This is a genomic window from Pantoea sp. UBA5923 (genome assembly GCF_002431095.1).
Classification (GTDB): Bacteria; Pseudomonadota; Gammaproteobacteria; order Enterobacterales; family Enterobacteriaceae; genus Pantoea; species Pantoea piersonii.
The window spans coordinates 12059-61502 of sequence record NZ_DJDN01000052.1 but is presented as its reverse complement, the minus strand read 5'-3'; the positions used below and the strand labels follow the sequence as shown (position 1 = coordinate 61502).

The following is a 49444-nucleotide window of genomic DNA, read 5'->3' as shown; positions in this document are numbered from 1 at the left end:
AGGCGGGCGTTGCGCCTTCGTCGGCGATAACCAGCACTTCCGACGGGCCGGCGGGCATATCGATCGCCGCGCCGTCGAGACGCTGGCTCACCTGACGTTTCGCCTCGGTGACCCAGGCGTTGCCCGGCCCAAAGATTTTGTCTACTTTCGGCACGCTCTCGGTGCCGAAGGCGAGCGCGGCGATCGCCTGCGCGCCGCCGACCTGAAAGACCTCTTCAACGCCGCAGAGCTGCGCCGCATAGAGGATCTCATCGGCGATCGGCGGCGGTGAGCAGAGCGCCACGCGGCTGCAGCCGGCGATGCGCGCCGGGGTCGCCAGCATCAGTACGGTAGAGAAGAGCGGGGCGGAGCCGCCAGGAATATAGAGGCCGACCGAGCGCACCGGACGGGTGATCTGCTGACAGCGCACGCCGGGCTGGGTCTCCACATCCACGGCCGCCAGCTTCTGCGCGTTGTGGAAGGTTTCGATATTGGCGACGGCGGCGGCCATCGCCTGTTTAAGGGCGTGGCTCAGGCGTGCACCGGCGGCCGCTATCTGGTCTGGCGTGACGCGCAGCGCCTCCACCTGCGCCTTGTCGAAGCGCGCGCTGAACTCGCGCAGCGCCGCGTCACCGTTGCGCTTTACCTGCTCCAGTACATCGCGCACCGTGGCGCTGATGGCGTCGGAGGCGGCGATAGCCGGACGCTGCAGCAGCGCCTGCTGCTCTTCCTCGCTGCACTGCTGCCATTCGATGGGGGTCATAAAGGACATGGCTTACTCCATCATCTTTTCAATTGGCAGCACCAGAATCGAGCTGGCGCCCAGCGCTTTCAGTTTTTCCATGGTTTCCCAGAACAGCGTTTCGCTGCTGACCATGTGCATTGCCACGCGGCTCTGATCGCCCGCCAGCGGCAGTACGGTCGGACGCTCGGCACCGGGCAGCAGCTGGATCACCTCTTCCAGACGCTCGCTCGGCGCGTGCATCATGATGTATTTGGATTCACGCGCTTTGATAACGCCCTGAATACGGGTCATCAGCTTATCGATCAGCTCCTGCTTCTCTGGAGTCATTTCGCCGTCGCGCTGGATCAGCACCGCCTTTGAGCGGTAGATCACTTCAACTTCACGCAGGCCGTTGGCTTCCAGCGTGGCGCCAGTTGACACTAAGTCGCAAATCGCGTCCGCCAGTCCGGCGCGCGGCGCGACTTCCACCGAGCCATTCAGCATGCAGGGTTTGAAATTGAGGCCTTTTTTGTCGAGATACTGTTTCAGCAGGTGAGGATAGGAGGTGGCGATGCGGGCGTTATTCAGACACTGCGGGCCGGTGTACTCTTCATCTACCGGCATCGCCAGCGACAGGCGGCAGCCGCCGAAGTCCAGGCGACGCAGGGTAAAGTAGCGCGGGTCGTCGCCCTGCGCGCGGCGCGTCAGCAGCTCCTCTTCCAGCACGTTTTCGCCAATGATGCCGAGATCGACCACGCCATCCATGACCAGGCCCGGAATATCGTCATCGCGCACGCGCAGAATATCGATCGGCATGTTCTCTGCGAAGGCGATCAGGCGCTGCTGCTGCAGGTTGATTTTAATGCCGCAGCGCGCCAGCAGTTCGCGTGAGTCATCGCTTAAACGACCAGATTTTTGCATAGCTATGCGAATGCGCTTGTTATCTAACATCGATCCTGTCCTCTTTTTCATTCCTGTCTGAAAAGGTATTGCGCCAGCCCATAAAAAAACCCCCGGAAGACGATCTTCCGGGGGTTCTCTTTGCGTTCGCACCACTGGAAGATCTGAATGTCTCCCAGCACACATCGCCTGAAAGACTAGTCAGGGTGATGGTGGTGATGATGGTTGAACTGAACGCGTGTCATAAAAAATTCCGTTGCTGAATGAGTATTCATTTGCGTGCTGATTAACCTAGCGAAGATAACTGCGATGCGCAACCCTTTTTTAATCTTTGCGGTTCGGCAGCGGCGCGCACTAAGATGAACAGCAGTGAGGCAAGCGCAGGAGAGAATATGAAGAAGGTCGCAATTATCGGTCTGGGATGGCTGGGCATGCCGCTCGCGCTCGCGCTGGCGGCGCGCGGCTGGCAGGTCACCGGCAGTAAAACCACGCCGGACGGCGTCGAGGCGGCGCGACGCTGCGGCATTGACGCGGTGCAGTTACGGCTGACGCCGGAAACAGAGTGCGATGCCGAGGATCTCGCCATGCTGTTCAGCGTCGACGCGCTGGTGGTCACCTTGCCCGCCAGCCGTACGGCGGAAGGGGGCGAGAGCTATATGCAGGCGGTGCAGAACGTGGTGAACAGCGCGCTGGCGAATCAGGTGCCGCGCATTATTTTCACCAGCTCGACCTCGGTCTACGGCAGCGGCAACGGCGTAATGAAAGAGAACAGCGCGCTGCAGCCCGAAACGGTGGCGGGCAAGACGCTGGCGGAACTGGAGAGCTGGCTGCACGATCTGCCCGGCACCCAGGTCGATATTCTGCGTCTTGCCGGCCTGGTAGGGCCGAGCCGCCATCCTGGCCGCTTTCTGGCAGGGAAAACCGGGCTGAGTACCGGCTCACACGGCGTGAACCTGGTGCATCTGGACGATGTTGTAAGCGCGATTACGCTGCTGCTGCAAACGCCGAAAGGCGGCCGGGTCTATAACCTCTGCGCGCCGAAGCATCCGTCGCGCGACGCCTTTTATCCGGAGGTATCGCGCCAGCTGGGACTGACGCCGCCAACCTTTTTGCCTTCGCCATCCGGCGAGACCGGCAAGCTGATTGACGGCTCGCGTATCTGCAACGAACTGGGGTTTGAGTACAGCTACGACGATCCGGCGAAAATGCCGCTGGCGTAATCTCAGCCTCTCACACGCCGAGCCGATCGCGCAGCGCATACCAGGCGGCGCCCATCGCGGTCAGCGGCACCTTAAAGCGCCGTCCGCCGGGGAAGGGCAGGTGCGGCAGCTTCGCAAAGGCGTCGAAGCGTTCCGCATCGCCGCGCAGCGCTTCACAAATCAGCTTCCCGGCGAGATGGGTGCAGGTAACGCCGTGGCCGCTGTCTCCCTGCATAAAGTAGACGTTGTGTTCCAGCCGGCCGAACTGCGGCAGCCTGGAGAGGGTGAGCAGGAAGTTGCCGCTCCAGCGATAGCTAAAGGCGATATCGCGCAGCTGCGGGAAGGTGCGTAGCAGCTTGGGACGGATCAGCGCGTCGATATCGCCCGGATCGCGCGCGCCATAGACGACGCCGCCGCCATAGAGCAGCCGGTTATCGGCCGTCAGCCGAAAGTAGTCGAGCAGATAGTTGCAGTCCTCGACGCAGTGATTGTTCGGCAGCAGCGCCAGCGCCCGATCGCGGCTCAGCGGCTCGCTGGTGACGATTTGCGAGCCGCACGCCATGCTTTTCCGCGTCAGACGCGGCTCCAGCTGCGAAGGCAGATAAGCATTCCCCGCGAAAATCACGAAGGTCGCGCTCACCTCGCCGTGGGCGGTGGAGATCCGATTCGGCGCGCCATACTTCAATGCCGTTGCCGCCGAGCCTTCATAGATGCGCCCGCCGTGACGACGGATCGCCTCGGCTTCGCCCAGCGCCAGGTTAAGCGGATGCAGATGGCCGCCGCGCCGATCCAGCAGGCCGCCGACATAACGGTCGGTCGCGATTTCGCGCCGGATACCGCGCTCGTCCAGCAGTTCCAGATCGTGATTGCCATACTTTTCCCACAGCCGCTGCTGGTGGCGCAGATGGTTCATCTGGCGCAGGTTGAGCGCGGCGAAAATATTGCCGGGCCGGTAGTCGCAGGCGATGGCGTAGCGGTCGATGCGGTCACGAATAATTTCGGCGCCCTCAAACATCATGCTACCGAGCATGCGCGCGCTCTCTTTGCCGTAGCGCTGCTCGATCACGTCCACATCGCGGCTGTAGGAGTTCACCACCTGCCCGCCGTTGCGGCCGCTAGCGCCGAAGCCGACGCGCGCCGCCTCCAGCACCACAACGTCGTAGCCCGCCTCAGTCAGGTAGAGCGCAGCAGAAAGGCCGGTAAAACCTGCGCCGATAATACAGACGTCACACTGGATACTCTCCCGCAGCATCGGCCAGGGCGCATGATCGTTGGCGGACGCCGCGTAGTAGCTTTCAACGTGTTGCATCACAACCTCCTGCGTGCGGATGCGTCAGAAATTGGCGGGCGTATGGGCGCTGACGATACGGCAGGGCTGCGCGGAGAGATTGGTAAAGCTGTGCGGCAGCCCGGTATCGATCACGTAACTTTCGCCCGCGTTAAGGTGGTAAGGTTGTCCGTTAACCACCAGGGTGATTTCTCCCTCCAGCAGCGTGCCGGTCTCTTCCCCTGGATGACGCAGCTTTTCCCCGGTGCTGGCGCCGGGCTGATAGGTCTCAAGCAGCATGCCGATTGACCGCTGCGCCTGCCCGTTGTCTACCAGCTTCAGCGATACCCCCTGGCTGCCGATCTCCACCAGATCCTCCTGGCGGACAATCACCTTTGGCGCATCATTACCTTTAGGCTCGGAGAAGAACTCCGACAGCGACAGCCCATAAACTTTTAACAGTTTCTGCAGCGTGCTGACCGCCGGGCTAACCTTGTCCTGCTCGATGGTGCTGATTGCGCTGTGGGTTAAGCCTGACAGTTCAGCGGCGCGACGCTGAGACAATCCCAACTCTTGCCGGATTTGCGATAAACGTCGTCCGGGCGCCAGAGCGGCATCGTTCATGGTGTTTTTTCCTTGTGATAGTGCTGTGCGGCGTGAATAAACCCCGCGAAAATCGCGCGCGAGGCGTCGTTATGTTCCGGCTGCCATTCAGGATGCCACTGCACCGCGAGGGCAAAGGGATGGCGGCGCAGGCTGACCGCTTCGATCAGGCCATCCGGCGCGCGCGCCTCAATGCGCAGCTGCGGGCCTGTCTCGCGGATGCCCTGATGATGCAGCGAATTAACCGCCAGTGGCGCGTCGTCTCCCAGCAGCCTCGCCAGCAGCCCGTCCGCTTCGGGAAAAACGTCATGCGCCGGCGCGTACTGTACGTTTAACGGCTGCGTCGCCTCTTCATGGTGCGTCAGACCTGTTTTTAGCTGGTCGAGATCGCGCCACAGCGCACCGCCGTTGGCTACCACCAGCTCCTGCATGCCGCGGCAGATGCCAAACAGCGGCATCCCGCGGCTGGTGGCCCAGGTAATAAGGGCGAAGGCGAGCCGGTCGCGGCCGGGATCGATATGCGCCTCTTTACCCGCTTCGCCATACTGCCAGGGTTCGATATTGCTTGGGCTGCCGGTCAGCAAAATGCCGTCAAGCGCCGCCAGCGCCTGCTCCAGCAGAGGGGGCGTCTCGCAGAGCTGATGAGGCAGGGCAAGGGGCACGCCGCCCGCCTGGGTTATCGCCGTCAGGTATTTGTTATGCACCGACTGCGTGGGATGGCCGCCATTATCGATCTGGCACATCGCTACGCCGATCAAGGGGTTGTTAAAAATAATGCCCATCTCATTCCTCGACTCGCTGTTCAAAAAATTCACCGATCGAGCACGCAAAGGGTAAAAGTGTGCAATATTTTTCCAATCTAGCAACGCGCTGTTTGTTTCTCAAACAGTTTTGTTACATTTGCACACTTTTTGTGTTGGCGCTATGTTAGAAGAGTGGCTGTTATTTTGAGCATTGCGCAAACCAACTAACGGTAGAAGGCGGGTGGGACATGACGAACCTCGTGGAAGTTGAAGACTTCACGCGTCACAGTGAAGAGAGACGAACCAGCGCGTTCCAGCTTGAGGTGAAAACCTGGCTGGAACGCCATCCTGAAACGCAGTATGTCGATATCTTATTAAATGATTTAAATGGCGTCTTTCGCGGTAAGCGCATCCCGGTCGCCGCGCTGGCGAAACTGGAAAAAGGGTGTTATTTCCCGGCCTCGGTTTTCGCCATGGATATCCTCGGTAATACCGTCGAAGAAGCCGGCCTCGGACAATCTCTCGGCGAACCTGACAACCTCTGTATGCCGGTTCCTGGCACCTTAGTTCCCTCTGCTTCCGATCCTGAACACATCGCCCAACTGCTGTTGACCATGTGCAACCAAGATGGCACTCCCTTTGACGTTGAACCCCGCAATGTCCTTAACCGACTGTGGCAGCAGCTGCGCAATCGAGGGCTGTTTCCGGTGGTAGCGGTAGAGCTGGAGTTCTATCTGGTAGACAAGGCCCGCGACGCCGAAGGCTATATTCAGCCGCCGTGTGCGCCGGGCAGCAGCGAACGCAATATGCAGAGCCAGGTCTACTCTGTCGATAACCTGGATCACTTTGGCGCGGTGCTGCGTGATATCGACGCGCTGGCGCGTCAGCAAAATATTCCCGCCGACGGCGCGCTGGCGGAAGCCTCGCCAGGGCAGTTTGAAATCAACCTGCATCACACCCGCGACGTGCTGAGCGCCTGCGACCATGCGGTACAGCTTAAAAGGCTGATCCGTCAGGTAGCGGAGAACCACGGCATGACCGCAACCTTTATGGCTAAACCCTATGAAGAGTATGCGGGCAGCGGCATGCATGTGCATATCAGCATGCTGGACGCCGCCGATCATAACGCCTTCGCTACCGACGACGGCAGCGACTCGCCGCTGTTAAAGCGCGCGCTGGCAGGTATGCTCGACCTGATGCCGGCGTCGATGGCGCTGCTGGCGCCTAACGTCAACGCCTATCGTCGGTTCGTGCCGGAAGCCTATGTGCCGCTGCGGGCCTCCTGGGGGCATAACAACCGCACCGTGGCGCTGCGCATTCCCTGCGGCGACGTGGAAAATCACCGCGTGGAGTATCGCGTCGCGGGCGCGGACGCCAATCCCTACCTGGTGATGTCGGCAATCCTGGCGGGTATTCTGCATGGCCTGGATACCGCGCTGCCGCTGCCGCAGCCGGTACAGGGCAACGGCCATGAGGCGGAGGGCATTCCGCTACCGGTGCGTCAGAGCGAGGCGCTTTGTGAATTTGAAAGCAGCTATCCGCTGCAAAAACTGCTGGGCGAGCGTTTCGGCGCGGTGTGGCACAGCTGTAAGCGCCACGAGATGATGCAGTTCGAGCGTCTGGTCACCGCTACGGAGATTGACTGGATGCTAAAAAACGCCTGAGAAAAAAGTGGCTATACTTATTAGCGGGTCTTGTGTTTTTCCTGCGTTTTGGGGCAAAATACGCGGCCTGCAAAAATCCGAATATAACCGATGCTTTTAAGAGCCTCGGTTATTTTTTTTGCATGTACTTAGCCGATTCGCATGAGGCCGGGCGCGCCCGGATAGATACACGTTAAAAAACGCGCAAGCGTACGAACTGAGGATACAAAGATGGGAATGTTTTTCATTCAGCCGGCCCGCGCTGGCTCTCGTTTCCGTGATGACTACGGCGCCGCGCTGGCTCATAATGCCGCCTTCCTTGCTCCCGTGATGCAATCCAGTCAGGTTGCAGCTCAGGGAGGTCTGAAACATGTCGCTTGATACCTCAGCACCACAGCGTGCGCACCTGAAAAAATCTCTGACCCTGCTTCCGGTCGTCATGATTGGCCTTGCCTACATGCAGCCGATGACCCTGTTTGATACCTTCGGTATCGTCTCGGGTCTGACCAGCGGTCACGTTGCTACTGCCTATGCCTTTGCGCTGATTGCGATTCTGTTTACCGCCGTAAGCTACGGTAAGCTGGTACGCCGCTTCCCATCTGCGGGCTCCGCTTATACCTACGCTCAAAAGGCGATCAGTCCGCACGTCGGCTTTATGGTCGGCTGGTCATCTCTGCTGGACTACCTGTTCATGCCGATGATCAATATCCTGCTGGCGAAAAACTATTTCGAAGCGCTGGTGCCCGGCATTCCGTCGTGGATTTTCGTGGTGCTGCTGGTGGCGTTTATGACGATGTCCAACCTGCGCGGCATTAAAACCGTGGCGAACTTCAACAGCGTCATCGTTGTGTTGCAGGTTGTGGTGATGATCGGTATCACCGGCATGGTGATTTACGGCGTGGCGCATGGCGAAGGGGCGGGTACGCTTACCAGTTCGCAGCCGTTCTGGTCCGCTGACGCCCATGTGGTGCCGATGATTACCGGTGCGACAATTCTCTGTTTCTCGTTTCTTGGCTTTGACGGTATCAGCTCGCTGTCGGAAGAGACGAAAGATGCAGAGCGCACCATTCCGCGCGCGATTTTCCTGACGGCGCTGATCGGCGGCCTGATCTTTATCGTGGCGTCATACTTCCTGCAGCTTTATTTCCCGGATATTTCGCGCTTTAAAAATCCGGATTCGTCACAGCCTGAGATCATGCTGTACGTGGCTGGTCATGTGCTGCAGTTCGGCATTCTGATCTTCTCGGTAGTGACTGTGCTGGCGTCAGGTATGGCGGCGCACGCGGGCGTTTCGCGTCTGATGTACGTGATGGGCCGCGATGGCGTCTTCCCGGAGCGTTTCTTCGGCTATATCCATCCGAAGTGGCGCACGCCGTCGCTGAACGTGCTGCTGGTCGGCGCCGTTGCGCTGATGGCGATTCGTTTCGATCTGGTAACGGCGACGGCGCTGGTTAACTTCGGCGCGCTGGTGGCGTTTACCTTTGTTAACCTGTCGGTGATCGCTCAGTTCTGGATCCGCGAGAAGCGTAACCGCACGCTGCGCGACCATCTGAACTATCTGGTGCTGCCGGTGCTCGGCGCGCTGACGGTTGGCGCGCTCTGGATTAACCTGGAAGAAAGCTCGATGGTGCTGGGCCTGATTTGGGCCGCCGTGGGGATTGTTTACCTCGCGTTTGTTACCCGCAGCTTCCGTAATCCGGTGCCGCAGTACAGCGAAGAAGTCTAATCCGCCGATGATTAAAAAAGGGTGAGGCGCAGGCCTCACCCTTTTTTTTTATCCGCGATGTCCCGCCTGCGCAAAGGCCGCGCTGAGATCCAGCCGCTGCCAGAACTGCTGCTCCGGCGTGTCGCCCGACAGCGGATAACCTGCCGGCAGCGCCGTCTTCGCCATCAATGCGCGACGCTGCGCAGCCGAAAGCTGCGGCAGCGCCGACTCCAGCAGCACCTCCGCTCCCTGCGGCACGCTGAGCGCGTGCGCCTGAATGTGCTGTCGCGGCAGGTTGTAGGTCATGGTGAAGCGGTAGAACGTCTTCATTGCCGCATCCTGATAGCTGTCATCTCCCTTAACGGTTTGCGCGCATACCGCCAGCGAAGTGCCGCACTCTTTCTCCAGCGCGCTGCGTAGCTGGTCACGCGCCTCGCTGAACAGCCTGCGATAGGCGGGATCGTTAAGAAAGTGCGCCACGTTGCGCTCGGCCACCATGCGCGAACCCATCACGTCGAGCGGGTAGTGCACGCCAAGCACGATACGGGAGTAGCCGTAGCGTGCGCCGCGCGTCAGCAGCGCCTGAAAACGCTCCGGGATCATCTGCGCCAGCAGCAGCGAGTCAGTTACGCCCGTATTGGTATGCCCGCTGGGAAAGGATCCGCCGTCGGCGGTGTAGAGTTTGCCATCTTTTACCACCACATCGTCCGGCACCAGATGGATGCTATTGCCCGCCGCCAGGAAGGGGCGCGGATAGTTAAAGTGCTTTTTCGCCGCGCTGGTGCTGATCTCTGTCGCTTTAATCAGCGCGGCTGCCTTGCCCAGCTCGCCTTTATCGTAGGCAGCCAGGAAGGCTTTGCCGAGACGCGGGCCGAGCGCGTCGGCGGTGAAATAGAGATAGCTGATGCCTTCCGCGTCGGCCAGCGCCTGGTGTCGCGCGCCCTGGGTGGCGTTAAGGTTAATGTCCGCTACCGTGGCGCGGTTAGCGTCCAGCGCCATTTTCGGCAGCGCCGTAAAGCTGGAGAGCAGGGCGATGCCCGCCTGCTGGTTGGCTTTTACCTGAAAGTCGTAGCCGCTCGCCTTGAGCCAGGCGCTGTCCGCCTGCGCGTGAGTTTGCTTCGCCTTTTCCAGCGCGTCGCGCGTCAGCGTCGGCGCGCCATTCTGCAACGCCTGACGTTCCGCCTGCAGGATCTGCTGCTCCAGCGCGTTAAAAGCCGGGCTGTTCGATTCGGGGGTGGTGGTGCGCGCTAGCGCCGCCGCCTGCGGCAGCGTGGTTGCCTGCGCCTGCTGCGCCAGCAACAGCGCCGCAGCGATAAGCGTAAAACGTAATGTCATGTTTTTATCCTGTTATTCAGAGAATTACCTTGCCGGTTTTGACGGTAACTCTGCAGGATGACATTTTTATTGCAGCGCTGAGGTTCAAGGGGATTTAGCGCGTCGCTACTCCGCCAGCACCAGCTCCCAGCTCCCCTCGCTCAGCGCGCTGCGTGCGGCGGCGCTAAGCTGCGTATCGGTAATGATGCTGTCGAAGCAGTGCAGCGGCAGCGCCAGAAAGGTGGCAATCTTGTTGTACTTCGAGCTGTCGCTCAGCAGTACGCGCTTGCTGCTGACGTCGCTTACCGTCTGTTTCACCGTGACCTTATCTTCATCGGGCGTAAACAGCCCGCGCGGACCCCAGCAGGAGGCGGAGATAAAGGCGATATCGATCGCCAGATGGCGCAGGCTGCGCGCCGCGCTTTCGCCCACGCAGGAGCGGTTGTCGCGGCAAACAGTGCCGCCGGTATGGATCACCCGACAGCCGCTCGCCTCCATCAGCAGGTTGGTCACCATAAAGTCATTGGTCACCACCAGCAGATCCTCACGGTCCAGCAGCTCGCGCGCCAGCGCCAGCGTGGTGGTGCCGGCATCCAGATAGATGCAGCTGTTGCGCGGAATATGCTGGGCGGCATAGCGGCCGATAGCGTTCTTCTCGGCGTTGTAAAGCGTGGTCTTCGTCTGATGCGACGGCTCCGCCGCCAGCCGGTCGGCCGAACGCACGCCGCCGGAAACCGACAGCACCGCGCCTTGCTCCTCAAGCTTTTGCACATCCCGGCGAATGGTCATATGCGATACGCCGAGCCGCTCCGTCAGTTCGGCAATGCTCACCACGCCGCGTTCGGCGACCAGCGCCAGAATCTGCTGATGGCGTTCAATGGGTATCATCTTTTGCACTCCTTGCTTATCAATTTTTCACAGTGTAAAGCATTTGCTTAGCCAGTCGAATGAAAATCTTTGCCGCGTTGAAAGCGCGGATAGCCTGTTAAAATCCATGAATATCATAGAGATGGATATGTTGTGAATAAATGTTCAATATTAGTCTGGTTAGTGAAAATATGTGACATATAGCACGTTTCTTCATCAGTAATCCTGCCAGTATTAACAACATACAACAAATAATCACTTAAATTAACGGCGGAGGCTTACGGTGCCACTCTCAAACGTCTGTGTTATCGGTTTAGGTTCAATGGGAATGGGCGCGGCGACTTCCTGTATTCGCGCCGGGCTGAACACCTGGGGCGTGGATCTTAATCCCGCCGCGCTGGACACGCTGCGGCAGGCTGGCGCGCGCGACGCGCAAACCTCGGCCGACGGGTTTGTCGAGCAGCTGGATGCGGTGCTGCTGCTGGTGGTGAATGCCGCGCAGGTTAAAGCGATTCTGTTCGGCGAAAACGGCCTGGCGGCGAAGCTGAAGCCCGGCACCGTGGTTATGGTCTCGTCCACTATCTCCGCCCAGGATGCGCAGCAGATCGAGCAGCAGCTGGCGCAGCACCAGCTGCTAATGCTGGACGCGCCGGTCTCTGGCGGCGCGGCGAAAGCGGCCACGGGCGAAATGACGGTTATGGCGTCCGGCAGCGACGCGGCATTTGAGCGCCTGCAGCCGGTGCTGGATGCGGTAGCGGCGAAAGTCTACCGCGTCGGCAGCGAAATCGGCCTCGGTTCGACGGTTAAAATCATTCATCAGCTGCTGGCGGGGGTGCATATCGCCGTTGGCGCTGAAGCGATGGCGCTGGCGGCGCGCGCCGGCATCCCGCTGGAGACCATGTATGACGTGGTGACCAACGCGGCAGGTAACTCCTGGATGTTTGAGAACCGTATGCGACACGTAGTTGATGGCGACTACAGCCCGAAATCCGCCGTCGATATTTTCGTTAAAGATCTCAGCCTGGTGGCGGATACCGCCAAATCGCTGCACTTCCCGCTGCCGCTCGCCTCCACGGCGCTCAATATGTTTACGGAAGCCAGCAACGCCGGTTACGGCCGTGAAGATGACAGCGCCGTGATTAAAATTTTCAGCGGCATTCAGCTGCCGCAGGCGAAGGAGTGAGCATGACGCGTTTAGGCATCATCGCCGACGATTTTACCGGCGCTACCGACATCGCCAGCTTTCTGGTGCAGAACGGGCTGCCCACCATCCAGTTTAACGGCGTGCCGCAGCAGCATGACGCGCTGACCGCGCAGGCGATTGTCATCAGCCTGAAGTCGCGTTCCTGCCCGGCGGAGCAGGCGATCGCCCAGTCGCTGGCCGCGCTGCGCTGGCTGCAGGAGCAGGGCTGCGATCGCTTTTACTTCAAGTACTGCTCGACCTTCGACAGCACCGAGCAGGGCAATATCGGCCCGGTAACCGACGCGCTGCTGGCGGCGCTGGGCGAAACTCAGACGGCGATCTCTCCGGCGCTGCCGGTCAATGGCCGCACCGTTTATCTCGGTCATCTGTTCGTCGGTGAGCAGCTGCTGAGCGACTCAGGTATGCGCCACCATCCGGTGACGCCGATGCGCGACAGCAATCTGCTGCGTCTGATGGAGCGTCAGGCGGCTGGCAAAGCGGGCCTTATCGCCGCGCCGCTGCTCGACCAGGGCGCGCAGGCGGTGCGCGACAGGCTGAGCGAGCTGAAAGCGCAAGGCGTTAACTATGTGGTGCTGGATGCCCTCCACGAGCAGCACTTGCTGACGCAGGGCGAAGCGCTGCGCGACATGCGTCTGGTTACCGGCGGCTCGGGGCTGGCTATCGGCCTGGCGCGCCAGTGGGCGACGGCCGACAGCGACCGCGCCGAGGCGGAAAACGCAGGGCGTCCGCAGGGCGAACGCGCCGTGGTGATCTCCGGCTCTTGTTCGCAGATGACCAATCTCCAGGTCAGCGCCTACCGTCAACAGGCGCCGTCGTGCGAGGTTGAAGTCGCGCGCTGTCTGGACAACGTGGAGGCCTACGCGCAAACGCTGTGCGACTGGGTAGCCGCCCACAGCGACCAGCCGCTGGCGCCGCTGCTCTACGCCACCGCCGACGCGCAGCAGCTACAGGCGATTCAGCACGAGTATGGCGCGCAGCGCAGCAGCGAGGCGGTGGAACAGCTCTTTGCCGCCGTAACGCGCGAACTCAAGGCGCGCGGCTGGCAGCGCTTTATCGTGGCGGGCGGCGAAACCTCCGGCGTGGTGGCGCAGAGTCTCGGCGTCACGGCGTTTCATATCGGGCCGACGATTTCACCAGGCGTGCCCTGGGTTCGCGATATCCATCAGCCGCTGTCGCTGGCGCTGAAGTCCGGCAATTTCGGCGACGAACACTTTTTCCGCCGCGCACAAACGGAGTTTGCATATGACTGAACAACAGGCCCGCGAAGAGATGGTGAAGCTGGGCGCCTCCTTTTTCGCCCGCGGCTACGCCACCGGCTCTGCGGGCAATCTTTCTCTGCTGCTGGATGATGGCAACCTGCTGGCGACGCCGACCGGCTCCTGCCTCGGCGAGCTGGAGGCCGATCGCCTGTCAAAAGTGACGCTGGCAGGGGAGTGGCTCTCTGGCGATAAGCCCTCCAAAGAGATCGCCTTTCACCGCGCGCTCTACGCCAGGGATCCCGAGTGCAAAGCGGTGGTGCATCTGCACAGCCACTACCTGACTGCGCTCTCCTGTCTTGAGGGGCTGGATACGCAAAACTGTATCCGTCCGTTCACGCCCTACGTGGTAATGCGCGTTGGCGACGTGCCGGTAGTGCCTTACTACAAACCCGGCGATCAGCGGCTGGCGGACGATCTGTCGCGGCTGGCGGGCCAGTATCGCGCCTTTCTGCTGGCGAACCACGGGCCAGTTGTGGTGGGTAAATCGCTGCGCGAAGCCGCAGACAATACTGAAGAGCTGGAAGAGACCGCCCGACTGATGTTTACCCTGGGCGACCGCGCCATTCGCTACCTTAGCGCGAGCGAAGTGGCGGAATTAAGGAGCCGATAATGCCGAAGTTTGCCGCAAACTTATCCACCCAGTTCAATGAAGTTCCTTTTACCGAACGCTTCGCCGCCGCGGCGCAGGCCGGTTTCGACGCGGTGGAGTTTCTCTTTCCCTACGACTATCCGGCGGCGCAGCTCAAGCAGCTGCTGGATGAAAACCAACTGAAGCTGGTGCTGTTCAACACCGCGCCGGGCAATGTGGCGGCGGGCGAATGGGGCGTATCGGCGATTCCCGGACGCGAAGCGGAAGCGCGCGCCGATATCGACCGCGCGCTGGAGTATGCGCTGGCGCTTGAGGTGCCGCAGGTGCATATCATGGCTGCGACGGTGCCGCCGGGCGCGGATCGCGCGGCATACGCCGACACCTTTGTGCGCAATATGCACTATGCGGCGGAGCGCTTTGCGCCCCACGGCATTAACCTGCTGCTGGAAGCGCTCAATCCGGTCACTAAACCGAACTATCTCTATGCCAGCCAGTACCAGACGCTGGAGATGGCGGCGCGCATCGATCGCTCCAACGTCTTTACCCAGCTCGATCTGTTCCACGCGCAGCTGGTGGACGGCAATCTCAGCCGTCTGATCCGTGAGAACCTCGGTCGCTACCGCCATATCCAGATCGCGTCCGCGCCAGACCGCCATGAGCCGGATGAAGGGGAGATCAACTACCCCTGGCTGTTTACGCTGCTGGATGAGGTGGGCTACGACGGCTGGATCGGCTGCGAATATATCCCGCGCGGCAACACGCTGGACGGCCTCGGCTGGTTTGCGCCCTGGGCGAAAAAACGCTGAGTGTTCTGCTAAGCCCGGCGCTGCGGCGTCGGGATGCTTTCATCCGTTTGTCATCCTGCGCCTGTTCCAGGCAGCACTGTACGCCTTATTCATAAAAAAATAACGATATCTGAGGATTACCATGTCCACCGCACTGCTGTTAGCCATTGCGACCGCCAGCATCGTCATACTGCTGCTGCTGGTCATTAAAGCCAGAGTCCATCCTTTTGTTGCGCTGCTGATCGTCAGCCTGCTGGTTGCCGTCGCGACAGGCATCCCCGCTGAGAAGATCATGGATACCATTATGAGCGGCATGGGCGGCCTGCTCGGCCATATCGCCATTATTATCGTGCTGGGGGCGATGCTCGGCGCGGTGATCGAAGCCTCTGGCGGCGCGGAGTCGCTGGCGCAGCGCTTCAGTAAAAGCCTCGGCATTAAGCGCACCGTCGCGGCGCTGACCATGGCGGCATTTATCCTCGGCATTCCGGTCTTTTTTGAGGTCGGCTTTATTATCGTTATCCCGTTGATCTACGGCTTTACCAAAGTAGCGCGCGTCTCGCCGCTGAAGTTTGGTCTGCCAATGGCGGGGGTGATGCTGACCGTACATGTGGCACTGCCAACGCATCCGGGGCCAGCGGCCGCCGCGGGCATTTTGCACAGCGATATGGGCTGGCTGATGATGATCGGCCTGGCGATTTCAGTGCCGGTCGGCATCGTCGGTTACTATGTGGCGAAGCTGATGAATCGCCGCCACTACCATCTGTCGGTTGAAGTGCTGGAGCAGCTGCAAATGGCGAAGCCGGAAGGCGTGGAGAAGAAGAATGAGCCTGCGCCGCCGGGCGCGCTCACTATCGCGGGGTTGATTGTGGTGCCGATCCTGTTGATCGTCGTGGGCACGCTCTCTCATTCGCTGCTGGCGGCCGACAGCCTGCCGGGCAAAGTGATGACGGTTATCGGCACGCCGCCAATCGCGCTGCTTATTGCCCTGGCGCTGGCGGCCTGGCTGCTGGGCGTCCGCCGCGGCTGGAGCAGAGAGAAGCTGGAGGATTTGACCGGCCGCGCTATTCCGGGATCGGCGAGTGTGATCCTGGTGGCAGGCGCGGGCGGCGCCTTCGGTAAAGTGCTGGTGGAGTCGGGCGTCGGCAAGGCGCTGGCCACGACGCTGGAGACGCTGCATCTGCCGCTGGTGCCCGCCGCGTTTATTCTGTCGCTGGCGCTGCGCGCCTCGCAAGGCTCGGCCACGGTGGCGATCCTGACCACCAGCGGCCTGCTTACTTCCGCGGTCAGCGGCACCAGCGATATGGCGCGCGTGCTGGTGACGCTGGCGGCCTGTTTCGGCGGCCTGGGGCTGTCGCACGTTAACGACGCGGGCTTCTGGGTCGTGACGCGCTATCTGGGACTGTCGGTGGGCGACGGCCTGAAAACATGGACGGTGCTGACGACGCTGATGGGCCTGACGGGCTTTGTGCTGACCTGGCTGGTCTGGGCGCTGGTGTAACGCCCAGAGCGTCGTGCGGGCCTGACAGACGCCGCGCGCTGGCGAACCGGCCGCGCGTTGCTTACTCTTAATCCTTCAACAAGAGGGAGTGACCTGATGAAAATTGGACTGGTAGGCTATGGCACCGGCGGGCAGCACTTTCACGCGCCCTTTATCTGCGCCGCGCGCGGCGTTGAACTGGCAGGGATCGTCGCCCGCGCGCCCGCGACCGTCGCTAAAGTAAAGCGCGATTTCCCCGATATCCCCGTTTATAACGATCTTAAATCGCTGCTTGAGGCGGGAGTCGATGCCGTCACTATTACAACGCCGCCTCATACCCGACGCGAACTGGTGCTGGAGGCGATCGCCGCAGGCGTTGCGGTTATCGCCGACAAGCCCTTTGCGCCAGATGCTGAAACCGGGCGTGAGCTGGCCGCCGCGGCGGAGAAAAAAGGGGTGCTGCTGTCGGTTTATCATAACCGCCGCTTTGACGCCGATATTCTGACGGTGAAAAAGCTGCTGGATCAGCAGCGTCTGGGGCGGCTCTGGCGCGTCCACAGCCGCATGGATTATAACGATCCGGACACGCTGGAAGCGGGCGAGCAGGGCGGCCTGCTGCGTGATATCGGCAGCCATCTGGTCGATCAGGCGGTGTGGCTGCTCGGGCCAGTAAAAGCGGTATTCGCCCAGACGGACAAGATCGCGCGCCCGGAAGGGCCAACGGTCGCCAGCTTCGTTATCACCCTGATCCATAAGAGCGGCGTTCATTCCCATCTCTCCTCAACCAAAACCTGCTACCTCAACGCGCGTGAATGGCGTCTTTATGGCGAGGAAGGGAGCTTTGTTTCGCTTGGTACTGACGTGCAGGCGCAGGCTATTTTCGCGGGTAAGCGTCCGGCGGACAATCTCAGTGAGTGGGGCTACGAGCAGCCGGATCGCTGGGGCGTGCTGCGAACGGCCGAGGGCGAAACGCGTGTGGAGTCAGAGCAGGGACGGTATCACGCCTACTACGAGGCGTTCGCCGAGGCCTTCCGAACCGGCTCGCCGCCGCCGGTCACGACTGAACAGGCGATACGCACGCTGGAAGTGCTTGACGCTGCGATGCTCAGCGCCGAGCGCGGCGAGCTGGTCACGCTGAGCTAAGGGCAGGGCGCGCCTGCCCTGAAGGCGTCAGGAAACCAGCTCCTGCGCATAGTGGTACAGCGCCTTAAGCTGCGCCATTTTTTCTGCATCCTCTTCGTGCAGGCTCGCCAGCGACTCCAGCTCCAGCAGGAACGCCTGCACCCGATCGGCGTTCAGCGCCTCACGACGGTGCTGCAGCCAGCGCTGCTGCTCGGCGTCGTCCAGCGTGCCGGGGAAATTGCGGGCGCGATAGCGGAACAGCAGCTTCGCCACGCGCGCATCCTGGAAAGTGAGATCCATCGCCGGCAGGTTAGCGGGCGCAGTCTGACGCAGGATAGTCATGCCTGCGCGGTCGGCGTCGCTGAAGAAACCGTCGTAAAGCTGAGCGTCCACGTCGTCTGACGGGGTAAACGGCTCTGCTTCGGCGAACAGCGCGACGACCTTTTCCCGCACCTCTGCATGCTGGCGCAGCAACGCCAGATTAGCGAGGCACGCGTCGCGGTCGATGCCGAGTCGCGCCGCATCTTCCGGGCGCAGCGTATTGGCCGGGGCCAGCACCGGGCATTTATTGATATGCACCAGCTTAATCGGCACCGGGGACTCGCTGTCGTCCAGCTCGCTTTTGCGGGTATAGAGCCGCTCGCGCAGCGCATCCGCATCCATCTCCAGCAGCGGCGACATATCGCCTGCCAGGTCGGCGACGATCAGCGCATTGCGGTTGTCGGGATGCCACGCCAGCGGCACGATCCAGCTGGTGTTGCCGCGCGCCGCGCCAAACATGCCCGAAACGTGCACCAGCGGCTTCATCTGCGGGATGTCGATAAGCGTCATTAGCTTATTTTTGTTGCGATGCGTAAACAGGAAATCGAACAGCTTAGGCTGTTTCTCCTTCACCAGCTTCGCCATCGCCAGCGTGGCATAGACATCAGACATGGCGTCGTGCGCATTCTCATGCGCCACGCCGTTGGCTTTGGTGAGGTGCTCAAGTTTAAAGCTGGGGAAGCCATCCTCGTTTTCCGGCCAGACGATGCCGTCCGGACGCAGCGCATAGCAGGCGCGCATCACATCCAGCAGATCCCAGCGCGAGTTGCCGTTCTGCCAGCTCCAGCCGTAGGGATCGTAGAAATTGCGGTAGAAGATATTGCGCGTTACTTCATCATCAAAGCGCACATTGTTGTAGCCCACCACGCAGGTTTGCTCTTCGGTAAAAAGAGCATAGATACGGGCGGCGAATTCCGCCTCCGATACGCCGCGCGCACGCGCTACCTGCGGTGTGATGCCGGTGATCATCACCGCTTCCGGCTGTGGCAGATAGTCATCGGCAGGGCGGCAATAGAAAATCTGCGGCTCGCCAACCGGGTTAAAGTCGCTGTCGGTGCGCAGTGCGGCGAACTGCGCCGGACGGTCCAGCGACGGGCTTTTACCGAAGGTTTCGTAATCGTGAAAGAGGAAGGTAGGCTGTGCGCGATCGTTTTTCAAATGTCATTACCGTTGATGATTGTTCATTAATGCGTTGAGTTTTAAGAAAATCACCGCTTGTTGTGCCTGCTCAGGTTCACTTCTCGCTGCGTACCAAAATTGTTAAGAACTGGAGAGACATCAGGCATCCTTCTATACATGGTAAACCAAATTCGAACACGTCAGAAGGTTCGGCTTCTGACGGAATCGACGTTACCTGTATCACCGAAGGGCGTGAACCACTTTCCGTACCGCTATCAACATAACGCAAAGCGCATAGGATCAGTGACTGCAAAAGTCATAGCTACTGTTGCAGCGGATTAGATAATATACATCCATTTTATTAATATGCTGGTGAGGTTTTCCGTTAACCACTAAATTTAATTTTTAAGACTTTAATGGTAAAAGGAGGCCGCAACTTTTGTTGCGGTCTGTTTTATTTATCCTATAGCGCGATCGTTCCAGTAGTCTCGATATAAAATGTTACCTTCAGTATACTTCCACGTTATTGATTCATAGCGAAGTTCGATGCTTTCTATATGGGTGCTGGTCATTCCATTAGGTTGTAAATAAGGTGAAATTGTCGTTATTTTTACGTTTTCCAGAAAAATGTTAAAATATTCGCTCTCAAGACCGGCGTCAATAATTCTGTACATCCTTATTATTGCGGATTTTAAAGTTCTGCCTTCACATAGCGCCCGGAAAAGAAGAGGAGTTGTTTGATCAAACTCTTTTTGTATAACAATGGGAGAATGTACCCTTGTTCCAGTAAGTTTACCTCGGTTAGGATCGACAGGTACAGATACGCTATGCATGACGGATTTTAATTCAATAGAGCCAAGACGCCCAGGCATAACACATCCACCTACGACTGGTGATCCGTTTTCATCTGTTAACCAAATGTGAGCAGGAGTTGACATCTTAAACCTCTTCTTAATTTAGCGTGGCAAGAAAAAGACAACGATCATCACTATAACGAGAAAAATACCTATAGCCGGTATCGCGATAGCGGGGAAGTAGTGGGCCATCAGCATGCTGAAGATGATAACAATAATTGTTGGGATATAGGTCCATAAAAAAAAGGAAGCTTCGGTTTTAAGCCACTTCTTTAAAAATTTTATCATTTTACCTCGCCAGACGAGTTAATGTATTGGCTACGTCATTATCTGATAAGATATTTATCTTGAAGGCATCCGCTTTCATGAAAACAGGCTCTACCAGGAAATACATCATTTCTAACTTTCGCATATACAGAGCCTGATAGTAGGCAGGATGCATAACCTGCAATCGTTCAGCGCTTTCAGCTGCTTCCTGTATATGACCATAAATACCCAGGATGGTGAAAGATAATCCTGATAGTTGGCTTACTCGTTGCTGGATGCCAGTGCCAATATTCGAGCCCAGGCAGATTGCCATTGTCACACCTAAAGCGAAAGACCTAATAGTTAAGGAGCTAGTAGAAATGTTCACGCTCATTTTCATCATCAGACGCTTAATGTATTCCAGTTGTTGCGCCGTCTTATTTTTTAAAAGTAGCTCAACATAAATATAGACAAGGTCGGAAATAATTCTGCGATCTTTAACTAACTGGAAAAGTGCTTCTAAAAAACGGAGGTCCTCATTTTTCAATTTTGAGCATACATCCTGATAATTTTCAGTAAAGCATGAGGCATAAAAAGCCATGCGAGTAGCACCGTCCTGAATCCTTTCTGCCTGCTTGATAACATTTTCTTTCACACCAGAGAAAGCCTCTTCTAGCTTTCTTGCCAGTATTTTGTCACTCGACAGTTTGCTGAGAATAGCGTCGCTATAGTACATAACAGAATCCTTTAATTAGTTGTTCTTTTAAAATTTTTATATAAATATTTTCGCATGCAGGTGGCTATAAAAGTCCTGCCGAGACGGGCAAAACGATTTGGCGCTTTATAATAGATTTTATACTTAATAAATATGCGATGAGCATGTATTGCGTCTCATTAGATTATGAGTATAACCTGACAAAACCTAAAGAAAAATAATGATTCGCGTAACCTTTTATATGTATTAATATGCGATGAAATGATGCGCAGCAAAATTTATTATGAAATGAGTTATTCTTTATTTTTAAATTCAATGAGTTGCTTATGCCGTTTTGTAATCGTAAATGTAACATGCAGAGCCAGCAACGAAAGCTTTCTCCACAACAGATATAGCCAGCACTGCTAGCCATATCCTTTATTGAGCAATTTTAATGCGGGCGATTGTCAATAACCATAAAAAATCATCGCCCGTATTGGGATGAAATCAGCGCTGAAATACAGAACAGAACGGCAGCAAGCATGGAGAGCATGACCTTCTGAAGAAAGCGCAGAACGCTGGTTTTGCGGCGCAGCCCGCCCCCGATCACACTTTTTTTCAATTTATTCAAACCTGTTTATGCCTTTTGCCGTAAAACGAGCCGCTGTTTTCCCTGTAACCTTGAGGATGAAGTGTTGAAAAGGCGTCTGTTGATCACTGTAACTGGAACTCTCCTTTTGGCTTCGCTGGCGCACGCCGACGATATGCCGTTTCCCCTGACGCCCCCGTCGATTGATGCCGCCTCCTGGGTACTGATGGACGCCACCACCGGGCAGGTGCTGACCGCAGGCAATCCTGACGAGCGCCGCAACCCCGCCAGCCTGACCAAGCTGATGACCGGCTACGTTGTTGACCGCGCCATCGACGCGAAAAAAATCACCCGCGATGACGTTGTGACCGTCGGCAAAGACGCTTGGGCGGCAGGCAACCCGGTATTTAAAGGCTCTTCGCTGATGTTTATTAAGCCTGGCGACAAAATAACGGTGCGCGATCTGAGCCGCGGCGTAATTATCGACTCCGGCAACGACGCCTGCGTGGCGCTGGCCGATTACGTGGCGGGCAGCCAGCAGAACTTCGTCAATATGATGAACCAGTACGTGCAGAAGCTGGGACTGACCAACACCCACTTTGAAACCGTACACGGCCTGGATGCGCCGGGCCAGTTCTCCTCAGCGCTGGATATGGCGAAGCTGTCGCGTGCCATTATCAGCGGCGAACCCGATTTCTACGCCATGTACAGCGAGAAAACCCTCAGCTGGAACGGCATCACTCAGAACAACCGCAACGGCCTGCTGTGGGATAACAATCTCCATGTTGACGGCCTGAAAACCGGCCATACCGAAACGGCGGGCTTTAATATCATCGCCTCAAACGTCGTTGGTCAGCATCGTCTGATCGCGGTGGTGATGGGCGGAAAAAGCGCGAAAGGGCGTGAAGAGCAGGCGCGTAAGCTGCTGGTCTGGGGCCAGAATAGCTTTGATACCGTACAGCTGTTCCATGCGGGTAAGAAAATCGGAACGGAAAACGTCTGGTACGGCAATCCGCACAGCGTCGCCGTCGGCACCGCGAATGACGTCTTCCTGTCGCTTCCGCGCAGCGAGATCCAGAACGTTAAGGCCAAATATGTGATTAATCGTAAGGATCTGGAAGCGCCGCTAAAGGCTAACGAAACCATCGGCGAGATTCAGGTAATGGATAAAGACAAACAGCTGGCGAGCTATCCGCTGGTGACGCTCTCTGCGGTAGACGAGGCGGGGATTATCACGCGTGTTCAGGATTACCTGAAGCAGAAGTTCTGACAACAGCAGGCGGCCTCCTTGCCGCCTGCTGCGCTTACTTCAGATCGTCCTTCACATCCTTGACGTCGCTGGCCGACACCGGCTCGGCGGCGTTGCCCCAGCTGTTACGCACATAGGTCAGTACGGCGGCGATCTGCTCGTCATCCAGCACGCCTGCAAAGGCCGGCATAGCGGGCGCGGTCGGCCGCGCGTCGGTATCTACGCCGCGGCTGCCTGCGCTTACCACGCGGATCAGCGAGGTAGCGTCCGGCTGGTTGATCAGCGGGTTAGAGGCGAGCTGCGGGAAAATGTTCCTTTCGCCGCGTCCGCCTGGGCTGTGACAGGCTGAGCACTTCGCTTCATAAATCTGCGCGCCGAGCTTCATACGATCGTCGCTGGCGGCCAGCGGCTGCGGCACCTTCTCATCGTGGGTTTTACCCTCTTTCAGGAAGGTCGCTACCGCGCGCAGATCCTCGTCGCGCCAGTACTGGGTAGAGTGACGTACTGCGTCGGCCATCGGTCCAGAGGCGATGGCGTAGCGGTTCACGCCGGTACGCAGATAGCTGACGATATCCTCCTGCGTCCATTTGCCCAGCCCGGTATGCGCATCCGCGCCAAGGTTAGGCGCATACCAGCCCTCCACCGCGCCGCCGCTGATAAAGCGATCGCTCTTGTCGCCGCCAAGAAAGTTTTTCGAGGTGTGACAGGTGCCGCAGTGGCCGAGGCCCTGAACCAGATAGGCACCGCGATTCCACTCCGCCGACTTTTTCGGATCGGGCTCAAAAGTCCCTTTGTCGAAGTTAAGCCAGTTCCAGGCAATAAGGCTGGTGCGGATATTGAACGGGAAGGGGAGCTGATTGGTCTCTACTTCATGATGGATCGGCTGCAGCGTCTGGATCCATGCCCAGAGATCCTGCAGGTCCTGCTCGGACATTTTGGTATAGGCAGTAAAGGGCATTGCGCCATAGAGCCGCTTGCCGCCGTGGCCGATCCCGTCCGTCATGGCGCGACGGAAATCGTCATAGCTCCAGGTGCCGATGCCGGTCTCACGATCCGGCGTGATATTCGCGCCAGCCAGCACGCCGAAAGGCGTATTAATCTTGACGCCGCCCGCATAGGGCTGTTTCGCATCGGTGGTATGGCAGGCGGTACAGTCGCCAAGCGTGGCGATATAGCTGCCGCGCGCATACTGGTCATATTCCGGCTGCGCCTGGCTGCTGAAGCTGGCGGCAAGCAGCAGCGCGGCGGCGGAGAGTGCATTCAGCGTTTTCATGCGGTAATCATCTCCCCCGGACGTTTCAGATACCAGGTGCGGATAGCGTGCGCCGCCTTGAACGCCAGCGCGCCCACGGTGCCGGTCGGGTTATAGCCAGGATTTTGCGGAAAGGCGGATGCGCCCACCACAAACAGGTTCGGCACGTTCCAGACCTGCAAATGCTTGTTGACCGAGCTGGTGCTGGGATCGGCGCCCATAATAAAGCCGCCGACAACGTGAGAGGACTGATAGGGCACGCTGCTCCAGTGGCCGGTCATCGGCTTGACGATCATCTCGCGCGGATTCATCGATTTGGCGATTTCCGCCACCTTGCCGGTGCAGTATTGCGCCATTTTCAGATCGTTCTGCGAAAAGTCGAAGGTAATGCGCAGCAGCGGACGGCCATGTGGATCTTTGTAGTTAGGATCGAGCGAAAGGTAGTTAGTGCGCGTGGTGTAGCTGCTCGCCTCGCAGCCGATAGACATGGTGCTGAGGTAGTTATCTTTCAGCGCGCGCTTCCATTTTGATCCCCACTTCGGTGTGCCGGGCGGCAGCGGGCGATAACCGATAGGCGCGGAGCCGATCGGCGTGACGCGGATACTGCCGCCGCCGAAAAAGCCTAATCCGCTGTGGTCGAAGTTATCGTTGTTGAACTCATCGATGCCCATACCGACCGCGCCCGCGCCGATAAAGGGGTTAAAGTTCTTGTCATCAAAAAACAGCGTCACGTTGTTGGCGGTCTGGTAGGCGTAGTTACGGCCGGTGGTACCCTTGTTGGTGACCGGATCGTAGGCTTCGCCGATTTTGGAAAGCAGCATCAGCCGGACGTTCTCAAAAGTAAAGGCAGCGACGATCACCAGATCGGCAGGCTGCTCCCAGGTATCACCGGAGGAGTCGATATAGGTTACGCCGGTAGCTTTTTTGCCGCTGGAGTCGGTCAGAACTTCCAGCACTTCGCAGTTGGTATAGGCCGTAAAATTCTCTTTGCGCATCAGCGCGGGCAGCACAGTGGTGATGGCGCTGGCTTTAGAGTAGTTGGCGCAGCCGTAGTTAGTGCAGAAGCCGCAGAAAGTACAAGGCCCCATGGTAACGCCGTAGGGATTGGTATAGGCCTCGGAGACCAGAGAAGAGGGGACGGGGAAGGGCTTATAGCCCATGTTTTTCGCCGCCTGGGCGAACAGCGTCGGGCCGTAAGGCTGGCGCAGCGGTGGCGTCGGATATTCGCCGCTGCGCGGGCCTTCAAACGGGTTGCCGCCTTCGCGCTTCTCGCCGTTGAGGTTGCCCGCGTAGCCGGAGGTGCCCGCGACGCGCTCGAACTGCATATAGTGCGGCTCCATCTCTTCCCAGGTGGTGCCCCAGTCCTGTAAAGCCAGCTCGCCGGGCATCGCGTCTGCGCCGTAACGCTCGGTGAGATAGCTTTTCAGCTGAAATTCATGCGGCTGGAAGCGAAAGGTAATTCCCGCCCAGTGGTTGCCCGCGCCGCCGGTGCCGTTGCCGGGGTGAAACGATCCCCAGGTGCGCATTGGCAGCGCGGTCTGGGAAGGATTATTGCGCATGGTGCAGGTGTTCTGTCGCGTGCGCAGCATCAGCTCTTCGCGCATAACATAGCGCAGCTCATCGGTGACGGTGCCGATATTAAAATCGCGCGCGGTGTCGCGCCACGGGCCACGCTCGATGCCGATGACCTCCAGCCCCTCATCGGCCAGCTCATTGGCGATAATCGATCCCGCCCAGCCGAGGCCGATCACCACGACGTCCGTTTTGGGTAGTTTTTTCATAGCTTATCCTTGGCTTTCCACTGGCCGATGCTGATGGGCTCGAGATGCAGATCTTCGTTATGACGTTCGATGTAGGGGCGATAGTCGTAGCGCGCGCCAGGGAAACCCAGCATTTTCCACGACGCCATATCGCGGTTGCCGCCATAGATGGGATCGGCGAAAAAGCCCTCCATGGTGTTGTTCAGCACCTCAAGAAACAGCGACTGCGCCTCAAAGCCTTCAAAGTGCACTTTGCCCGCTTCCATCGCTTCCAGCAGCGCGTCCTGCTGCTGCGGCGTCAGCTCTTTAAAACTTTTTTTAGAGGTCTGCTGGACGTAGCGGTTAAGCGCGGCGAGGCCCTGGCGGTAGCGCTGTTGCGGCACCAGCGCAGACTGATCGCCCTGCTCGGTAGTGCCTTTCTGGAACGGACCTTCCATATAAAGGCGTTCAAAAGTGCCGTAAAAACCATGCAGCTGACGATCGATAAACTGCGCGCAGCCCGCCTCTTTACCGCCCACGCTCAGTTCGTCGGCGGGGATCAGGCGGTCAACGATAGCTTCAACGGTTTCGGCTTCTTCCTGCGTGAAAAAGAGCCAGCCGGGCTGATCGAAGGTTTCAGGGGGATTATCGGAGAAGGGCGTCCAGCCCGGCGAACCTTTAAGAGAGACGGCATCGGCCGCCCGCGTGACGGTGGCGGCTACGCCTAACGTAGACCAGGTTAACACCTGCCGTCGCGTCACCCCCGGCAGAGTTTTGGCTCTTTTCTTCATGTCGCTTCCTTTAGTCGTGTTATCAAATAAACGAAAATCGAAGTAAGTGGTTATCTGGTTGTTTTTATGGTTTTGTGTGCTTGTAAAGGCTGTGTTGAGAATTGTAAGAAGGCGTCAAAACTGTATTGAAATGTAGAAGCGGCAGTAAGCCTTAGCAACGTCATGGGATAAAATAACGCACTTTATGATCCTCACCCGGAAAGCCATCTTGCGCCCAGATAAGCCCATATCGAATATCGAGTTCTGGCTCTACCGCCACTACCGCAGCGTGCATGGTGTACGCATTGCTATCGCCTTTTTACTTACCTTTTTGCTGGTGCGGCTCACCGGTATTCCGGAAGGCACCTGGCCGCTGATTACGCTGGTGGTGGTGATGGGGCCGATTTCGACCTGGGGCAACGTTTTTCCGCGCGCCATTCAGCGCATCTGCGGCACCTTCGCCGGGTCGATTTCAGGCCTGATCGCGCTCAAGCTGGAGCTGATGTCGTTGCCGGTCATGCTCGCGTGGTGCGGTATCGTGATGATGGTGTGCGGCTACCTGACGTTAGGGAAACATCCCTATATGGCGCTGCTGATTGGCATTACGCTCAGCGTGGTAGTGGGCGCGCCAGCGGGCGATTTTACCGTCGCGCTGTGGCGCGGCGGCGACGTGATCCTCGGCTCGCTGCTGGCGCTGCTGTTCAGCGCCATCTGGGCGCAGCGCGCCTATACCCACTGGCGTATTCAGCTGTCAGACTCGCTGGCGGAGATCGCAAAAATTTATCACGCCGGTTTTTCGCCGAACCTGATTGAGAAGCCGCGTCTCAAAAAGCCGCTGGGCAAGCTGCTGACCAGCGTGGTGAAAATGCGCGCGCTGCTGGTACCGGCCAGTAAAGAGACGCGTATACCGAAATCGGTGTTTGAGGCGATTCAGACCATTAACCGCAATATGGTGAATACGGTCGAGATGCAGATCGAAGCCTGGTGGGCCTCGCGCGAAACGCATCTGATTTTGCTCAACGCGGCGACGCTACGGCGCACCCAGCAGATGACCGAAAAGACGCTGCGCGCGCTGTCGGTGCTGGCGCTGCGCGGCGAGACAGACGAGGTGGTGGCTAACAGCCACGAGCTGACGGAAATTACCCGCGAGCTGAAGCAGCTTATTGCCGATGCAGGCAGCGAACGGCTGGAAGAGACGCCAATCTATGGCTATGTCTGGCTGAGCCTGGAGCTGGCGAAACAGCTGGAGCGCATGACCGATCTCCTCCGTCTGGCGCTGCGCAAATAATCACCTTGGACAATGACTTAATGTGAAAGGCGCATTCTTTGCGCTAAGATAAGCGCCAGTCCGATTTTAGCGGCGACAATTGTCGCCCCGGCTGGCGAACCGCTAAGCTGAAGGTTATGACTCTACCCCCTGCGTAAGCAGGCCCAAAAAAAGGTGCCACCATGGAAAATGCCAAGCAATCATTTCAGGACGTACTGGAGTTTGTGCGTATGTTCCGTCGTAAAAACAAACTGCAGCGTGAAATTACGGATAATGAAAAGAAAATCCGTGATAACCAGAAGCGCGTACTGCTGCTGGACAACCTGAGCGAGTATATTAAGCCGGGCATGAGCATTGAAGCGATTCAGGAAATCATCGCGTCAATGCGTTCCGACTACGAAGACCGCGTGGATGAATACATCATCAAAAACGCCGATCTGTCGAAAGAGCGTCGCGACCTGTCGAAAAAACTGAAAGCGATGGGCGAGCCGAAAGCGCAGTAACGGTCCGCTTAAATACGAAGCGGAGCTTCGTAAGGTGATTTCGTAACGTAAAAAACCGCAGCTTTTTTAAGTCTGCGGTTTTTTTTGCTACGGCTCGTCCAGTGGCACTACATTAAGTCTGTAATGATATAGTCCAAAATAACCTCAATGGCTGAGCATTATTCCTTTTGCGCCACGCAACAGCCCCTCAGTGCTCAGGTCTTCATCCAGCTCAGGCCAGTGAATACCGTAACCCGCGCCGCATAGCTCCCATTTTTGACGCTGTTCAGGCGTACCGGCAGCAAGACGAGGGTACCAGGCGACAGGGACAGAGATGCTGCGCCCATCCATCAGATCGACGGTCAGACGGTCATCATCAATATAAACCTTCATGACGCGTATATCGTTCTCACTTTGTAAAGTAAGCATCCCAGGCCTCCTGGAGGTGTTGTTGATTCTCTTTAACCAGACGCTGTAGTTCACGCAGCTCATGCGAAGCAAAACCCACACTGCGCGCCACACTCATGTCATGCAACCATATTTTAGCCGTTGCACTCTCCTTATCAATATGGATGTGCGCGGGTTCGTTTGGTTCATGACTGTAGAAGTAGAAGCGATATGCGCCAATTCTGAGTACGGTCGGCATGTTTATCTCCCTGACAAACGTTGTGAATGCAACCGACATGTTTAATCATGTCCTTAGCGGTTTTGCAACTGACGCGCTATCCGCTGCAGCTGTTGCGCCAGCGCAGCGAGATCGGGCGATGCGCCGCGCGGCGCGGCGGTGGTTTCGCGCAGCACCAGCGACGGCTCCAGCGGCCTTTGCGGCGGCGCTTCATCCTGAATCTGCGCCAGCAGCGTCTCGACACATGCTTCGCCCAGCGCATGCAGATCCTGACGCACCGTGGTCAGCGGCGGCTGATACCAGGCGCTTTCGGCGGTATCGTCATAGCCGATAACGGAGATCTGCTCTGGGATCGCGACGCCGTGTTGGTGCAGCGCGCGCATCGCGCCAAGCGCCATCTGATCGTTCGCCACCAGCAGCGCCTGCGGCAGGCGATCCGGCAGCTGTTGCAGCATGGCCTGATAGCCGGACTGCGCGCTCCAGTCGCCCTGCAAGATGCAAAAGGGCGTCAGCTGGTGCGCCGCCAGCGCCTCGCGCCATGCCGCTTCCCGGATTTGCGCCGAGATCGCCTGCTGTGGACCGTTCAGCAGGCCAATCTGGTGATGTCCCAGCGCGACCAGATGCTCAACGGCAGCCCGCGCGCCGCGCGCGTTAGAGTACTGACACTGCGCCACCTTCGCCTGCGGTTCGACATCCATAAAAATAACCGACTTATCGCCGCACAGCGTCTGAATCTGTTCCGCCTCTGCGGCAACCAGCGGCAGATTGATCATCAGCGCATCCACGCGCTGCGCCAGCAGCTCATTAACGGTGTCGGCGGCGCTGTTGTGGCTGCGCATGGCGATCACCAGATGATAACCGGCGCGGCTGGCGCGCTGCTGTATCGCTGAGGCGATCTGCGCCGGTGCCATCAGCGCCAGATCGCTGGTGGCAAGACCAAGCGTGCGCGTCGCCTTGCCCGCCAGTTGCTGCGCCACGCGGTTTGGCACATAGTTGAGCTGCTGCATGGCCGCTTCTACTTTCGCCCGGGTGCGTGGCGACACCTGCGGCGAATGGTTCAGCACGCGGGAGACGGTCTGGTAGGAGACGCCAGCAAGGCGAGCGACGTCATCAAGAGTGATAGCGCGGGAAGTCATTGATTTCTCCACAGGACAGAGGCGGCCAGTGTAGCAAAATTTTCATCGTGCAGGCGTTTCGTCGCGTCTGTGAACAACCCGAACCGGAGGAGAGATGCAGCTCAGTCATCAGGCTATTCAGGATCTCAATCTTATCGCCGCATGGCTGGCGCTGGACGATATGCCTGTCGAAGGCGACATTGAAGCCGATATGGCAATACTGGCCGGGCACGCGGTGCTGCCGAATATCGAAGGTGCCATAGCGCTGGCAAAGAGGTTCGGGCTTCCTCTGCTGCTCAGCGGCGGCATCGGCCACGCCACCGGCGCGCTGGCGCAGGCGATGGCGCTGCATCCTTTTTATCGCGATATCGAGACGCGCGGCAAAAGCGAGGCACAGATGCTGGCGGAGATTGCCCGCCAGTTTGGCGGAATCGACGAGGATAAGCTGCTGCTGGAGGGCGAATCGCGCAACTCCGGCGAGAATGCCGCCTTTAGCCAGCGCCTGCTAGACGCGCGGCAACTGTGGCCGCAGCGCGTGGTGCTGATTCAGGATCCGCTGCTGCAGCGCCGCGCTGACGCCACCTTTCGCTGGCAGTGGCGCGAGCGCGACAACGCGCCGCTTTTTATCAACTGGCCGGTATTTACGCCGGTCGTGACGCTCGATTCCGGCATGGCGCGCATCACCGGCGCGCCGCCGCAGGGGTTATGGTCGATGGAGCGCTTTGTGCAACTGCTGATGGGCGAGGTGCAGCGCCTGCGCAACGATGAAAAAGGCTACGGCCCGCGCGGTGCCGGATTCTTCGGCGAAGTGGCGATGCCCGACGCGGTGGATAATGCCTGGCATCGCCTGGTACAGCTGCCCGCTGTGCAGGCGCGGTTGACGGCGAAGCGTTGATCAACGGCTTTTCAGATAGACCTGTAAATTTACATTCACCGCGTTAAGCAGCGGGACGCTGACGCCGTGGCGCGCCGCGCGCTCAACCAGATCGCCGATCACCTGTTCCGCTTCAATATCGTATCCCTGCGTTAAATCGCGGTACATCGAAGAGGTCATCGGCGTGGCGGGGTTACTCAGCAGCTCGAGGATTTTTGCTGTCACCGCCGGGCGCGGCTGGTAGCCGTCGGCGGTAATGGTCGCCAGCACCTCGCTAAAAATGCCGCGCAGTAGCGCTTCGCCGCCGTCGGCGGTAAGCACCTGCTGCGTATCGCCGCGCGCCAGGCAGCAAACCGCGCCGAGCGTGCTCAGCAGCAGCCACTTCTCCCACAGTTCGCTGATAATATTGTCGGTAAAAAAGGTATCGACACTGGCCGCGCGCAGCGCCTCATCGACGCGCTGTAGCCGCGCATCGTTATGGCCGTCGAGCGCGCCGTAATAGATCTGATGCAGCGGCGTCATCTGCACCACTTCGCCCTGTTCGCCCAGCGTGGCGTTAATCTTCACCAGCCCGCCGATCGCTTTATCACCGAAGCGTTCACGCAGCCTGTCGATATGGCGCATCCCGTTGAGGATCGGCATGATCAGCGTTTGCTCGCCGACGACGGGCGTAATGTCCTCTATCGCCTGCGCCAGGCCAAAGCTTTTCACCGTAAGGATAATCAGGTCGTACGTGCCGCTCAGCGATCCCGCCTGCGCCAGCTGCGGCTGGAGTTTCTCAACGCCCTGGGGCGTTCTCAGCACCAGCCCGTTCTCCTTTAGCTGCCTGAAGCGTCGCTCGCGCACCAGGAAAGTAACATCACGCCCCGCCTGCGCCAGACGCGCGCCAAAATATCCGCCGGTGGCCCCGGCGCCCACGATAAGAATGCGCATGATCGATTTTTTCCTTTGCTGTTGAGCTTCCTACCTTAAAACCTGACGGCTGCGGTTGCCAGCGTCGCGTAGATCAGCTGCGCGCTATCGCCGCCAGCAGGGCGGGGAGCAGGCCGGGAAAGCGCCGGTCCAGACAGTCGCGGCGCAGCGAAATAAGATTCTCCCGTCCGACGGGCCGCTGCCAGATGACGCCGCTGTCGCGCAATACGCGCCAGTGATGGGTCATGGTCGATTTGGCAATTTCGCCGCGCAGCGCGTTGCAGCTCTGTTCGCCGTGCTGCGCCAGCGCCTGAAAAACCGCCAGTCGTATAGGATTGCCCAGCGCAAACAGCACATTTTCCAGTTTAATTTCGTGCGGCTGCGGATGATTTTCCAGCATGGTCTTCCTGTTCTACGCTCTATGAGTTGTGCAATTATAGCTCAAGCTGTTCGTATTTAGTCGTACAGTGAGCGTAAGCTGATCTGCGACGACGCGCAATCGTGCGCGCCGCACCACGAGTCAACAGATTAAGGACGCATCATGCCCCGAACACTTCCCGTTGAGCGTTACCGCAACATCGGCATCTCCGCGCATATCGATGCCGGTAAAACCACCACGACCGAGCGCATTCTGTTTTATACCGGAATGAGCCACAAGCTGGGTGAAGTGCACGATGGCGCCGCAACGACCGACTGGATGGCGCAGGAGCAGGAGCGCGGCATCACCATTACTTCGGCGGCGGTCAGCTGTTTCTGGCCCGGCATGGACGGCAGTTTCTCGCCGCATCGCATCAATATTATCGACACGCCCGGCCACGTTGACTTTACCATTGAAGTCGAGCGTTCGATGCGCGTGCTGGACGGCGCGGTGATGGTCTATGACGCCGTTGGCGGCGTGCAGCCGCAGTCGGAAACGGTGTGGCGGCAGGCCAATAAATATCACGTACCGCGCCTGGCGTTCGTCAACAAAATGGATCGGCAGGGCGCGGATTTCTTTCGCGTGGTGCAGATGATGAAAGATCGCCTCAGCGCCAACCCGGTGCCGATCGTCATCCCCATCGGCGCGGAAGAGCACTTCAGCGGCGTGGTCGATCTGCTGAAAATGCAGGCGATCTACTGGGACGACGCCTCGCAGGGCATGAGCTTCAGCTATGCGCCGATCCCGGACGGCCTGCGCGAAGAGGCGGCCCTGTGGCGCGAAAAAATGGTGTCTGCGGCGGCCGAGGCGAGCGATGAGCTGATGGAGGCCTGGCTGGAAAGCGGCGATCTGGAGCATGACCAGATTATCGCCGGTCTGCGCCAGCGCACGCTGCGCAACGAAATACAGCCGATGCTGTGCGGCAGCGCGTTCAAGAACAAAGGCGTACAGCGCATGCTGGATGCGGTGGTCGAGCTGATGCCCTCGCCGGCGGATATTCCCGCGATCAAGGGCACAGATGAAAAAGGCAACGAGGCGGAGCGGCATCCAGGCGACGATGAGCCTTTTTCTGCGCTGGCGTTCAAGCTGATGAGCGATCCCTTTGTCGGACAGCTCACTTTTGTGCGCGTCTATTCCGGCGTGCTGCGCAAAGGCGACAGCGTCTGGAATGCGGTGAAGGGCAAAAAAGAGCGTATCGGACGCATCGTCCAGATGCATGCCAACGCGCGTCATGAAATTGAAGAGATCCGCGCCGGGGATATCGCCGCCTGCGTCGGACTGAAAGAGGTGACGACCGGCGAAACGCTGTGTGACCCTGACGCCATCATCACGCTGGAGCGCATGGAGTTTCCGGAGCCGGTGATCTCGCTCTCAATCGAGCCGAAAACCAAAGGCGATCAGGAGAAGATGAGCCTGGCGCTGCAGCGGCTGGCGGCGGAAGATCCCTCGTTTCGGCTGCATACCGATGAGGAGTCTGGACAGGCGATTATTTCCGGTATGGGCGAGCTGCACCTGGAGATTATTGTGGACCGTCTGAAACGTGAATTTGGCGTCGAAGCGAATATCGGCCGTCCGCAGGTAACCTACCGTGAAACCTTGCGCAAAGCGGCGCGCGAGGTAGAGGGCAAATTTGTGCGTCAGTCCGGCGGTAAAGGGCAGTATGGCCATGTGGTGCTGACGATTGAGCCGCTGGAGCCGGGCGGTGGCTTTGTTTTTGAAGACGCTACCAAAGGCGGCGTGGTGCCGCGCGAATATATTCCGTCGGTGGAAAAAGGTATCCGCGAGGCGCTGAACAGCGGCGTGATTGCCGGTTACCCGATAGTGGATGTGAAGGCGATCCTCACCTTCGGCTCCTACCACGACGTCGACTCCTCGGAGATGGCATTTCGCATGGCGGCGATTCTGGGCTTTCGCGCGGCGGCGAAGCAGGCCGATCCGGTGCTGCTGGAGCCGGTCATGAAAGTCGAGGTAGAGACGCCGGAAGAGTATGCGGGCGGCATTATGGGCGACCTCTCGTCGCGTCGCGGACATGTGCAGGGCATGGATGAGCACTTCGGCGGGCGTATTATTCGCGCTGAAGTGCCGCTGGCGGAGATGTTCGGCTACTCCACCTCGCTGCGCTCGCTGACGCAGGGCCGCGCCACCTACAGCATGGAGTTCGCCCACTACGCCCAGGCGCCGCGTCAGCTGGCCGACGCGGTGGTCGCGGCGCGTCACTGAGTTACAGGCAGGTCACGCCATGCGCGGCGGCCTGCTCCTCCCAGCGTTTTATTTCGTTATAGGCGGCGCGTTCTGGCACAGTGAACCCACTGATAAAGCTGGCGCGCGCCGCCTTTTCCTCTACAAGTTGTGTAAGTACGCGGCGCAGCGTCGCCAGCGTCTGGGCATCGATCTGCGCCGAGGCGATCAGCGGCGGGGCGGGGCAGAGCGGCGTTTCGCCGATAATCGCCAGCGACGCCAGCTCGTGCGGGGCATGGCGTCGCAACAGCGCCCAGCTAAGGCAATCGATCGCCGCAATATCCGCTTTGCCCGCGCGCAGATCCGCCAGCGACTGGCGGTGGCTGCCGCTCAACAGCGTGGAGCTGAAAAAGCGGCCCGCCTGCGCCAGCGGCGCAATAAGATAGCGCAGCGCGTTATAGCCGGAGTGGGAATCGACGCTGTTCGCCACCGCCCGACGGCCGCGAAAATCCGCTAACGCGCAATCCTCATCCTCCTGACGCGCAACCAGCCAGCTACGGTAGCGTGCACCGTCACACCCCGGCGCGCTGAGCTGAAACGCGCCGACCAGCTGCACGTCAGGCAGCATCGTCACCAGCGGATAGCCGCAGGTCTGACTCAGCAGCAGGTCGTCAGCGCGCCAGTGCGCCAGCAGATCCGCAGGCCACTCAACCTCTGCCCGCAGGCGCTGCGCCAGAATGCCGGTCAATGCCCGCGTGTCGGGATGATGAATGTCGTACATCGGTAACGAAAGCCGTTTCATGCCGTCACTCCTGTTGTCTGCCAGAGAGCGTGAGAGTTTGCTGGCCTGGGTGAAAAACGTTTGACCCTTTCGGTCTGATCCGGCGCGCAAGCCGCAGCAGATAAACCCTGCGCCAGAATGACGAAAAAGAGAAGGCTTATCAGGAATTAGCTTATGTCAAAAAAGTTGATGATACGGTTGAAAACTATTGGCTATCAGTACAGACGCGGCTGTCGTAACCTTTGGTCATCGAATCTTATCTCTCACGCAGCGGCGAAGTTTGCCCGCGAAAGGAACTGAATTATGAAAAAGATTGGCTTCTTATCCTTCGGTCACTGGACTCCCTCTTCACAATCCGCCACCCGCTCCGCGCAGGATGTGCTGTTGCAGTCTATCGACCTTGCGGTCGCCGCTGAAGAGCTGGGCGCAGACGGCGCTTACTTCCGCGTGCACCACTTTGCCCGTCAGCTCAGCTCGCCGTTTCCGCTGCTGGCCGCGGTCGGCGCGCGTACCAGTAAAATCGAGATTGGCACTGGCGTTATCGATATGCGCTACGAAAACCCGCTCTATATGGCGGAGGATGCAGGCGCGGCGGACCTGATCGCTAACGGGCGCCTTCAGCTCGGCATCAGCCGCGGCTCGCCGGAGCAGGTGGTAGAAGGCTACCGCTACTTTGGCTATGCGCCGCAAGAGGGCGAAACCGATGCCGATATGGGCCGCCGTCATACTGAAGCATTTTTAGAGGTGCTGCGCGGCGAAGGTTTCGCCAAGCCCAACCCGCAGCCGATGTTCCCGAACCCGCCGGGCCTGCTGCGCCTGGAGCCTTTTTCTGAAGGACTGCGCGAGCGCATCTGGTGGGGTTCCGGCTCCAACGCGACGGCGGAGTGGGCAGCAAAAATGGGCATGAACCTGCAAAGCTCCACGCTGAAAGATGACGAGACCGGCGAGCCGTTCCACGTACAGCAGGCGAAACAGATCCGCGCCTACCGCGAAGCCTGGAAAGCGGCGGGGCATACGCGTGAGCCGCGCGTATCGGTCAGCCGCAGCATCTTCGCGCTGGTTAACGATATGGACCGCGCCTACTTTGGCCGCAGCGGCCAGGAGCAGGACTCTGTCGGTTTCCTCGATGAGAAGACGCGCGCCATTTTCGGCCGCAGCTACGCGGCGGAGCCGGAAGCGCTGATTAAGCAGCTGGCGCAGGATGAGGCCATCGCCGAAGCGGACACGCTGCTGCTGACGGTGCCGAACCAGCTTGGCGTGGCGTACAACGCGCACGTTATCGAAGCGATTCTGAAATATGTCGCCCCGGAGCTGGGCTGGCGCTAAGTATGAGAGGGCGGCTGCGGCCGCCTTTTTTATTATAAATTGTTATTCTTAAGCGCTTTTCCCTCCCGCTGGCGTTGTCAGGCGCTCTTATCGGTTCGGCTCAAGATAATCTTTCCGCGGCAACTAGACCTGCCTCCTGATCGGGAATCATCTGTGCAGCGCGCGCTCCATTCATTCAACTCATATCGACGGGTGACTGAATTGGGTGAATAGTATGTACTCCCGACGCGGCTAAACCGTTTTCAGCCATTTTTATGCTGACATGAGCACTGGCTATAGTCATAACAAATGGACGTCAGACCCAATATCCCTGTGAGGAGCCCATCAATGAAGCCCATGAACCTATTGGTAACAGCATGCGCTATTACGTTCAGGCTGGACGTCATCACTACATAACTCATGGGGTAAGTACTCCGTTTAACTCTGGGTCATTACCCTCAAAGTTAAAAGCGGCGCACCATCCCCGCTACATGTGACCAATCCCTGTAAAATGCGCGTTTAGCCTGTTTTTCCTCTCAGGCTGAAAAAATGGGAATACTGCTTTAGAAGTACTGGGCGTGACTGTTTGGTGAGATCGTACGCTGGGCATAAAATATGACCTGGCTTTTAAGTATGCGGGGCAAGCTCCTATTCACCTCTACTATGGATGACAACTTTTCGCACGTCAGGCGCCGATATTTGTTTAGCTATCCCTGTGTTTTAATGTGCTTTGGCAGGATGTTCATAAGGGCGTGGACTGCCTGAAAATTAGCGTTTCTCGCAAAGTTAAATTTCTTATCTGTGAACCATTAGCGTATTTTTATCTTAACAATTCTTTCAAGACTCACTCCAAAGTAAGAACAACCTCACTCTTTTCCCACTCTATGTATGATGAAAATTACCTGATTTTTGGGTTTGTTAATTTTCGGTTTGAGCTCTGTGCGAATTAATTTAAAAGACCGATCATTTTTTTATTTTTTAACAAGGAACTAATAAAAGACTGTGATACCGGTTGGTTATCACGCTATAGAAAATATTCATTTCACCAATTAAACTTTATAAGTTTAGGATGAGTTTAGTCTGGTATTAAGAGCGCAACGGTATGGAATTAGGCGAAAAAGTAAAAAGAAATTTAATGGGCGAATTCCCTTTTACCCACAAAATTCATAAAAATGAGAGCTTTTTATCTGGTTGTGTTTGTTTTGATTCTGAATACAGAGCTATGGCATTTTTGCCAGAGCATCATTATTTCTGTGATCATGTTAAACCAATAACCGATCTTATGTTTTTACTTGAGTGCGCAAGACAGGCTGAAACTTATATAGTACATAGATACGAGCATCAACCGTTTGACACTAAGTTTATTTTAGCTGAATGGTCATGCGAATTTTTAGAGGATTTTATACCAACTGTTAACTTGCAAGGGAAAAACATTGCCTTTAATGTAATTACAGATAATTCACGCCGCGTAAGACATAAACTTATTTCGCAAGAATACAAGGCTAATGCATTTCTAAATGATAACTATATGGCAGTTGTTCATATGCTAGTAAAATATATGTCTGCTGAGGCATATTATAAGATGCGGAGTAAAGGAAATAACCAGACTATAAAGATAGAGCCTTTCGTTTTTGAGCAAGCTGTGAATGTATTGCCGGAATATGTATATCGCAGGTGTTATGATAACGTTGTTGTTAAATTTCCAAAATTTGAAAGTAATAAGGTAACCTCTACGCTTACAGTTAATATGAACAATACGGCTTATTTTGACCATGCTCAGGATCATTATCCTGCAATGGTTTTAATGGAGGCTGGGAAACAGAATTGTCAGCTATTTATTTCCAGATTTAGCTCAAATAAAACACCGATATTAACTGCAATGAAAAGTAGGTTCTTTTCCTATGCTGAGTTTAACAAAGAGGTTCAAATCATCTCAGAGAAAATAGGATGTAATCAAAAAAATAAAACCATTTTTAATGTTTTGTTGAAACAAGGAGGTGTGAGTATTGCTGAAATGGCATATTCATTCCAAATGGTTGATATCTAGAGAGGCTGATTCTTATGACAACGATAACGGATAAAGTTATAAAAATTCTTGTTGAAAATTTTGGACTCAACGAAATTGATATTATGGCTAATAAGGATCTCGAAACACTTGGTGTTGATTCTATTATAACGATTGAAATCCAGCTCGATCTGGAAAGAGAGTTTGGCATTAAAATTCCGGATGGGGATATTCTACCAACTTTTACAATGAAAGATATTTCTGAATACATTCAGAATAAGGCTTAACGTTATGCCAGAAAATGATAAACGCATCGCGGTTACCGGAACGGGCTTAGTATGCCCGGCCGGACTCAATGTTTCCTCAAGCTGGGATTTTGTTCTCAGTGGAAAGTCTTCCGCACGTAAATGCAAACAGCTTAAAGGGCTTGAAAATGATTACGCATGCAGCATCGTTGATTTTGACCCTGATAAAGCGCTGGGACGTAGCCTTGCGAGGCGTATAGACAGATTTATCCAGTTCGCACTCGTTGCCTACCGGGAAGCAGTGGCTGAAGCGGGGTTAGATCCAGAAAAATGGAACGGCAGACGTGTTGGCGTCGTGGTTGGAAATTCACTGGCGGGAATTGAGCGTTTCCTTGCTGAACAACAGGTCCTCGAATCAGAGGGTAATCGGATGGTATCTCCATCTACAATCCCTGGCGCAATGATAAACATGGCCGCAGGTCAGATTGCGATTGACTGTCATGCTACCGGTCCAAGTTTACTGGTGAGCACAGCATGCGCTTCCGGCATAACTGCCATTGATACGGCCTGCCAGTGGCTTAAAGAGGGACGATGTGATGTGGTGATTGCTGGGGCTACCGAAGCACCGATTGTTCCACTAATTGCTAGTGGAATGAATCGTCTGGGAGCGCTGTCCAAAAATCCTGATATAAAGCATGCCAGCAGGCCATTTGACCAGGACCGGGACGGATTTGTTATTGCTGAAGGGGCTGGGTTTGTTGTTCTTGAAACCGAAGAACATGCTATTTCAAGGGGGCAAGAAATACTGGCATTTATTAGTGGTGCCGGAACGTCAACAGATGCATATCATGTTACAACCCCTGAACCTCAGGGGCGAGGATTATCTGCCGCTATTCAGCAGGCGATGGAGAAAGCTGGATTAGAAGGAAAGGATATCCAGTATGTTAATGCTCACGGTACTTCGACACGTCTTAACGATGTCACGGAGGGGAAAGTCATTGAAAAAGAAATTGGGCAGCATGCATTTGTAACATCATTAAAAGGTGCTATAGGGCATACATTAGCAGCAGCCGGGGCCGTAGAAACAGTATTAACTATACTTTCTGTTAAACACGGTCTTATTCCGCCAACCGCAAACCTCATATCTCTAGATCCAGAAATTAAACTTAATGTTGTTTATGGTAAACCTCGTAAACTTAAAATCCGGCATGCCTTAAAATTGTCAATGGGCTTTGGTGGTCATAATGGCGCACTTATAATTTCTTCAAACAATATGGGCTGAACAATGAATATACTAAATAAAATAAAGCTTGTTGCTGTTGACGTTGATGGTGTACTTTTAAACGATACTTATAGCCCTGCAATTAAATCATTTGTTGAGCTACATGGTGGTGTTTATACCCCAGAGCTTGAACGGCTGGTCTGGGGTTCTCCTCATATTGCCGGTGGCTACAATATGTCTCTGGCCTGCAAATTACCCTGGTCAGCACAAAAAACCATTGATGCTTTCTTTAATCATCATATGAAATACATTAAAGCACATCCTATCGAAATTACTCCTGGGGCTGAAGATTTCCTGAAAATATTGCAGGAGTTTAATGTTAGAGTAACTTCATATGGTGGGCGGACAAAAGAGTATATTTTTGACAAATACCTTTCCTCACTTAGAAGGTACTTTGATAATGACAAGCCTTATATTGATACCAACTCTATAAGGCCGGGTGTCATGGAGATAACCCGAGATATTTTTAAGCTAAACTTCGATGAAGTCCTTTTCATTGACGATATTAACCGAATGGCTGAGGTCGCAAAATTTTATAAAACCGCGTTTATTGGCACGCCAGTAACTACTTATCAGAAAGAACAAATGCTGGAAACTGGTGTGAGATACATAATCCCGTCTGTAAGGGAGTTTACTAGCGATATGTTGATTAGTATAGACAAGGAAATAGTGTCAAATAATCACTGGTAATAAATGGGTATAATAAAGGATATAATGTATTATGAGAAAGATCACTCTTGGACATTCAGCACTGACCGTAACGGCAGAAGGTTATGGTTGCATGGGGCTATCAGAGTTTTACGGCCCAACGTCGGAAAAAGATGCCATGAAAATCCTTCACAGCGTCATTGAGAAAGGGATTAATTTCCTTGATACTGCCGATATTTATGGTTACGGGCATAATGAAAAAATACTCGGAAAGGTTCTGCAAAATTATGCAGCCGATGAGGTCATTGTGGCGACCAAATGCGGTATAGTTCGGGATGTTTATAATCCCCTTCATCGTGAAGTCAATAATAGCCGTGATTACATTCTTCGCTCTTTCGAACAAAGTTTCGAAAGGCTGGGAAGAAGTATTGATCTATATTACTTGCATCGAGTGATTCAGAAACCTGCCTCACTCCGAGAATCGATGCGTGCGATGTACCAGTTAAGATCAGATGGCAGAATTAACGCAATTGGCCTGTCAGAGGTCAGCGCTGAAACAATCCGATTTGCACACGGACAACTACAGGAGTTGTCCGGTGGAGCGTTTGGTCTAAGTGCGGTTCAGACAGAATATTCTCTGATGTCCCGCGACATTGAATTTAATGGCGTCCTTGATACCTGCAATGAACTCGGTATTTCGGTTGTGGCCTACAGTCCTGTGGGCAGGGGATTACTTGGTGGGAAGCTACAGGATATAGGTACGCTCGCGCAGAATGATTCGCGTCGCTATCTCCCACGTTTTATGGGGAGTAACCTTAAAACAAACAATAGGATAGTTGATAAATTAAGGGCCTTCGCCACAGCTAACGGAATGACCCCTGCGCAACTTGCATTGGCATGGATCATGAATAATGACGCCGAAATTATCCCTATTCCCGGAACCAGGACCCCACAATACCTGGATGAAAATATTCGGGCTGCAAACATAGCGTTAACGACACAACAGACTTCCATGATATCTGAAATCCTCTCAGGGCATGAAATCGCAGGCATGCGTTATCCCGAAGAGTTCATGAAAGCTTACGGAATGATTAAATAAACAGGTCAAATTATGGAGGATTTTACAGATATGACTAAGGCTAAAGTGGGAATGCCTGTATTTCAGCTTGGTATTATCGGCGCAGCGCTTTTTCTTTCCATATTGACTGAGGCACTCCCTGCTGGATTTCTCCATTCTCTGGAGCAGTCATTTCACGTCAGCGCTTCCGAAGCGGGCCAGTGGGTGACACTCTATGCAGTTGGTTCTCTGTGCTCAGCTGCTCCGTTAACGCTGGCAACACAACACTGGTCAAGGAAAAATCTACTCTTAATTACACTGGGGGGATTTGCCGTATCAAATGGCATAACTGCTGCGGTTGATTCTTTTGTTATCACATTGTTCGCGCGGTTTATAGCCGGAATTTTCGCAGGTCTCTTATGGGCGCTGGCTGCTGGGTATGCGGGCAGAATGGTAAAGCCGTCCCGACAGGGACGGGCTATAACTATTGTTATGTTGGGCGTTCCGCTGGCGCTTTCCCTGGGGGTTCCGGCAGGAACGTTCCTCGGGGGTATTTACGGTTGGCGTACTATATTTTATGCAATGACGCTGCTTGCCGGGCTATTGTTTGTGGCTGGGATGATGACATTACCTGAACAAAAAGGTACAAGCTATTCTGAGCGTTTTTCTATCGGAAAAGTGTTATCTATACCGGGTGTTAAAACCATATTAGTGGCGACATTCATTTTTTCACTTGGTCACAACATGATGTATACATATATATCGCCGTACCTGACAGAGTCACTTGGTATTCGTCATATCAGTACATTTCTTCTGATATTTGGGGTAATGGCAGTTACCAGCATCGTTATTACAGGGGTGTTTATTGACAGACATCTTAGGTTTCTTATCATGAGTGGACTATTTTTATTTATTTTGTCCTCCATAATTTTATCTTTTTTTTATAAAAACACTTATTCCGTGATGAGTGCATCTTTTTTGTGGGGGCTGGGATTTGGAGGCGGGGCAACGTTATTTCAGACGGCCTCTGCGCGCACAGCAGGTAAGGCTTCTGATATAGCTCAATCTCTTATGGTGACCGTATGGAATATGGCAATTGCCGGAGGTGGGCTTGCCGGAGGTATATTACTAACATGGTCCGGCGTTCTCTCACTTCCTTTAGTCTTAACGGGTTTGTTGTTATTTTGCTTTTTCTTAGTCTGGGGAAGTAATGCAAAGGGTTTTTTTCAGGAATAAGCTCAAAGGTATTTCAATATGAATTTATTGATCGATTTGCATATCCATACCCATGCAAGCGCACATGCGTATAGTTCCGTATATGAACATATAATGGAAGCAAAACGTAAAAATATGCTGGCGCTGGGTATCACTGATCATGGCCCGGCCCTTGAAGATTCCCCTCACCGCTGGCATTTCCTCAACATGAATGCAATTCCTAATCACATTGATGGATTACGTATTCTAAAAGGCATAGAGGCCAATATTTTTGAAGATGGCAGTATTGACTGTGATGAAATTATGGCTGATAAGCTAGATTATGTTATGGCTGGATTCCATGCCCCGGTTTATTCTCCGTGTTCAAATATTGTAAAGAATACAGAGTGCTTGATAAAAGTGATAAACCACCCGAAGGTGAAAATTATTGTTCATCCCGGTAATCCGCAGTTTCCGATTGATTACCAGGAAATTGCCATTGTTGCAGCCAGGAATAATGTCGCGCTCGAGGTAAACAGCGGTTCCATCATAGCACGCAAAGGAAGTTCGCCGAATTGCCGTAAAGTAATAGAGGAAGTGATGAATGCCGGAGGATATATTTCTGTCGGTTCAGATTCACATTTCTGTACCCGGACCGGTGATCTTGCCCATGCAATTAATATGCTTGAAGAACAGCAGGTTCCGGCAGAAAAGATCATTAATTCATCACTTGCACTGACGCTATCTTTTCTTGATATAAAAGAAACGTTTCGCTTGTAAGTTATTGATTTTCCCACGCGGGGTTATCTATTATCACTGTGTTTTTCCGGTCATACTGTTGATGAATTCCGTACGCAGGGATAGCTCAATTTTTTTATTCCATGCAAGGCCCAATAACCACTCGCTCTGAGGGCCGGATAATGCCTGACATTTAAAGTCTGATTTTAAAAACGAGATAATACTATATGAAAGAACAGCGATACCCATCCCTGAACCAACCAGAGCCAGTACACCATATACGTTTGTCAGGTATTGGGCAGGTTTACCAATGAAATTTTGTTCCTTGAGGTAGTCGCTGACTATATGGTAAAGTTCTGGATTGCTTGCTTCATTCATTAAAATAAGATTATTTGCATCAAATAATTCATCAATATTTACTCTCTTGGTTCTGACGCCTGAATGTGTTACAGCGCATAGATAGTCATTCCCAAGCGGTATAAAAGAAAGCAAATCCTTTTCTGGTTTTCGCATAAAGCCTAAGTCAAGACGCCCTTTGAGTAATTCCTGTTCCTGCTGTAAAGAACACATCTCAATAAGTTTAATATTAATATTAGGATATTGACGTTTAAAAGCACTGACAATATCAGGGAAGATATTAAGAAAGGATGAAGTATATCCAATGTTAAGATTACCTGTTTTCCCTGTACGAATCTTTTTCGCGACACATAAAAAATGATTAATTTGTTCGTCCAGTCTGAGGGCATTACGATATAGCATTTCTCCTTCTGTGCTCAGTTTTGCCCCATGGTTATCACGTTCAAAGAGAGATAAATCTAGTTCCTGCTCAAGGAGGTTTATTTGTTTTGTTAATGCTGGCTGTGTAATGAAGAGTTTTTCTGCGGCTTCGCGATAGCTTTTACTTTTTGCAAGAACAATGAATGATTTCAATAGCTTATTATCCAAATCCTCTGCTCCTTAGTGTCAGTTCGCGGTCTTCTAACATAGCGATTTATAAAAAAACATGCAATAGCAGATATGTAGGCTATGGCCCTTTTTGTCAATATCTGGCTCGGATTGATGGGGTTTTGCATGTCTACTATCGTTTTATCGCGAGATAAATAGTTGCTACGAATTCCGGAATAATGGCAGATATGTAAAGAAACTTCTAAAATGCATGGAATAATGGATTTTATTACAATGAAATAATTTAAGGGTGACAATTTTTTCTTTATTAAGATAGTCACATCTTTCATCATTATTTTATTATAGATTGTTTTTGCATGAGTGAATTTAACTTTCCTATAGTGCAACAACTGAAATGGTAACAACATAACGAGAATTGACAGGATATGTCAATGTTGGTTACAGAAGAAGTGTCACTGGGTATAGGGGTATTATGTAAAGTAAAAGGAGCTTTTTTGAGAAAGGTAAAAAAAGAGTGAGCATGCACTGTCTTATCTGGATTTTCCCGGCTGAGTTAGTGTTTTCTCAACATTTAAATTACTCTTTTAGCCAATGTCATTTATATAAAATTCCGTATATCGAAGAAGCAATTCCCGAAATATTAACGGCAAAAATCCTCCGGATTATTAGAGCCTGCTTTTTTTGGAATGTGCATTTTAACATTTGAGGTAATAATGATGCCACAAGGGTAGCCCTGTTTATTATTTCAGGTAGTCTGGCGTGACAGATGGTTTTAACAGTGGGCTTATATTCTTATGGCTATCTGCCGCGCTTTCCCAGAGCGGCGTCGCCTGGCTGGTGCTGAACGGCTCAGCGACCCTTGCTGGTTTAGCGATGCTGAGCGCCGTGAACGGCGCGGCAGCAGGTGTTGCGCTGCCCGCCTCATCGGCGCTGGTGCCGCAAACCGTACCGACGCAGAAGCTGCGCCAGGCGAACGCCTTTATTCAGTCGGGCGTCTATGCTGGCACCATTATCGGCGCGTCGCTGGGCGGCCTCCTCACCAGTACCCTGGGCGCTGGCTGGGGACTGGCGGCCGATGCGCTGGGCTTCGCGCTCGCCGCGCCGCTCTATTTCTCCGTTCGCACCGAGGCGCAGCCGTCCGGAACGCAAACCACGCTCTGGCAGGATTTACGCGACGGCTGGCGGGAGTTTATCTCCCGAAGCTGGGTCTGGGCGGTGGTAGCGCAGTTCGCCGTGGTCAACGCCGCCTTTACCGGCATGGTAATGGTGCTCGGCCCGGTTATCGCCGACAGCGCTTTTGGTCGCGCCCGCTGGGGCATGATGATTGCGGCGCAGAGCGTCGGGCTGATTATCGGCTCCGGTATCGCGCTGCGCTGGCGGCCGCGGCGCGCAATGTTCACCGGCGTGATGCTGGTGGCGCTCTGCGTCTTTCCCATTCTGCTGCTGGCAGGCGGCGCTTCTTCCGGCTGGCTGATGGGCGCGTTTTGCCTGGCCGGCACCGGGTTTGGTCAGTTCGGCGTGATCTGGGCGCAGGCGCTGCAAACCCATATCCCGCGCGACAGGCTGGCGCGTGTCTATGCCTATGACGCGATGGGCTCCTTTATTACCATTCCGCTGGGAGAGCTGGCCGCCGGGCCGCTGGCGATGCAGTTCGGCAATCAGGCGGTACTGTTGAGCTGCGCCGCCGCGGTGCTGGCAGCGACGCTTGCGGCCAGCCTGGTGCCGGCGATCAGAAGACTTAAGCTGGCTGAATAGCCGCTGTCGGCTGCTGAGGCGAGGAATGCAAAAAGCCCGCTCAGGTTTCCCTGAGCGGGCTTCTCTAAATATGGCTCCTCTGACTGGACTCGAACCAGTGACATACGGATTAACAGTCCGCCGTTCTACCGACTGAACTACAGAGGAATCGTTTGAACGGGGCGCATATTATCGACCTGCATCGGTCATGTCAAAGCCCTTTTTCACAAAATTGTTCAACTGCTGAAATAAACGCCAGGGGCTGCGCCGCCACCGGCAGAAAAGGCGTGCGTCAGATGAAAATTATTTTTCTTTAAAAGCCTTAATGAAAAAAATGCTTAACACTGCGCGGCTGGCTATCTCCTCTTTATCGCCGCTTTTCTTCCGTAAGATAAAGATCTCAAAGCGGCTCACACTTCTTATCTCTGCCGTTTGCCTGCGCATTTTTCGGAACGTATATTCCGCAAAAATCTCATTATGAAACCAGAGGGCAGTCGATGAACAGAGTCAGGATCGGCATGATCGGCAGCGGCTATATCGGACGCTGTCACGCAATCGCCTATGCGCAGGCGCCGACGGTCTTTGCGCTTAAAGGCGAAATCGTGCGGGAAATGCTGGCGGAGGTTAATCCGGCGCTGGCGGAAAAGCAGGCCGCCGCCTTTGGTTTCGCCCGCTCAACCGGCGACTGGCGTGAACTGGTGCGCGATCCCGCCATTGACGTCGTGGATATCTGCGCCCCTAATTTTCTGCATAAAGAGATGGCGCTGGAGGCGATTCGCCACGGCAAACATGTCTATTCAGAAAAGCCGCTGTCGCTGTCGGTGGCAGATGCGGAAGAGATGGTTAACGCCGCCAGGGCGGCGGGGGTAAAAACGCTGGTGGGCTTCAACTATATGAAGAACCCGACCAGCCAGCTGGCAAAAGAGATTATCTCACGCGGCGAAATCGGCGAGGTGGTGCACTTCTACGGCACCCACAACGAAGATTATCTGGCGAAGCCGGAGACGCCGCTCGACTGGCACTGTCAGAAGGCGCTGGCGGGCCTCGGCGCGCTGGGCGATCTGGCGGCGCATATCGTCAATATGGCGCACTATCTGGTGGGTGAGATTGAAGAGGTCAGCGGCGACATGATGACGGTGATTAAAACCCGTCCCGATGCAAAAGATCCCAGCCGTCTGCTGCCGGTAGAGAATGAAGATCAGGCCAGCGCGCTGCTGCGCTTTCGCAACGGCGCACACGGCGTGATTGAAACGTCGCGTATCGCCTGCGGCAGCAAAATGGGGCTGACCTATGTGGTTACCGGCACCCGGGGCACGCTGCGCTACAGCCAGGAGCGTATGGCAGAGCTGGCGCTCTATCTGCATGACGAACCGGCGGGGCGACAGGGTTTTAAAACCATTCTGACCGGCCCGGCGCATCCCGACTATGCCAGCTTCTGCGTCTCGGCAGGACACGGCATCGGTTTTAACGATCAGAAAACGGTAGAGATTCGGGATTTAATCAACGGTGTAGCGGCGGGCGATCGCCTGTGGCCCGACTTTGCCGAAGGTTTGCAGGTGCAGAAGGTGCTGGAGGCGATTGCGGTGTCGGCCGTCGAGCGGCGCTGGCAAAAAGTATAGCGAATCAAAGCGCGCGGTCTGGCAGGCCGCGCGCCAGGCTTTTCCTTAACCCGTGGCTTTCTCCCACCAGAGCTTATCCAGCGCATAGTAGCGGTCGCGCTCGCTCTCCGGCTGCTGCAAATCGCGCTTCCACGGCTTCGCCAGAATATAGTGCAGGTTCTTCACCTCGCGTTCATTCCACATCCGGCTGTGCTGAAACGGCAGCGTTTTCAGCGCGTTGTAGATATAGGGAAGCGGCTGCCAGCGGCCAGCGAACGCCTCGTTTAGCAGATCCTGTTCGGAGAACGGGTAGGCCTTCAGATCCTCGATCGCCGCAATACGACCCGCCAGCTGCTCATAGACGGCATTGTCCGGCTTCAGCACCAGAAAGCCGCCGTTCAGGTAGTTATCCAGCGACGCGGGCGCGGGCTGGTTGCGATCCTGCCAGGTGTAGTGACAGTTTTCCGGCTGCCAGCTGGCGGGATAGGAGGCGATCTGATTAGGGTTGCAGCGACAGGCGTGGCAGGCCGCCAGCTGATTGTCGCCAAGATCGAGCGTGAACAGCTCGTCCATATTGCGCAGCACCAGCATATCAGCATCAAGGAACACTACGCGCTCATAAGCGGTCAGCTGCCAGGCGCGCAGCTTGGTCCATACTTCGCCGAACTGCGCTGACGCGTAGTGCTGTTCCAGCTCGCGGTTGGGATAGATCGGATCGACCTGCTGCACCACACAGCCTTCCGCCTGAAGCGCGGCGCGATCCGCCTGTGGGATCGCCTCGGTAGCCATCACCACCAGCGGCCAGCGCGTGTTGCTCTGCTTCAGTGAACGGTGCAGCGCCTTTACGCCCACCAGATAATCGGGCTGCGTCAGCAGCGTTACCCATGCATACATGGTTCTCTCCCTGTAAAAGTCAGTCAAAAAGCGCGGTCAGATAGCGGTTGCTGAAGCGGCGTTGCGGATCCAGTTCGCGGCTCAGCGCGCGGAAATCGTCCCAGTGCGGATAAACTTCGCGCCAGACGTAGCGCCCGGCGTCGTAATATTTGCCCCAGTGCGGCCGGCCGCCTTCCTCCGCCAGCAGCTTTTCCACTTCGGTGAGAAAGTGCAGGCCGTCCTGCGACAGCGAACCGTCATCGGCGTAATAGACCACAAAACCAAAGAAGCAGGTTGGCTCGCCGTAAGCGGGGCTGAGCCAGGCTTCGGACGCGCCGGTGCAGCGCAGAATAATCGGATAGTGCATATGGGGGCGGTTAGCGGCGTACCAGCGTTTGATTTTGCCGATCGCGGCAGGTGTACGCGCCAGCGGAATGCCGATCTCTACGTTGATCTGCGGCACCGCGATGCCACGGCAGAAGAGCTGGTAGATATCGCCGGTGACGTCGGTAAAGTCGCGGAAGCGAGTGACGGTGCGGAACTGTTTGCCGCCTTTGCCGTGAATCTGCGTATCGCGATGCATCTGCTCCAGCGTCTGGTCGATGGTGCTGTTCAGGCTGTCATCGCCTTGATCGTCGTGCTTCACCACTTCGCGGCCGTTCGCTTGCCACTCTGCGGTTTCCTGCGCGTCTGCTTCGCGGGCGTTCCAGACGTGCATCAGATTGTCATCGACAAACCACCATGCCTTGCTCAGCGCATACTCTTCGTTCCAGCGCAGCAGATCCTGCTCAAGGTTGTCCGCCGTTACGGCGTTTTTATAACAGGTGTAGATGCGGAAGGGCTGGGTGCGCAGCGTCACGGCAGTGACAATGCCAAGCGCGCCAAGGGTGACCTGCGCGGCGGGGAAGTCAGGCTCGCCGCGCGTAAACTCGCGTACTGAACCGTCGGCCAGCACCATGCGAATGCGCAGCGCTTCGTCCGCCAGCGAGCTTTG

At 55.7% G+C, this 49444-nt stretch carries 48 protein-coding genes, 1 tRNA gene and 1 other annotated feature; of the genes, 24 read left to right on the top strand and 25 right to left on the bottom strand.

Features of this window, described 5'->3' with window-relative positions:
* The 3 genes from hisD to hisL all read right to left on the bottom strand — a co-directional run.
* Window positions 1–751, bottom strand: a 751-nt coding sequence (gene hisD / locus B3797_RS12860) for a histidinol dehydrogenase (protein ID WP_311791283.1), incomplete at its 3' end; no start/stop codon positions are given.
* A gap of 3 nt (window positions 752–754) precedes the next feature.
* Window positions 755–1654 carry an ATP phosphoribosyltransferase gene (hisG, locus tag B3797_RS12855; RefSeq protein WP_311791282.1) on the bottom strand — a complete coding sequence of 300 codons (900 nt, stop codon included), beginning with the start codon at window positions 1652–1654 and terminating at the stop codon, window positions 755–757.
* A gap of 50 nt (window positions 1655–1704) precedes the next feature.
* Window positions 1705–1825: a sequence feature (His leader region), on the bottom strand.
* A complete protein-coding gene (gene hisL / locus B3797_RS12850) occupies window positions 1801–1848 on the bottom strand; it encodes a his operon leader peptide (RefSeq protein ID WP_100396937.1) in 48 nt (15 codons plus the stop codon). (Overlaps the previous feature by 25 nt.)
* A gap of 147 nt (window positions 1849–1995) precedes the next feature.
* Here hisL and B3797_RS12845 point away from each other — a divergent pair, with 147 nt between their 5' ends.
* Entirely contained in the window at window positions 1996–2823 is an 828-nt protein-coding gene (locus B3797_RS12845; RefSeq protein WP_311791281.1) for an SDR family oxidoreductase, read from the top strand.
* Between the two features lie 10 nt (window positions 2824–2833).
* Here the strand turns inward: B3797_RS12845 and B3797_RS12840 are convergent, their stop codons facing one another.
* From B3797_RS12840 to puuD, 3 genes are read right to left on the bottom strand one after another with little or no spacing between them, the layout of a single operon-like run.
* Entirely contained in the window at window positions 2834–4111 is a 1278-nt protein-coding gene (locus B3797_RS12840; protein ID WP_311791280.1) for an FAD-binding oxidoreductase, read from the bottom strand.
* A 24-nt stretch (window positions 4112–4135) separates the two neighbouring features.
* Window positions 4136–4693 (bottom strand): HTH-type transcriptional regulator PuuR, encoded by a 558-nt coding sequence (puuR, locus tag B3797_RS12835; RefSeq protein ID WP_311782561.1) that lies wholly within the window; start codon window positions 4691–4693, stop codon window positions 4136–4138.
* Complete coding sequence (puuD, locus tag B3797_RS12830) at window positions 4690–5454, bottom strand: gamma-glutamyl-gamma-aminobutyrate hydrolase (RefSeq protein WP_311791279.1); 765 nt, start codon at window positions 5452–5454, stop codon at window positions 4690–4692. The genes puuR and puuD overlap by 4 nt, the downstream gene beginning before the upstream one ends.
* Window positions 5455–5663: 209 nt before the next feature.
* Between puuD and B3797_RS12825 the strand changes: the two genes are divergently transcribed.
* Window positions 5664–7079 (top strand): glutamine synthetase family protein, encoded by a 1416-nt coding sequence (locus B3797_RS12825; RefSeq protein ID WP_311782559.1) that lies wholly within the window; start codon window positions 5664–5666, stop codon window positions 7077–7079.
* Between the two features lie 349 nt (window positions 7080–7428).
* Entirely contained in the window at window positions 7429–8784 is a 1356-nt protein-coding gene (locus B3797_RS12820) for an APC family permease (RefSeq protein WP_311782558.1), read from the top strand.
* 48 nt (window positions 8785–8832) lie between these two features.
* Here the strand turns inward: B3797_RS12820 and B3797_RS12815 are convergent, their stop codons facing one another.
* Together B3797_RS12815 and ygbI are read right to left on the bottom strand one after the other, a co-directional pair.
* A complete protein-coding gene (locus tag B3797_RS12815; protein ID WP_311791278.1) occupies window positions 8833–10098 on the bottom strand; it encodes a phosphatase PAP2 family protein in 1266 nt (421 codons plus the stop codon).
* A gap of 105 nt (window positions 10099–10203) precedes the next feature.
* Window positions 10204–10965, bottom strand: a complete 762-nt coding sequence (ygbI, locus tag B3797_RS12810; protein ID WP_311791277.1) for a DNA-binding transcriptional repressor YgbI — start codon at window positions 10963–10965, stop codon at window positions 10204–10206.
* A 262-nt stretch (window positions 10966–11227) separates the two neighbouring features.
* On the opposite strand from ygbI, the gene ltnD reads away from it, so the two are divergent.
* From ltnD to B3797_RS12780, 6 genes are all read left to right on the top strand, one after another.
* The gene (gene ltnD / locus B3797_RS12805) at window positions 11228–12127 is read left to right on the top strand and encodes an L-threonate dehydrogenase (protein ID WP_126689937.1); all 900 of its coding nucleotides are present in this window, start codon (window positions 11228–11230) and stop codon (window positions 12125–12127) included.
* Window positions 12128–12129: 2 nt separating this feature from the next.
* A complete protein-coding gene (otnK, locus tag B3797_RS12800; protein ID WP_311791276.1) occupies window positions 12130–13398 on the top strand; it encodes a 3-oxo-tetronate kinase in 1269 nt (422 codons plus the stop codon).
* Window positions 13391–14017 carry an aldolase gene (locus tag B3797_RS12795; protein ID WP_120453371.1) on the top strand — a complete coding sequence of 209 codons (627 nt, stop codon included), beginning with the start codon at window positions 13391–13393 and terminating at the stop codon, window positions 14015–14017. Before otnK ends, B3797_RS12795 begins: the two co-directional genes overlap by 8 nt.
* Window positions 14017–14802, top strand: coding sequence for an HPr family phosphocarrier protein (locus B3797_RS12790; RefSeq protein ID WP_311791275.1), 786 nt, complete (start codon window positions 14017–14019; stop codon window positions 14800–14802). Before B3797_RS12795 ends, B3797_RS12790 begins: the two co-directional genes overlap by 1 nt.
* Before the next feature lie 121 nt (window positions 14803–14923).
* Window positions 14924–16279, top strand: a complete 1356-nt coding sequence (locus tag B3797_RS12785; RefSeq protein WP_311791274.1) for a GntP family transporter — start codon at window positions 14924–14926, stop codon at window positions 16277–16279.
* A 96-nt stretch (window positions 16280–16375) separates the two neighbouring features.
* On the top strand, window positions 16376–17401 hold the full coding sequence (locus B3797_RS12780; RefSeq protein ID WP_311791273.1) for a Gfo/Idh/MocA family oxidoreductase: 1026 nt from the start codon (window positions 16376–16378) through the stop codon (window positions 17399–17401).
* A gap of 27 nt (window positions 17402–17428) precedes the next feature.
* On the opposite strand, the gene sbcB is transcribed toward B3797_RS12780, so the two are convergent.
* The 4 genes from sbcB to B3797_RS12760 all read right to left on the bottom strand — a co-directional run bounded on the left by sbcB (window position 17429) and on the right by B3797_RS12760 (window position 21245).
* Entirely contained in the window at window positions 17429–18859 is a 1431-nt protein-coding gene (gene sbcB, locus B3797_RS12775; protein ID WP_311791272.1) for an exodeoxyribonuclease I, read from the bottom strand.
* Between the two features lie 419 nt (window positions 18860–19278).
* Window positions 19279–19758, bottom strand: a complete 480-nt coding sequence (locus B3797_RS12770; RefSeq protein ID WP_311791271.1) for an Hcp family type VI secretion system effector — start codon at window positions 19756–19758, stop codon at window positions 19279–19281.
* 205 nt (window positions 19759–19963) lie between these two features.
* Window positions 19964–20656, bottom strand: a complete 693-nt coding sequence (locus B3797_RS12765; RefSeq protein ID WP_311791270.1) for a hypothetical protein — start codon at window positions 20654–20656, stop codon at window positions 19964–19966.
* A gap of 442 nt (window positions 20657–21098) precedes the next feature.
* Window positions 21099–21245 (bottom strand): hypothetical protein, encoded by a 147-nt coding sequence (locus tag B3797_RS12760; RefSeq protein WP_311791269.1) that lies wholly within the window; start codon window positions 21243–21245, stop codon window positions 21099–21101.
* 64 nt (window positions 21246–21309) lie between these two features.
* Here B3797_RS12760 and dacD point away from each other — a divergent pair, with 64 nt between their 5' ends.
* Window positions 21310–22473 (top strand): serine-type D-Ala-D-Ala carboxypeptidase DacD, encoded by a 1164-nt coding sequence (dacD, locus tag B3797_RS12755; RefSeq protein WP_311791285.1) that lies wholly within the window; start codon window positions 21310–21312, stop codon window positions 22471–22473.
* Between the two features lie 34 nt (window positions 22474–22507).
* Here the strand turns inward: dacD and B3797_RS12750 are convergent, their stop codons facing one another.
* Genes B3797_RS12750 through B3797_RS12740 form a run of 3 tightly spaced genes read right to left on the bottom strand, consistent with a single transcriptional unit; the run spans window position 22508 to window position 26234 of the window.
* Complete coding sequence (locus B3797_RS12750; RefSeq protein ID WP_311782544.1) at window positions 22508–23725, bottom strand: cytochrome c; 1218 nt, start codon at window positions 23723–23725, stop codon at window positions 22508–22510.
* Window positions 23722–25485: a GMC family oxidoreductase gene (locus tag B3797_RS12745; protein ID WP_311791268.1), complete on the bottom strand. Its 1764-nt coding sequence runs from the start codon at window positions 25483–25485 to the stop codon at window positions 23722–23724. Before B3797_RS12745 ends, B3797_RS12750 begins: the two co-directional genes overlap by 4 nt.
* A complete protein-coding gene (locus B3797_RS12740) occupies window positions 25482–26234 on the bottom strand; it encodes a gluconate 2-dehydrogenase subunit 3 family protein (protein ID WP_311782542.1) in 753 nt (250 codons plus the stop codon). Before B3797_RS12740 ends, B3797_RS12745 begins: the two co-directional genes overlap by 4 nt.
* 208 nt (window positions 26235–26442) lie before the next feature.
* On the opposite strand from B3797_RS12740, the gene B3797_RS12735 reads away from it, so the two are divergent.
* A complete protein-coding gene (locus tag B3797_RS12735; RefSeq protein ID WP_311782541.1) occupies window positions 26443–27501 on the top strand; it encodes an FUSC family protein in 1059 nt (352 codons plus the stop codon).
* A gap of 161 nt (window positions 27502–27662) precedes the next feature.
* The gene (tmaR, locus tag B3797_RS12730; RefSeq protein ID WP_103796801.1) at window positions 27663–27983 is read left to right on the top strand and encodes a PTS system regulator TmaR; all 321 of its coding nucleotides are present in this window, start codon (window positions 27663–27665) and stop codon (window positions 27981–27983) included.
* A gap of 144 nt (window positions 27984–28127) precedes the next feature.
* Here the strand turns inward: tmaR and B3797_RS12725 are convergent, their stop codons facing one another.
* From B3797_RS12725 to B3797_RS12715, 3 genes are read right to left on the bottom strand one after another with little or no spacing between them, the layout of a single operon-like run.
* On the bottom strand, window positions 28128–28391 hold the full coding sequence (locus B3797_RS12725; RefSeq protein WP_311782540.1) for a DUF2442 domain-containing protein: 264 nt from the start codon (window positions 28389–28391) through the stop codon (window positions 28128–28130).
* Window positions 28372–28608 carry a DUF4160 domain-containing protein gene (locus tag B3797_RS12720; RefSeq protein WP_311791267.1) on the bottom strand — a complete coding sequence of 79 codons (237 nt, stop codon included), beginning with the start codon at window positions 28606–28608 and terminating at the stop codon, window positions 28372–28374. The genes B3797_RS12725 and B3797_RS12720 overlap by 20 nt, the downstream gene beginning before the upstream one ends.
* A gap of 53 nt (window positions 28609–28661) precedes the next feature.
* Complete coding sequence (locus B3797_RS12715) at window positions 28662–29723, bottom strand: LacI family DNA-binding transcriptional regulator (RefSeq protein ID WP_311791266.1); 1062 nt, start codon at window positions 29721–29723, stop codon at window positions 28662–28664.
* 94 nt (window positions 29724–29817) lie between these two features.
* Between B3797_RS12715 and B3797_RS12710 the strand changes: the two genes are divergently transcribed.
* On the top strand, window positions 29818–30597 hold the full coding sequence (locus tag B3797_RS12710; RefSeq protein WP_311791265.1) for a YdcF family protein: 780 nt from the start codon (window positions 29818–29820) through the stop codon (window positions 30595–30597).
* Here B3797_RS12710 and B3797_RS12705 read toward each other — a convergent pair whose 3' ends face one another.
* Both B3797_RS12705 and B3797_RS12700 read right to left on the bottom strand, forming a co-directional pair.
* Window positions 30598–31509, bottom strand: coding sequence for a ketopantoate reductase family protein (locus B3797_RS12705; RefSeq protein ID WP_311791264.1), 912 nt, complete (start codon window positions 31507–31509; stop codon window positions 30598–30600).
* Between the two features lie 73 nt (window positions 31510–31582).
* The gene (locus B3797_RS12700) at window positions 31583–31888 is read right to left on the bottom strand and encodes an ArsR/SmtB family transcription factor (protein WP_120453395.1); all 306 of its coding nucleotides are present in this window, start codon (window positions 31886–31888) and stop codon (window positions 31583–31585) included.
* A gap of 141 nt (window positions 31889–32029) precedes the next feature.
* On the opposite strand from B3797_RS12700, the gene fusA reads away from it, so the two are divergent.
* Entirely contained in the window at window positions 32030–34126 is a 2097-nt protein-coding gene (fusA, locus tag B3797_RS12695) for an elongation factor G (protein ID WP_311791263.1), read from the top strand.
* 1 nt (window position 34127) lies between these two features.
* On the opposite strand, the gene B3797_RS12690 is transcribed toward fusA, so the two are convergent.
* Window positions 34128–34886 (bottom strand): phosphate/phosphite/phosphonate ABC transporter substrate-binding protein, encoded by a 759-nt coding sequence (locus B3797_RS12690; protein WP_311791262.1) that lies wholly within the window; start codon window positions 34884–34886, stop codon window positions 34128–34130.
* A 282-nt stretch (window positions 34887–35168) separates the two neighbouring features.
* Here B3797_RS12690 and B3797_RS12685 point away from each other — a divergent pair, with 282 nt between their 5' ends.
* The 8 genes from B3797_RS12685 (at window position 35169) to B3797_RS12650 (ending at window position 43381) form a co-directional block, all read left to right on the top strand.
* Window positions 35169–36191: an LLM class flavin-dependent oxidoreductase gene (locus B3797_RS12685; protein WP_311782532.1), complete on the top strand. Its 1023-nt coding sequence runs from the start codon at window positions 35169–35171 to the stop codon at window positions 36189–36191.
* 1081 nt (window positions 36192–37272) lie between these two features.
* Window positions 37273–38217 carry an AfsA-related hotdog domain-containing protein gene (locus B3797_RS12680; protein ID WP_311791261.1) on the top strand — a complete coding sequence of 315 codons (945 nt, stop codon included), beginning with the start codon at window positions 37273–37275 and terminating at the stop codon, window positions 38215–38217.
* Between the two features lie 14 nt (window positions 38218–38231).
* On the top strand, window positions 38232–38462 hold the full coding sequence (locus B3797_RS12675; protein ID WP_311782530.1) for an acyl carrier protein: 231 nt from the start codon (window positions 38232–38234) through the stop codon (window positions 38460–38462).
* A 4-nt stretch (window positions 38463–38466) separates the two neighbouring features.
* The gene (locus tag B3797_RS12670; RefSeq protein ID WP_311782529.1) at window positions 38467–39702 is read left to right on the top strand and encodes a beta-ketoacyl-[acyl-carrier-protein] synthase family protein; all 1236 of its coding nucleotides are present in this window, start codon (window positions 38467–38469) and stop codon (window positions 39700–39702) included.
* Between the two features lie 3 nt (window positions 39703–39705).
* Window positions 39706–40392: an HAD family hydrolase gene (locus B3797_RS12665; RefSeq protein ID WP_311791260.1), complete on the top strand. Its 687-nt coding sequence runs from the start codon at window positions 39706–39708 to the stop codon at window positions 40390–40392.
* Between the two features lie 31 nt (window positions 40393–40423).
* On the top strand, window positions 40424–41449 hold the full coding sequence (locus tag B3797_RS12660) for an aldo/keto reductase (protein WP_311791259.1): 1026 nt from the start codon (window positions 40424–40426) through the stop codon (window positions 41447–41449).
* Window positions 41450–41461: 12 nt separating this feature from the next.
* Window positions 41462–42643, top strand: a complete 1182-nt coding sequence (locus tag B3797_RS12655; protein ID WP_311791258.1) for an MFS transporter — start codon at window positions 41462–41464, stop codon at window positions 42641–42643.
* Between the two features lie 18 nt (window positions 42644–42661).
* Complete coding sequence (locus B3797_RS12650) at window positions 42662–43381, top strand: PHP domain-containing protein (protein WP_311782525.1); 720 nt, start codon at window positions 42662–42664, stop codon at window positions 43379–43381.
* Between the two features lie 33 nt (window positions 43382–43414).
* Here the strand turns inward: B3797_RS12650 and B3797_RS12645 are convergent, their stop codons facing one another.
* Window positions 43415–44284: a LysR family transcriptional regulator gene (locus B3797_RS12645; RefSeq protein ID WP_311782524.1), complete on the bottom strand. Its 870-nt coding sequence runs from the start codon at window positions 44282–44284 to the stop codon at window positions 43415–43417.
* A gap of 720 nt (window positions 44285–45004) precedes the next feature.
* Between B3797_RS12645 and B3797_RS12640 the strand changes: the two genes are divergently transcribed.
* The gene (locus B3797_RS12640) at window positions 45005–46000 is read left to right on the top strand and encodes an MFS transporter (RefSeq protein ID WP_414693078.1); all 996 of its coding nucleotides are present in this window, start codon (window positions 45005–45007) and stop codon (window positions 45998–46000) included.
* Between the two features lie 71 nt (window positions 46001–46071).
* Here B3797_RS12640 and B3797_RS12635 read toward each other — a convergent pair.
* Window positions 46072–46147: transfer RNA gene (locus B3797_RS12635), tRNA-Asn, on the bottom strand.
* Window positions 46148–46476: 329 nt separating this feature from the next.
* Between B3797_RS12635 and B3797_RS12630 the strand changes: the two genes are divergently transcribed.
* Window positions 46477–47598, top strand: a complete 1122-nt coding sequence (locus tag B3797_RS12630; RefSeq protein WP_311791257.1) for a Gfo/Idh/MocA family oxidoreductase — start codon at window positions 46477–46479, stop codon at window positions 47596–47598.
* 45 nt (window positions 47599–47643) lie between these two features.
* On the opposite strand, the gene B3797_RS12625 is transcribed toward B3797_RS12630, so the two are convergent.
* Entirely contained in the window at window positions 47644–48471 is an 828-nt protein-coding gene (locus B3797_RS12625; protein ID WP_311791256.1) for a glycosyltransferase family 8 protein, read from the bottom strand.
* A gap of 19 nt (window positions 48472–48490) precedes the next feature.
* Window positions 48491–49444, bottom strand: a 954-nt coding sequence (locus B3797_RS12620) for a D-arabinono-1,4-lactone oxidase (RefSeq protein WP_311791255.1), incomplete at its 5' end; no start/stop codon positions are given.

What these genes read in the sequence shown, in the direction of transcription:
- hisG (WP_311791282.1), bottom strand. Translation starts at nt 1,654, where the DNA reads ATGTTAGATAACAAGCGCATTCGCATAGCTATGCAAAAATCTGGTCGT.
- B3797_RS12845 (WP_311791281.1), top strand. Translation starts at nt 1,996, where the DNA reads ATGAAGAAGGTCGCAATTATCGGTCTGGGATGGCTGGGCATGCCGCTC.
- B3797_RS12840 (WP_311791280.1), bottom strand. Translation starts at nt 4,111, where the DNA reads ATGCAACACGTTGAAAGCTACTACGCGGCGTCCGCCAACGATCATGCG.
- puuR (WP_311782561.1), bottom strand. Translation starts at nt 4,693, where the DNA reads ATGAACGATGCCGCTCTGGCGCCCGGACGACGTTTATCGCAAATCCGG.
- puuD (WP_311791279.1), bottom strand. Translation starts at nt 5,454, where the DNA reads ATGGGCATTATTTTTAACAACCCCTTGATCGGCGTAGCGATGTGCCAG.
- B3797_RS12825 (WP_311782559.1), top strand. Translation starts at nt 5,664, where the DNA reads ATGACGAACCTCGTGGAAGTTGAAGACTTCACGCGTCACAGTGAAGAG.
- B3797_RS12820 (WP_311782558.1), top strand. Translation starts at nt 7,429, where the DNA reads ATGTCGCTTGATACCTCAGCACCACAGCGTGCGCACCTGAAAAAATCT.
- B3797_RS12815 (WP_311791278.1), bottom strand. Translation starts at nt 10,098, where the DNA reads ATGACATTACGTTTTACGCTTATCGCTGCGGCGCTGTTGCTGGCGCAG.
- ygbI (WP_311791277.1), bottom strand. Translation starts at nt 10,965, where the DNA reads ATGATACCCATTGAACGCCATCAGCAGATTCTGGCGCTGGTCGCCGAA.
- otnK (WP_311791276.1), top strand. Translation starts at nt 12,130, where the DNA reads ATGACGCGTTTAGGCATCATCGCCGACGATTTTACCGGCGCTACCGAC.
- B3797_RS12795 (WP_120453371.1), top strand. Translation starts at nt 13,391, where the DNA reads ATGACTGAACAACAGGCCCGCGAAGAGATGGTGAAGCTGGGCGCCTCC.
- B3797_RS12790 (WP_311791275.1), top strand. Translation starts at nt 14,017, where the DNA reads ATGCCGAAGTTTGCCGCAAACTTATCCACCCAGTTCAATGAAGTTCCT.
- B3797_RS12785 (WP_311791274.1), top strand. Translation starts at nt 14,924, where the DNA reads ATGTCCACCGCACTGCTGTTAGCCATTGCGACCGCCAGCATCGTCATA.
- B3797_RS12780 (WP_311791273.1), top strand. Translation starts at nt 16,376, where the DNA reads ATGAAAATTGGACTGGTAGGCTATGGCACCGGCGGGCAGCACTTTCAC.
- B3797_RS12770 (WP_311791271.1), bottom strand. Translation starts at nt 19,758, where the DNA reads ATGTCAACTCCTGCTCACATTTGGTTAACAGATGAAAACGGATCACCA.
- B3797_RS12765 (WP_311791270.1), bottom strand. Translation starts at nt 20,656, where the DNA reads ATGTACTATAGCGACGCTATTCTCAGCAAACTGTCGAGTGACAAAATA.
- B3797_RS12750 (WP_311782544.1), bottom strand. Translation starts at nt 23,725, where the DNA reads ATGAAAACGCTGAATGCACTCTCCGCCGCCGCGCTGCTGCTTGCCGCC.
- B3797_RS12745 (WP_311791268.1), bottom strand. Translation starts at nt 25,485, where the DNA reads ATGAAAAAACTACCCAAAACGGACGTCGTGGTGATCGGCCTCGGCTGG.
- B3797_RS12740 (WP_311782542.1), bottom strand. Translation starts at nt 26,234, where the DNA reads ATGAAGAAAAGAGCCAAAACTCTGCCGGGGGTGACGCGACGGCAGGTG.
- tmaR (WP_103796801.1), top strand. Translation starts at nt 27,663, where the DNA reads ATGGAAAATGCCAAGCAATCATTTCAGGACGTACTGGAGTTTGTGCGT.
- B3797_RS12725 (WP_311782540.1), bottom strand. Translation starts at nt 28,391, where the DNA reads ATGCTTACTTTACAAAGTGAGAACGATATACGCGTCATGAAGGTTTAT.
- B3797_RS12720 (WP_311791267.1), bottom strand. Translation starts at nt 28,608, where the DNA reads ATGCCGACCGTACTCAGAATTGGCGCATATCGCTTCTACTTCTACAGT.
- B3797_RS12715 (WP_311791266.1), bottom strand. Translation starts at nt 29,723, where the DNA reads ATGACTTCCCGCGCTATCACTCTTGATGACGTCGCTCGCCTTGCTGGC.
- B3797_RS12710 (WP_311791265.1), top strand. Translation starts at nt 29,818, where the DNA reads ATGCAGCTCAGTCATCAGGCTATTCAGGATCTCAATCTTATCGCCGCA.
- B3797_RS12705 (WP_311791264.1), bottom strand. Translation starts at nt 31,509, where the DNA reads ATGCGCATTCTTATCGTGGGCGCCGGGGCCACCGGCGGATATTTTGGC.
- B3797_RS12700 (WP_120453395.1), bottom strand. Translation starts at nt 31,888, where the DNA reads ATGCTGGAAAATCATCCGCAGCCGCACGAAATTAAACTGGAAAATGTG.
- fusA (WP_311791263.1), top strand. Translation starts at nt 32,030, where the DNA reads ATGCCCCGAACACTTCCCGTTGAGCGTTACCGCAACATCGGCATCTCC.
- B3797_RS12690 (WP_311791262.1), bottom strand. Translation starts at nt 34,886, where the DNA reads ATGAAACGGCTTTCGTTACCGATGTACGACATTCATCATCCCGACACG.
- B3797_RS12685 (WP_311782532.1), top strand. Translation starts at nt 35,169, where the DNA reads ATGAAAAAGATTGGCTTCTTATCCTTCGGTCACTGGACTCCCTCTTCA.
- B3797_RS12680 (WP_311791261.1), top strand. Translation starts at nt 37,273, where the DNA reads ATGGAATTAGGCGAAAAAGTAAAAAGAAATTTAATGGGCGAATTCCCT.
- B3797_RS12675 (WP_311782530.1), top strand. Translation starts at nt 38,232, where the DNA reads ATGACAACGATAACGGATAAAGTTATAAAAATTCTTGTTGAAAATTTT.
- B3797_RS12670 (WP_311782529.1), top strand. Translation starts at nt 38,467, where the DNA reads ATGCCAGAAAATGATAAACGCATCGCGGTTACCGGAACGGGCTTAGTA.
- B3797_RS12665 (WP_311791260.1), top strand. Translation starts at nt 39,706, where the DNA reads ATGAATATACTAAATAAAATAAAGCTTGTTGCTGTTGACGTTGATGGT.
- B3797_RS12660 (WP_311791259.1), top strand. Translation starts at nt 40,424, where the DNA reads ATGAGAAAGATCACTCTTGGACATTCAGCACTGACCGTAACGGCAGAA.
- B3797_RS12655 (WP_311791258.1), top strand. Translation starts at nt 41,462, where the DNA reads ATGGAGGATTTTACAGATATGACTAAGGCTAAAGTGGGAATGCCTGTA.
- B3797_RS12650 (WP_311782525.1), top strand. Translation starts at nt 42,662, where the DNA reads ATGAATTTATTGATCGATTTGCATATCCATACCCATGCAAGCGCACAT.
- B3797_RS12630 (WP_311791257.1), top strand. Translation starts at nt 46,477, where the DNA reads ATGAACAGAGTCAGGATCGGCATGATCGGCAGCGGCTATATCGGACGC.
- B3797_RS12625 (WP_311791256.1), bottom strand. Translation starts at nt 48,471, where the DNA reads ATGTATGCATGGGTAACGCTGCTGACGCAGCCCGATTATCTGGTGGGC.